Here is a 57,671-nt window from a genome sequence, read left to right on the forward strand (position 1 = left end):
CATCTCCCCGAACAACAGCGCATCGTCCATCATGAAAGCAACGGCGCGCCCCGTCTCCAGCGTCAGGAAGGCTTCTCCGTGATCCTTGGCGGAGATGACATTCATCTTCATCTGCTTGTCTTCGTTCATCTTGCGGATCAGGCGCTCGGAGGTTGTGCCAGCCGTCGTCACCACGTTCTTGCCCGCCAGATCGGGAAAATCGTTGATACCGGAAGTCTTCTTGGTCATCAGCTTGGTGCCGATGACGAAAATCGAGGTCGAGAAAGCCACCTGTTTCTGGCGCTCGGTATTGTTGGTCGTCGAGCCGCACTCGATGTCGATCGTACCGTTCTGGACCAGCGTAATGCGATTGGCCGAAGTAACCGGCATCAGCCTGGTATCGAGCCTGGCGAGCTTGAGTTCGCTCCTGATGGCCTCAACCACCTTCAGCATCAGTTCGTGCGAGTAGCCGATGACCTGCTGCTTGTCGTCATAGTAGGAAAAGGGGATCGACGACTCCCGGTGCCCCAGCGTCATGCTGCCGGTATCCTTGATCTTCTTCAGGGTCGGTGATTCCTGCGCCACGGCGGACGCCGAGCAGGCGGCGAGGATGGCCGCGGCAAGTACGATGCGCTTCATTGGTTTGTCTCCAGAATAGCGAAGCCCCCTGCGGCTTCGGGCCTTGACCATCATACGCACATGCCTGCACCGGAACAACGCCAAGCCATCTGCGCCCTCCCCTCTGGAGGAAGCTGCCGCCTGGCCGGCAGCACAAACAAAAAAAGCCGCCCGCAGACGGCTTTCCGGTTCAACAAGCGGGATTCAGTTGAAGCGCGTATCCAGTCCCTGCTCCGCCAGTTCTGCCGCGCGCAGCACCGCACGGGCTTTGTTCTGGGTTTCCTGCCATTCCGATTCGGGATTCGAATCGGCGACGATGCCGGCACCGGCCTGGACATGGAGCTTCTTGTCCTTGATCACGCCGGTGCGGATGGCAATGGCGACGTCCATGTCGCCATTGAAGCTGAGGTAACCCACCGAGCCAGCGTAGATCCCGCGCTTGACCGGCTCCAGCTCATCGATGATTTCCATCGCGCGGACCTTGGGCGCGCCCGAGACCGTACCGGCCGGGAAGGTGGCGCGCAGCACGTCGAGGGCATTCAGCCCGGGCTGCAGCCTGCCTTCGACGTTGGACACGATGTGCATCACGTGCGAATAGCGCTCGACGATCATGTTCTCGGTCAGCTTGACCGTTCCGACGCGGGCAACTCGTCCGCAATCGTTGCGGCCGAGGTCGAGCAGCTGGGTGTGCTCGGCACGCTCCTTTTCATCGGCCAGCAATTCGCTGGCGAGTGCGGCATCCTCTTCCGGCGAGGCACCTCGCTTGCGGGTGCCGGCGATGGGACGCACGGTCACGCGCTCCCCCTCGAGTCGCACCAGAATCTCCGGCGAGGCACCGACGACGTGGTAGTCCTCGAAGTCGAAATAGAACATGTAGGGCGACGGATTCAGGCTGCGCAGCGTGCGGTACAGGGCCAGGGGGCTGGCCATGAACGGCTTGGTCATGCGCTGCGACAACACGACCTGCATGATGTCGCCCTCGGTGATGTAGCCCTTGGCCTTGAGCACGGCCTGTTTGAATGCCGCTTCGCCGAAGGTGGACACGGCCGGTTCGGAATGTACCGGCTGCTCGCTGGGCAGGGTGACAGCCGTGCGCAGCTTGGCCAGCAGTTCCTTGAGGCGGGAGCGGGCCTTCTGGTAAGCACCGGGAAAGCCGGGCTCGGCATAGACGATCAGGGTCAGCTTGCCGGACAGGTTATCGACCACGGCGAGTTCTTCGGACAACAAGAGGCCGATGTCCGGCGTGCCGATTTCGTCCGGCTTGTGAGTACGGGTCAGGCGGGTTTCGACATAGCGCACGGTGTCGTAGCCGAAGCAACCGACCAGGCCGCCGCAGAAGCGCGGCAGGCCGCTCGCCGGCGGGGCGCGGAAGCGCTGCATGTATTTGCCGATGAAATCGAGCGGATTGGTGTCGTCCTCACGCTCAGCAATGCGGTTGCCGGTCAGCACCAGCACCTGATGGCCATTGACGACGATGCGCGTCGAGGCTGCCAGACCGATGATGGAGTAACGGCCAAAGCGCTCGCCGCCCTGAACGGATTCGAGCAGGTAGGTGTAGGGACCGTTGGCCAGCTTCATGTAGATCGACAGCGGCGTGTCGAGATCGGCGAACGTCTCCAGCGAAACGGGGATGCGGTTGTAGCCTTGCGCGGCCAGCGCGTTGAATTCGGTTTCAGTCATGGGGAGCCTCAAAATGACGGGGTGTTGCAAACTGGGTGCGCGCTGCAAGCGAGGCAGGCGCCGAACGGGCGAGTGATTACGGACGCCAGCGGCGCCAACGAAGCTCGATGTTCCAGTGATGCAAGGTGGTCATTTCGTCAGGAGGTCTTGAAAGTGAGCGCCTGCCGGTAGGCGGCAAGCAGATCGGATACTAGCGCATCGCAATCGGCACTGTCCACCGGCTTGCCCTCGTTGTAGCCGTAGGGCACGCAGAAGGTCGGGCAGCCGGCAGCGCGGGCGGAGAGAATGTCGTTTTCCGAATCGCCGATATGCAGGTTGCGGTCCGGGCGCACGCCGAACAGGCGGCAGGCATGCAGGATGGGTTCCGGATGCGGCTTTTTATGGGCCGTAGTATCGCCGGAAACGATCACATCGAAATACGCCGTCATCCCCATGCGTTCGAGCAGGGCTTCGGTGAACATGCCGGGCTTGTTGGTCACGACCCCCATTTTCAGACCACTCGCCTTCCATGCTTCCAGCCCTTCCTGAACGCCCGGATAAATTTGCGTGAGGCGACCGTTCACCTCGCTGTAGTGTCGCTTGAACGACTCGATGGCGGCATACAGCGCCTCGGCGGTCGGCGCTTGCCCGTGAGTCAGGCATCGTTCGACGAGGACGGCCATGCCCTTGCCGACAAAGCTGTGCACCTCGGCCTGGCTGCGCGCGGGGGCACCGACCTCGGCGAGCATCAGCCGGCAGCCTTCGGCCAGATCGGCAATAGTGTCGAGCAAGGTCCCATCGAGGTCGAAGGTGACGGATTGGAAATGCATGGCGGTCATCCGGTAGTCCACAAGGTCAGCCGCGAGTATATAGCGCGCGCCGTATCGCACCGTTAACGAACGCTGAAGCTCACCCTGTCGAATCGACCATGGTCGTCCATCACCGTCACGTCCATGCGCCCCGTTTCGCTCAGCCGATGGATCAAGGGCAGACTGGCCTGGCGGTGGGCGAGCAGCTTGCCGTTGAGCAGCCAGTACACCTGCCCTCTTTGGCCACGCACTTCGAGCCGGATGACCGGGTCCTGATCGCTCCGCACGCGCCGGATCACTTCGCCGTCCGTAATCCCCGAAATACGCAATCCGGCCTCCGGCTCCGCCTGCTGCTGGCACTTCGGATGCCAGGCCGGCGGCAAGGCCTTGCGGCGCAGCTCCACCCCCAGCCAGGGCTCGAGCGCCGCCGGCCAGCGCACGGCATCGACCTGCCGCTTCGGCTGCTCGCTGCACGCTGGCGTCACGCGCAAGCCACTCGCCGCATCGACCTGATAGCTGTATCGCACCTCGCCGCTGCGCAGGCGATCCGGGAAGGTCGGTGGCGCCGTGTCGTTGAGCAGCCAGGCCAAGGCCTGTCGATGGCACAGCCCGTCTTCGGCCGGATCGTAGCGCCCGCCCTGTGGCCAGCACACTTTCTGCTGGCTGACCGAAGCCGGTGGCAGCCGGGTAACCGCCGGTTGCTGATCAAGGGCGCTGAAGATATCGACCAGCAGCGGGGCCGCGATGTTGGCCCCGAAGAAACCGGGGTTGGGCGTGCCATCCGGCCGGCCGACCCAGACGCCGACCGTCAGCCGGTTGGAAACGCCGATGGCCCAGGCATCGCGAAAACCGAAGCTGGTTCCGGTCTTCCACGCGACCCCACGCCGGATGCCGCTCCCTGCCTCCACGGCCCGACCGACCGGACCACCCGACTCGAGAATGTCGCGGATGATGAAGGCAGCCCCCTCCGACAGCATGCACTGCTCAACCCTGGGTGCATCCGGCGTGTAGCGTGGCTTGCCGGCAACACCCTGACGGGCGAACGCCGTGTAGGCACCGACCAGTTGCTCCAGCGAAGTGCCGGCACCACCGAGGATGACCGAGAGGTTGGGCGACTCGCCCTTGGGAAAATCGAGTTTCAGCCCGCCACGCCGCAATGCCGCCACGAAACGCTTCGGATCGAGGCGCTCAAGCACCTCGACAGCCGGCACGTTGAGCGACTTGACCAAGGCTTCGGAGACGCTGACCGGCCCATGGAAACTCTGCTGGAAATTGCCCGGCTGGTAGCCGCCAAAAGACTGCGGCACGTCACCGAGCAAGGACTCGGAATGGATCAGCCCTTCGTCCAGCGCCAGCCCATAGAGGAAAGGCTTCAGCGTCGACCCCGGCGAACGCGAGGCACGCACCATGTCGACATGGGCGAAGCGGTCGCTGTCGGCGAAATCGGCCGAACCGGCGTAGGCGCGTACCTCCAGCGTCTCGTTATCGACCACGAGGGCGGCCATCGAGACGCGCGGCGGCAAGGCGCCGAGGCGATGCGTCAGCAGCAGCTCGACCGTCTGTTGGGCCTGGGCGTCGAGGGTCGTATCGATACGCTGGCGGCCGGCTGCCTCCTTGCGTAGCCGCTCGGCCAGCAGCGGCGCCAACAACGGGTCGCGTACCGTCTGGGCAATAACCGGCTCCTGCAGGGCATCCCGGATATCGGCATCCGACCACGTCCCGGCCATCCGTTGCAGCACCTTGTCCCGCGCCAGCCGGGCACGCTCGGGCTGGCGGTCCGGACGCAGGCGGGACGGTGCCTGCGGCAGCACGGTGAGCAGCGCGGCATCGGCATGACTCAGGCGCCGTGCCGGCTTGCCCAGATAGGCCCGGCTAGCGGCCTCGACACCTTCGAGGACGCCGCCCATCGGCGCGTAATTGACGTAGATGCCGAGAATGTCGTCCTTGGAGTAATGCGCCTCCAATTGCAGGGCTCGCAGGATCTGCTTGAGCTTGCCCACCATGCTCTTGGGCATGGGTTCGAGGATGCGTGCCACCTGCATGGTCAGCGTCGACCCGCCGGACACGATATGGCCGTGGCGCGCCCACTGCCACGCCGCACGGGCCAGTGCCAGCGGATTGACGCCGGGATGCCAGCGGAACCAGCGATCCTCGTAGCGCTCCAGCGCTTCAAGGTAGCGCGGCGATACCTCGGCGAGCGTCACCGGATGCCGCCAGACGTGGTCGCGGTCGGGAAAGGCGCGCAGCGGCGTGCCGTCGCGGGCGACGATGAGCAACGCATTGGGCGCATCGCGACCGGGCACCTGCGGCGGAAAGGCCCGATCGAGCGCCAGCAGCAAGGCCAGCCCCGCGAGGACGAACCACACCCAGCGCGGTAGGCGTTTCAGCCTGCCGCACCAGGGGGCGAATCTCCCAACCGGCGCCACGAGGCAATCAGGGCTTGGCGGGCGGCGAGGCCGGCGCCGCCTTCTCCTTGGCCTCCTTGCCGTCGGTGACGGTCAGCGTCGCCTCGCCGGTGGCCAGACCATAGACATCCGGACGGTACATATCCTCGGCGTAGAGCGGCGGGAAGACGAACTTGCCCGGCGTCACGACCCGGGCCCGATAGAACAGGCTCAACTTGCCCTGCAGACGGGCGGCGACGACAAAGCGGTCATCGCGGAACTCGACGTGCTGGATACGCGGGTCCTGCATGGCCTCGGCCGGATTGACCTTGTCGATGGTCGTGCTGGCGATGCCCTCGCCCTGCGCTATGTTGAGATTCTCGATTTCCAGGCCGGCCGGAATCTTGTCGACCACCATGCCGGTATTCACCCAGCTGCGCGCATTGACGTTGATGCGTACGATCACCGACTCGCCGACACGCAGTGGTCGCGGCCGCATCGGCTTGCCGTCGGCTTCGAACAAGTCGCGCGACAGGGCGATGGCGTCATCGCGATTGGCCGGCATCTTCGCCGGGTGGCCGCTCAGGCTCAGCTGCAGATAGAGCTTCTCCTTGTGCGTGTTCTTGAAGTGCACGCCGCCCTGCAAGGCAGCCGCCGTCAGCGGGCGAACCAGATTGCCCGACGCGGTGATGCTTTCCGGCTTGTCCTTGCCGGCAAACTCGGCACTCCAGCTCGATTCGCCCTCCGTCTTGCCGGCGAAATTACGACCGAGCAGGAACAGGGCGAGCTTTTCCTGCGTGCTGGTGTAGCGGTTCTTGCCCAGCTCCGCGGCCGCAATGGCGACCAGGTTGTCCCTGCCATCGACCTTCAGCTTGTGGCGTTCGAGCAGCGCATAGGAGAGTGCCGCATCGCGTAGCGGACTGCCGTAGTCGCCCCACCAGTAGCCGGTATCGCGGCTCTTCTTCACCCCCTCGGCCAGCGCCGTCTGGGCGCGGGTTTCATCGCCCATCAGCTTGAGCGCCAGGCCGAGATGGACCAGTGCCAGCCCCGAGTGGGCCTGTTCGCGCAACTCGAACATCTGGCGCAGCGTGGACAGCGGCGCCTTCGACTCGCGTGCCAGCACGTAGCCGCCATAGGCCAGCACACCGAAACGGCCAGCCCCGGCGTAACGATAGTCCTGCCAGCCGTTCTCGCGATACACCACCTTCCCCGACGGCAGGCCTGCAGCGCCTTCCTGCAGGTTCTTGAGCAGGAACTCCATGGCGTTTTTGTGCATTGCTTCCGGCACATCGAAGCCCTGTTCGCGGGCGTCGAGCAGGAAGTTGCCGACGTAGGCCGACAGCCAGTACTGGTACTCGGAGACGTTGCCCCACAGGCTGAAGCCGCCGTTCGGTGCCTGCATCGCGCCGAGGCGGGCAATCGCCTTGCCCAGCATGTCGGCTCGCTGATCGCGGCTGTAGGCCTTCAGCCCGAACAGCTTGGCCCCCTCTTCATCGACCAGTACGTGCGGGTAGGCCGTGGAGGTGGTCTGCTCGGCGCAGCCGTAGGGATAGGTCAGCAAGCCCTGGATGGCGCCGCGCACATCGATCGGCGCTTTGTCGGAGATCACCAGATGCGACTGCACGGTGCTCTTGATGAATCCGCCCAGCTCGCCCTCCTTGATGTCGATGCTCTCACCGGGCCCGACCGCCAGCAGCTTCATCACCTGCTGTTGCGGGGTCGCTGCCTGGACCTGCAGGCCAAAGCTGCGTTCCAGCTTGAGGCCGCTGGCGCTGCTCACGGCCACGCGCACATCGGTCAGGCCAAAGGCGCTGCCCGCCTCGACGGCGAAGCGCAAGGTCTGCTTCTGCTGGTCTTTCAGCTCCAGTTCGCGCTCGGCATTCGCCACCTTCAGTCCGTCACCGTTGATAACGCGAACCTTGAGCTTCTGTGCCTCGCCCGACAGGTTGTGCAGGTCGAGCGCGACGGTCGCGTTGTCGCCGACGGTCAGGAAACGCGGCGTCATCAGTTCGGCGACCAAGGGCGCGGCCACCACGGTTTCCGCCTCGGCATTGCCGAACTTGTCGGGCGCCGCGACCACCGTCATCAGGCGCAGCGTGCCGTTGAAGTCGGGCACGTCGAGCGCCACCTCGGCCTCGCCCTGGGCATTCAACTCAACCGGCCCCGAGAACAGATCGACCAGCCGGACTTTCTTGGGCAGGCTCTTGGTTGCCTTGGGCGCGGCATCGCCGCCGAACTTCAGCTTGCCCTTCTGGCCGGCCATTTTCTCGATCAAGCGGCCATAGACATCGTACTGGTCGGCACCGTAGCGCTGCTTGCCGAAGAAGTGGCCGTGCGGGTCGGGCGTCGCGAAGCGGGTGATATTGAGGATACCGACATCGACCGCCGACAGCGTCACCATCGCTTTCTGGCCTGCCGCAGCCGGCGCCTTGACCTTCACCTTCAGCTTGGTTTCCGGCAGCATTTTTTTCGGGGCTTCCAGCGTGACGGCCAGCTTGCGGTCGCCACGGTCAAGCGGCAGATGCGTCAGGCCGAGGGCGCGAGCCGGGGTCACCTTCTCGCCGCTGTTGCCCGGACGCAGTACCGCCACTGACACATACAGGTCGTGGCGCTTCCAGTCCTTGTCGACCGGAATGTCCAGCGTCGTGCCATCGGCAGGCACAGAGATACGCTTCAGCCACAGGGTCTTGTCGCCCTCGACGGTGACCAGAGCCTCGCCGGCATGCGGTGGGGTGATGGTCAGTTTGGCGGTCTCGCCATCCTTGTAGGCCGGTTTGTCGAATTTCAACGCGACGCGGTCCGGACGGACGCCCTGCGTTTCATCACCGCGTGCGCTCCAGCCAGCGTAGAAACGAAGCTTGGTGACCTGCCGGGTTTCCGGATCGCTGATCTCCAGCCGATAGCGGCCATACTTGACCGGCAGGCCGAGCTTGCCACGCCCGCCGTCGGCAATGCTGACGCTGCCGGTATCGACCAGCTCGTCGGTTTCGGTGAAACCGCTGTGCCAGCCACGCTGGTCATCGAAGCGCCAGTAATAGTCGCGGTTCTCGCGGAACAGGCGGACCGGCAGCGCCTTGCCGGCGAGCAGCTTGCCATCGGCGTTGGCACGAATGACCTCGAACTGCGCGACGCTGCCTTCGCGGGCGTAGTCGCCGGTGAACAATGGCCGCACACCAACCAGCACCGGTGCCGGCCAGATCACCCGTTCGAAATTGCGGACCACCGGGCGGCCACCGGTCTCCAGCAAGCTCAATGTCGTGCGCACGGTATAGGATGAGCGCTTGCCCTTGGCCGGCGACAGGTCGACGTCAAGACTCAGGTCGCCGTTCTCGTCGAGGACGTTCTGCTCCAGTTCGATGCGCTCGCGCTGGCTGTCCTCGTTGGTATCGCCGAACTCGAAACCAGGCAGTTTCTGGGCAAGCGGATTCTTCTGGCGCTCGAAGACGGCCACGCCGAGCAACTGGTTACCAGCGGCCGGCGCACCGTAGAGATAGGCGCCCTTGACCGCGATGTTCAGAGTGTCGTCCGGCGACACTGCCGCCTGCTTGCTCGACAGCTCGAGCTTCATGCGCTCGGGCATGAATTCCTCGACGCCGAAGCGATAGCTGGTCGTCGCCAGCTTGTCGGCCGGGTCGGCACGCAGTTCCAGCGTCCAGAAACCGGTCGGGGCATCCACCGGCAACTCGATGCGGCTCTGGTAGTAGCCGCCCAACTTGGCATCCGACTGCCAGGTAGCCGTGAACTGGCTCTTGCCGTCGGGACGGCGCAGGATGGCCTGAATCGGCTGGGCGGCGACCGGCCGACCATCGGCATCTCGTGCAAGCACCGACAGATCGAACTGTTCGCCCGGCCGGTAGAGATTGCGGCCGGAGTAGGCGAACAGGCGTACCGGGCGCCCAGGCAAACCAGCGACATCATATTCGGAGAGGTCGAGCGCCGGCTCCTTGAGGGTGATCATGGAAATCTGCTGCCCCTGGCGGGCAACGACGACCTTGGCAGTGGCCGGGCGCTCGGCAAAGGCGGCGCGACCGTTTCCGTCGGTTTCGGCGCGGGCGACAACCTTGGCGTTCTCGTCCATCCACGCTACTTCAACGCCGGACACCGCCTTGCCGCTGGTCAGCGAACTGACGTAGGTATCCGCCCCCTTGGCGAACAGACGGGTGGCAAGGCCGAGATCACTGACGTAGAAATAGGTGACCTGATAGTCGTAGCGGAAGCGGTTAGGCTGGCTCATCACGGCGATGTAGATGCCGGGCTCGCGCAGTTCCTTGATTTCCTCGACCGGGATGAAGGTCACGTTGCGCTTGTTGGGTTTCTGCTCGGTCAGGAAACGCCCGACGAAGACGCTGTCGGTCAGCTTGTGCATCGCGTCGAGCGACCAGTTGTTGATAGCCCCCTTGAGGTCGGTGGCGCGCCAGTCGTATTCCTCGTCGTAGGCGTAGTCGTCATCCTCGTTCTGGCGGCGGTTCGGCGCCTTGCGCGGGCCGCTGATGACCTTGTCGAGGAAGCGCGGCAACTGATCCGGCTTGACGCGCAGGAACTGGATGTCGACTTCCGGCACATTGACCGTCATCACCGGCAGCCCGCCGTTCTGTTTGGCCGGCAGGACCATGCCGCGACTCGGGAAGTAATAGGCCGGCGATACGGTCGCGGTCAGAATCGAATAGCGCCCCTCGGCCGACAGTTTCTGCCCGGACGCCGCCGGCAGCCCCGCCGCCACGCGGATCACGTAACGGGTTTGCGGCTTGATGTGCGGAAAATAAAGGATGCGCGGATTGTCGCCGACGACCCAGGCGCCCTTGACCAGCTTGCCGCCGTCGGTCTTGACGTCCTCATCCTGAGTGCTGACCTGCGGATTGGCGATGCCCGGCCTCTGTTCCTCGCCGTACTCATCCTCGTCGTCGTTACGGCTGGCCTTGACGCCATCGGCCGCGCGCGGCGGCATTTCGAAGACCTGAATCTGATCGTCGTAGCTGCCCCGGGCACTCATCGGATGCGTGAAGCTCAGGGCCAGCGACGGCGCGCCCTCGAAATCGCGATTGGCGACATCGGCGATCTCGAAGGGACCGGCATCGCCCCCCGCTGCGCCACCGTCGCCACCCGGAGCGTAGAAATGCAGGAGGGCCGCAATGGCCGCTCCCACCGCAATCAACAGTGCCAGAACCCGACTGTTCAGCCGCCCGGAAAGCAAGGACATCGACGCACCCTCAGAATGTTTGACAATAATCCGTCGGGCACGAACCCGAGCGGTGGATTATGACATCGATCTTCGGCTGACGGCGGGTGCCGGGCAAGGGAAAGGACTAGACCTTCCCGAGTTCGCCACGCAGGGCGCCGATGATCGAATCGTAGCGGTGCGGGTCGCTGTCCTTGCCGGCCCCATAGACGGCCGACCCGGCAACGAAGGTATCGACTCCGGCACGGGCGATTTCGGCGATGTTGGCGGTGTTCACGCCACCGTCGATCTCCAGGCGGATACGCCGGCCGGTCTGTTGTTCGTAGGCATCCAGCTTGGCACGGGCCTGCCTGGCCTTGGCCAGCGTACCGGGGATGAACTTCTGCCCGCCGAAGCCGGGGTTCACGCTCATCAGCAGCACGATGTCGAGCTTGTCCATGACGTAGTCCATATGGTCGAGCGGCGTGGCCGGGTTGAAAACCAGACCGGCCTGGCAGCCGCCTTCGCGGATCAGCGACAGGCTGCGGTCGATGTGGTCCGAGGCTTCCGGGTGGAAGGTGATGATGTTGGCGCCGGCCTTGATGAAATCGGGGATGATGCGGTCGACCGGCTTGACCATCAGGTGCACGTCGATCGGGGCCGTGGTGCACGGGCGGATCGCTTCGCAAACCAGAGGACCGATGGTCAAGTTGGGAACATAATGGTTGTCCATCACGTCAAAGTGAATCCAGTCGGCCCCAGAGGCAATGACGTTGGCCACTTCCTCGCCCAGCTTGGCGAAATTGGCGGACAGAATGCTCGGTGCAATGACGTAGGGCAGGCGGTTCATGGCGGGCTCCAAAAAAACGGCCCCAGACTTCGGGGCCAAAAGCAGACTACCGCAGTAGTGAAAACGGGGGGATCAGCGGTACAGCGCGGTCATTTTTTCCAGTGGCAGCGGCTTGATGCGGCTGGCCTGACCGGCACTGCCGAAGGCCTCGAAGCGCTGGCGGCAGATGTCACGGGCGGCCGCCACGGCGGCCTTCAGGAAAGCACGCGGATCGAATTCATCGGGCTTCTCGGCCATCGCCTTGCGCATCGCCCCGGTCATCGCCAGGCGGATGTCGGTATCGATATTGACCTTGCGCACACCGTGCCGGATGCCCTCGACGATTTCCTCGACCGGCACACCGTAGGTTTCCTTCATCGCGCCCCCGTACTGACGGATGACCGCCAGCCACTCCTGCGGCACGCTGCTTGAGCCGTGCATGACCAGATGGGTGTCGGGGATGCGGGCATGGATGGCCTTGATGCGGTCGATGGCGAGGATTTCGCCGGTCGGCGGGCGGGTGAACTTGTAGGCGCCGTGGCTGGTCCCGATGGCGATGGCCAGGGCATCGACGCCGGTCTTGGCGACGAAGTCGGCGGCCTCCTCCGGGTCGGTCAGCATCTGCGAATGATCGAGCTTGCCGGCAGCGCCGATGCCGTCTTCCTCACCGGCTTCTCCGGTTTCCAGCGAGCCGAGGCAGCCCAGCTCGCCCTCGACCGAGACGCCGATGGCGTGGGCCATCTCGACCACCTTGGCCGTAACGAGAACGTTGTAGGCATAGGTGCTCGGCGTCTTGCCATCGGGACACAGCGAGCCGTCCATCATCACGCTGGAGAAGCCGCTGCGCATCGATTGCTGGCAGACCGCCGGCGAGGTGCCGTGGTCCTGGTGCAGGCAAACCGGAATGTCCGGGTATTGCTCGATGGCGGCTTCGACCAGCTTGCGCAGGAAGGGCTCGCCGGCGTATTTGCGTGCTCCCGCCGAGGCCTGCAGGATGACCGGGCTGTCGCAGGCTTCGGCCGCCTGCATGATGGCCTGAATCTGCTCCATGTTATTGACGTTGAAGGCGGGCAGGCCGTAGCGGTGCTCGGCGGCGTGGTCGAGCAACTGGCGTAGGGATATCAGGGCCATGACGTTTCCTTTCAGTGCATGACGTGGCGGACGAGCCGCAACAGGTTGCAGGTGTAGCCGTACTCGTTGTCGTACCAAGCGACGACCTTGACGAAGCTGGCGTCGAGCGCGATGCCGGCCTCGGCATCGAAGACCGAGGGCTGCGTGCACCCGCGGAAATCGGTCGATACCACCTTGTCGCGGGTATAGCCGAGCACGCCCTTGAGCGGGCCGGATTCGGCGGCGGCCTGCATCGCCGAACAGATTTCGTCGTAGCTGGTTTCGCGCTCCAGCTCGACGGTGAGGTCGACCACCGAGACGTCGGAGGTCGGCACGCGGAAGGCCATGCCGGTCAGCTTTTTATTCAGCGCCGGGATCACCTTGCCGACCGCCTTGGCCGCACCGGTCGAGGACGGGATGATGTTTTCCAGGATGCCGCGCCCACCACGCCAATCCTTGCCGGATGGCCCGTCCACCGTCTTCTGGGTGGCGGTGGCTGCATGCACGGTGCTCATCAAGCCGCGCTTGATGCCGAATTTTTCATGCAACACCTTGGCTACCGGGGCCAGGCCATTGGTCGTGCACGAGGCCGCCGAGACGATGGCTTCGCCGGCATAGCGTTCGTGATTGACGCCATAGACGAACATCGGCGTCTCGTCCTTGGCCGGCGCCGACTGCACCACCTTCTGCGCACCGGCCTCGAGGTGCTGGCGGCAGCTCTGATCGGTGAGAAACAGGCCGGTTGCCTCGATGACCACATCGGCGCGAACGCCGCCCCAGTTCAGCTCGGCCGGATTCTTGACCGCGCTGAGGCGGATGCTGCGGCCGTTGACGATCAGCTTGTTGCCGTCGACCACGATGTCGCCGGCAAACTTGCCGTGCACCGAGTCGTGCTTGAGCATGTAAGCGAGGTAGTCCGGTTCGAGCAGGTCGTTGATGGCGACCACTTCGAGATCGGCGAATTCCGCCTGTTCGGCGATGGCCCGGAAGGCCATGCGTCCGATGCGGCCGAAGCCGTTGATGGCAACCCGAATGGGCATGGTGTGTCTCCTTGATGATGTGAATTCTGGGCAAAGCCGCCCCCGCACACCCGGAAGTCGGGTGCGAGAGCTTGAGGATTCGGAGCCCGGCGAACCGGGCGGGGACTCAGGTCAGCGTCTAGAAGTCGCCATCGGCACCGCCGGCACGAACGACGGCGCGCAACACCGTCTGCACTAGGTTCGCAGCGGTCAGGCCGAAGTGCTGATACAGGGCGGGGGCCGGGCCGGATTCTCCGAACTCGTCGATACCAAGGACTTCTCCATCCAGGCCGACGTATTTGCGCCAGATGTCGGTTTGCCCCGCCTCAACCGCCACACGGGCGATATCGGGCGGCAGCACGGCATTCTTCCAGCTCGCCGGCTGACGGTCGAAACGCCGAGTGCAGGGCATGGACACCACGTGCACCGGAACACCCTGGGCCTTGAGCGCGGCCTGGGCCTGCATGGCCAGCGACACTTCCGAGCCGGTGGCGATGATTACTGCCTGCGCGGGACCATCGGACTCCGACAAGATGTAGCCGCCCCGGCTGGCACCTTCCGCCCGGCTGGCTTCGCCACCATACTGAGGGAGGTTCTGGCGCGACAAGAGCAGGGCGGAAGGTCCGTCACGGCGTTCCAGCGCGTCGCTCCACGCGATGGCCGTTTCCAGCTCATCGCAGGGGCGCCAGACATCAAGTCCGGGAATGACGCGCAGGCTCGCCGCATGTTCGATCGGCTGGTGGGTCGGCCCGTCCTCGCCGAGGCCGATGGAATCGTGGGTCAGGACATGGACGACGCGCTGCTTCATCAGCGCGCTCATCCGGATGGCGTTGCGGGCGTAGTCGGAGAACACGGCAAAGGTGCCGCCGTAGGGAATCAGCCCGCCGTGCAGCGCGACGCCGTTCATGATCGCCGTCATGCCGAATTCCCGCACGCCGTAGGAAATGTAGTTGGGCACCTCGCCCTCGGCCGTCGCGTGCAAGGCGCGGCTGCCCTTGCCGGCGGTCAGGTTGGAGCCGGTCAGGTCGGCCGAACCGCCCAGCAGTTCCGGGACGCGGTCGACCAGATAGTCGAGGCTGTTCTGCGACGACTTGCGGGTGGCGATGGCGCCCTCCTTGGCAGCCGCCGTGGCGAGCAGGGCCTTGCGGATTTCAGGCCATTTTTCCGGCAGGCCGCCGGCCTGGGTGCGCTCGAATTCGGCCGCCAGTTCAGGGTATTGCTTGCGGTAGGCAACGAAGCGGACCTGCCACTCGGCTTCGGCGGCCGCGCCCGACAGGCGGGCATCCCAGGCCTCGCGCAGCGCCGAGGGCACGTCGAAGGGCGCATGCGGCCAGTTCAGGGCGGCGCGGGTGGCGGCCACTTCGTCGGGGCCGAGCGGCGCACCGTGCACATCGTGGCTGCCCACCTTGTTGGGCGAGCCCCAGCCGATCTGTGTACGGCAAACGATCAGCGTCGGCTTGCCGGCAACACGCGCCTCAGCGATGGCCGTGGCGACTGCGGCTGCGTCGTGCCCGTCAACCGGACCGACAACGTGCCAGCCGTAGGCGCGGAAACGGGCCGGCGTGTCGTCGCGGAACCAGCCTTCGACATGGCCGTCGATGGAAATCCCGTTGTCGTCGTAGAAGGCGACCAGCTTGTCCAGCCCCCAGACCCCGGCCAGCGAGCAGGCTTCGTGGCTGATACCTTCCATCAGGCAGCCGTCGCCGAGGAAGACCCAGGTACGGTGATCGACGATGCTGCATTCCGGCTGGTTGTAGCGCTCGGCCAGCAGCTTCTCGGCCAGTGCCATGCCGACGGCGTTGGTCAGGCCCTGGCCGAGCGGCCCGGTGGTCGTCTCGACGCCCGGCGTATGGCCGACTTCCGGATGCCCTGCCGTCTTGCTGCCGAGCTGGCGGAAGTTCTGGAGTTGTTCCAGCGGCAGGTCGTAGCCAGTCAGGTGGAGCAGCGCGTAGAGCAACATCGAACCATGGCCGTTGGAGAGGACGAAACGGTCGCGGTCCGGCCATTTCGGATTCGTCGGGTTGTGCTTGAGGTGGTCACGCCAGAGCACTTCGGCAATGTCGGCCATCCCCATCGGGGCGCCAGGGTGGCCGGACTTGGCTTTCTCGACGGCGTCGATGGCGAGGAAGCGGACGGCATTCGCCAGCTCGCGACGGAAGGCGATTTCGGTGTGGTCTCGTTCCATGGTTTTCTCCTCAGGCGCGGCGCTTCAGGTCCATCAGGCGGAGGACCATGGGGGTGAAGATCATCTGCATGGCCAGGCCCATCTTGCCGCCGGGCACGACCAGCGTGTTCGGGCGGGTGAGCATGGAGCCGTGCAACATGGAGAGCAGGTACTGGAAGTCGATGCCCTTGGGGTTGGCGAAGCGGATGACGACCATGCTCTCGTCGGCCGTCGGGATGTCGCGGGCGATGAAGGGATTGGAGGTATCGACGATGGGCACGCGCTGGAAATTGACATGGGTGCGGCCGAACTGCGGACACAGGTGGCTGACGTAGTCCGGCATGCGGCGCAGGATGGTGTCCGTCACCGCCTCCTGCGAGTAGCCGCGCATCTTCTGGTCGCGGTGCAGCTTCTGTATCCACTCCAGGTTGATGATGGGCACGACGCCGACGCAGAGATCGACCTGCTTGGCGATGTCGATGCCGTTGCCAGCCCAGGCGCCGTGCAGTCCCTCGTAGAACATCAGGTCGGTGCCCCCGGGAATGTCCTGCCACGGCGTGAAGGTACCCGGTTCCTGCTGCCACGGCTCGGCTTCGCCGGCATCGTGCAGGTACTTGCGGACCTTGCCGGTGCCGCTGCTGCCGTAATCGACGAACAAAGCTTCCAGTTCGCCGAGCAGGTTGGCCTCCGGGCCGAAATGGCTGAAGTTCAGGTTGCCGAGCGCCTCCTGCGCCTTCATCTCGGCGCGCATGCTGAGCCGGTCGTAGCGATGAAAGGAATCGCCCTCGACGATCTGGGCATTGAGCTTCTCGCGCCGGAAGATGTGCTGGAAGCTCTGCATCACCGTGCTGGTGCCGGCGCCGGATGAGCCGGTGATGGCGATGATGGGGTGTTTGACGGACATGGATGTCTCCTGCGGATGTGAATGCTTTGCCCGGCGCTTCAGGCCGTGTCGCGGAACAGGGAGCGTTCCGAGAACAGCGGCGACACGAAGGGACGGTCGGCGCCGGTGTCGTATTCCTGGTGGTAGCGCTCGACCCGCTCGACCTCGTTCTTCGAACCGAGGATGACCGGCACGCGCTGGTGCAGGCTGTCCGGCTGCACATCGAGAATGCGCTGGCGCCCCGTGCTCGCGGCCCCGCCGGCCTGCTCGACGAGCATGGCCATCGGGTTGGCTTCGTAGAGCAGGCGCAGGCGGCCGGGCTTCTTCGGGTCCTTGTTGTCCTTGGGATACATGAAAATGCCGCCACGGATCAGGATGCGGTGCACTTCGGCCACCATCGAGGCGATCCAGCGGGTATTGAAATCCTCGCCGCGCACCCCGGACTTGCCGGCCTTGCACTCGGCCACATAGCGCTGCACCGGCGGCTCCCAGAAACGCTCGTTGGAGGTGTTGATGGCAAATTCGCGGGTGTCTTCCGGCACCCGGATATTGGCGTGGGTGAGGATGAAGTTGCCGCTCTCGCGGTCCAGCGTGAAGCCGTGCGTACCGTTGCCCAGCGTCAGCACCATCATGGTCGATGGGCCGTAGATGGCGTAGCCGGCTGCGACCTGCTCGCAACCCGGGCGCAGGTAATCGCCCGGCTCGGCATCGCCGGCGCTGGCGCGGGTGAAGATCGAGAAAATGGTGCCGACCGAGACATTGACGTCGCTGTTCGACGAGCCGTCGAGCGGATCGAACACCAGCAGATAACGACCGCGCGGATATTCGGCCGGGATAGCATACGGGTCGTCCATCTCCTCGGAGGCCATGCCGGCGAGCTGGCCGCCCCACTCGCAGTGCCGCAGGATGGCTTCGTTGGTCAGCACATCGAGCTTCTTCTGCACCTCGCCCTGGACATTGGTGCTGTCCAGCGCACCGAGGCTGCCGCCGAGCGCCCCCTTGGCCACCATCGCCGAGATGGTCTTGACGGCGGCGGCCACGTCGATGAGCAGGGCGCCCAGCTCGCCGTGGCTGGCGCGGGTATGTTCGATGACGAACTTCGAGAGGGTTGTGCGACCGAATTGCATGGCGTCTCCAATCATTCTGGTGGTACCGCATTGGCAACCACGATAAGTGACGCAACAATTAAGTAACAGTCAGATTTTCTTAAGCACCAATTCAGCAATAACTTACTAAACGATGCCTTACCGGCGACTTCAAGAACCCTGACTGGCCAGGGAGCCGGCCAAACGCTAAGGTGGGTGCATGCATGGAATCCAGGCCCTGATCTTCGATGTCGATGGCACGCTTGCCGAAACCGAGCGCGACGGCCATCGCCCCGCCTTCAACGCCGCCTTTGCCGAACTCGGAGTCGACTGGCACTGGGATGAAACCCGGTACGGCGAGTTGCTCGCCATCACCGGCGGCAAGGAGCGCATGCGGCACTATGCACAGCGCTACGATCCCGACATCGCCGCCCGCCCCGATCTCGATACGTTGATCAAGCGGCTGCATGCCGCCAAGACGGCGCATTACGTCCGGCTCGTCGGCGAAGGGCGGCTCGTCCTGCGCCCCGGCGTTGCCGAGCTGATTGCCGAAGCCCGTGCCGCCGGCATCCGGCTCGCCATCGCCACCACCACGTCCCCGGAAAACGTGAGCGCCCTGCTCGATGCCAGCCTCGCCCCCGGCTCGAGCGACTGGTTCGAGGTCATCGGCGCCGGCGATGTCGTCGCCGCCAAGAAACCCGCCCCCGACATCTATCGCTGGGTGCTCGAGCGCCTTGCCCTGCCTCCCGGCGCCTGCCTGGCCATCGAGGATTCCGAAAACGGCCTGCGCGCCGCCGTGGGTGCCGGGCTGCGCTGCGCGGTTACGGTCGGGGAATACACGCGAGGGCAGGATTTTTCGGGTGCGGCGGCTGTATTCGAGAACCTGAGCGGAGTCTCGCTCGCACACCTGCAGCCCTAGGCGCACCGGCCGGCGGCAGGCGGAAAACCAGCCCAGGCGCACCGGGGCCGGCAAGCCCCTTTGCCCTGCATGGCCTTTTGGATACTACAATCGCATCTTTCCGGACATGCTGTGCCCGACGGGCCCGGATGCGCCGCCATCCTTGAGGAGAGAACCGTGTTCAAGAAAAACATCCTGGCCTGCACTTGCGTTGCCGTGGCCGCCACGATTTCCGGTTGTGCGACGGAAGATTCCCGCACCCTGGTGCCGCAACAGACTGCCGCCGCCGCGCGACCCTACGTCGGCGTGCGCCAACCGATTTCCGTCGGCAAGTTCGACAACCGCTCCAGCTTCATGCGCGGAATCTTCACCGATGGCGTCGATCGCCTGGGCAGCCAGGCCAAGACCATCCTGGTTGCCCATCTCCAGCAAACCAACCGCTTCTCGGTCCTCGACCGCGAGAACATGTCGGAAATCAGGCAGGAGGCGGAAATCGCCAAGAAGCAGCAGGCACTGAAGGGGGCTCGTTACGTCATCACCGGCGACGTCACCGAATTCGGGCGCAAGGAAGTCGGCGACCACCAGCTGTTCGGCCTTCTCGGGCGCGGCAAGCAGCAGATCGCCTACGCCAAGGTGGCGCTGAATGTGGTCGACGTGCAAACCTCGGAAGTCATCTACTCCACCGCCGGTGCTGGCGAATACTCGCTTTCCAATCGCGAGGTGGTGGGTTTTGGCGGTACGGCCAGCTACGACTCGACCCTGAACGGCAAGGTACTCGATCTGGCGATCCGCCAGGCCGTGGATAGCCTGGTCAACGGCATTGAAGCCGGCGCCTGGCGCCCGGGTAACTGACCCCGGGGACAGGCATGCTTCAAGCATCTCCCAAACGGGGCCTGCCCTTGCTGGCGGTCCTGTTGGCAAGCGTCCTCACCGGCTGCGTCAATCGTCCGCAAGCGCTGTACCACTGGGGCAACTTCCAGGATCAGCAGTACGCCTACTTCAAGGGCGACAAAGGCCCGGAGGATGGCATCCAGAACCTGGAGCGGGTTCGCGAGGAAGCGCGGTCGCGCGGCCGCCCCCTGCCGCCGGGCTTTCAGGCGCACCTCGGCATGCTGTACGGACAGACCGGGCGAACCGACCTGTTCGAACAGCATCTGCTGGCCGAAAAACAGCAGTTCCCGGAAAGCGCCGTCTACGTGGATTTCCTGCTGAAGAAAAAACAAAAACAGGAAGTCAGCCGATGACAACGATCCACAGACTGGCGGGTACAGCCCTGGCGCTGGCAACCCTGCTGCTTGGTGGCTGCGCCACGCCACCTTCATACGACTACACGGCCTTCAAGGAAGCGCGCCCGACGTCGATTCTCGTCCTGCCGCCGCTCAACAGCTCGCCGGACATCGCCGCCACCTACAGCATGATGTCCCAGACGACGGCGCCGCTTGCCGAATCGGGTTACTACGTCTTTCCGGTCACGCTGGTCGATGAGAGTTTCAAGCAGAACGGGCTGACCGTACCGGCCGACATCCACGCCGTGCCCATCGGCAAGCTGCGCGAAATCTTCGGTGCCGACGCCGCGTTGTACATCAATGTCAGGCAGTACGGCACCTCTTATGCCGTGATCGCCAGCGAAACCCGCGTCACGGCGGAAGCCCGGCTGGTCGACCTGCGCAGCGCCCGGGTGCTGTGGTCGGGTATGGCGACCGCCTCCAGTGCCGAAGGCAGCAACAACAACAGCGGCGGCCTGATCGGCCTGCTGGTCAATGCGGCGATCCGGCAGATCATCGAAACCCTCAGCAGCCAGGGTCATCTCATTGCGGGCCGGACAAGTACAAGGCTGCTGAGCGCCGGACGCCCCAATGGCATCCTGTACGGCCCACGCTCGCCGATGTACCTCAAGGAAGGCGTGCCGGCGCAGTAAGGACGATGCCGCCACGGCGGGCGATCAGATCGTTTTCCACGCCTCGGCCCGGGCCCAATTGCCGCACCAGGAAGGCATTTCACTGGCCGGCATCGGTTTGGCGATGCCATAGCCCTGGGCCAGGCGGCATCCCATCTTGCGCAGAGCCGAGCCGTGGGCCATGGTTTCCACGCCTTCGGCGATCACCTCGTGATGGAAAGCCGAGGCAAGCTGGATCACGCCATGAACGATGCCCAGATCGTCGGGATTCTCCAGCATGTCGCGGACGAAACTCTGGTCGATCTTGAGCGTATTGATCGGCAACTTGCGCAGATAGGTCAGCGACGAATAGCCGGTGCCGAAATCGTCCAGGGAAAACCCGACGCCAAGCGCCATGCAGCGCTCCAGAACCTGAACGGCCCTCTCCATATCGCTCAGTGCGGCGGTTTCCAGAATCTCCAGCTCCAACGTCGCCGGCGAAACAGCGGCATGGCGGGCCAGGGCATATCCGAGCCGGTCGACGAAATTGGCCTGCAGCAAGTGGTTGGCGCTGATGTTCACACTCACCGTGATGTGCAGACCCATCGCCATCCAGCCTTCGATCTGTTTGAGCGCCGCCTCGATCACCCATTCGCCGAACTCGCATTCGAGATCGCTGCCGTGCAGGTCCGGCAGGAATTCGCTGGGCGGCAGCAAGCCGCGCTCCGGATGCTGCCAACGCGCCAACGCTTCGGCGCCGATCACCTCGCCACTCACCAGGTCGACCTTGGGCTGATAGAACAGGACGAATTCATCTCGCAATACCCCCAGTCGCAAGCGATCCAGATGAGCCCGGTGGCGCTGGGCCATGCGATCGCTCTCCGGGTCGAAAAGCTGATAGCGGTCCTTGCCGGCCAGCTTGGCCAGATACATCGCCTGATCGGCGTGGCGGAGCAAGGTATCGGGATCTGAGTCATCCGCCGGGTACAGGCTGACCCCGATGCTGGCGGAAATCGACAGGCGGTATCCCTGTACGTTGACCGGCTTGCGCACCGCCAGCAGCAAGCGGTCCAGAACCTGCGTACATTCCTCCGGCGAGGCGATATCGCTGAAAAGGACGACAAATTCATCGCCCCCCAGACGGGCCAGGGTGTCGTCTACCCGCAACACCTGTTTCAGGTGTTCGCTGACACCCAGCAACAGTTGATCTCCGACTGCATGGCCATATCGGTCATTGATCACCTTGAAACCGTCGATATCCATGAAACAGACCGCCGACAACTTGCCGCTTCGCGTGGCGCGGGCAAGCAACTGCCGGAGGCGATCGGATAGCAATCGCCGATTCGGCAATGCCGTCAGCGAATCGTAGTTGGCCGCCCGGTCCACTTCCACCTCGTGTGCCTTGAGCTGGCTGATATCGGAGAAGACGCCGATGTAGTGCTGAATCCTGCCTTGCTGATCCCGCACCGCGGAAACGGACTGCAACGCGACAAACAGCTCGCCGTTCCGGCGCCGGTTCCAGATTTCGCCCTGCCAGACATCGCGCTGTTGCAGCGCCGCCCAAAAACCCTGGAAGAATGCCTCGTCGTGTCGCCCGGAAGCCAGCATTCGGGGAGACCTGCCGATGATTTCGCCGCCGCTGTAGCCGGTGATGCGCGTGAATGCCGGGTTGATCTTGGTAACCAGGCCATCCGCATTGGTCACCATGATGGCCTCGTAGCAATGCTCGAACACCGAAGTTGCTTCCAGCTGCGCCAACTCGAATTTCTTGCGCTCGGCAATATCGGTATGGGTACCCGACATGATCAGCGGCGAACCGTCGGCTTCTCGCTCCACCACGCTGCCTCGCGTCAGGACCCAGAGCCAGTCGCCCGCCTCGGTCAGGCACCTGATCTCAGCTTCATGCCGATCGGACTGCCCGCCCAGATGGCGCTCTATGGAGGCAAGCGCCGATGGAAAATCATCCGGATGCACCAATGCCGGCCAATTGTCGGTAGATACATCCATCTCGCCGGGTTGATAACCGAGCATGCTTTCCCAGCGCCCGCTCACGCTGAATTCGTTGGTTTTCAAATTCCATTCCCAATACCCCTGGTCGGCCCCCTCCAGAACCCGTGCCAGGCGTTGCTCGCTATTGCGCAAGGCGCTTTCGGCCCGGCGTCGCTCGGTAATATCCGTGCCCAGCACGTAATACCCGACGACATGCCCCGGATCATCGTACTTGGGTGCATAGTTGATGACTTGCCAGACCCCGGGGAAAGGCTCCCAATCATAGCTTTGCGGTTCGCCTTGAAGAACCCTGGCAATCAGCGGGGCAGCGATCGCGTACCGCTCTTCACCCAGGATTTCCCGTACCGTACAACCGGCAATGTCCGGCCTATTCGATGCGAAACACGACCGATACTGTTGATTGCCATAGACATAGTGCTGATCGGCATCGACAAAGGCGATCAGCGCCGGAACGTTGTTGATGACCTCCTGCAGGTGGCTTTCGCTTTCATGCAGTTGCCGTGTACGCTCATTGACACGCTGTTCCAGCAGCACGTTTTGTTCGCGAACCATCCGCTGGGCTTCGCGGGCCGCCGATTCGTCATGGAAAACGATCACCGAGCCGCGTATGTCCCCCGCCACGCCCCTGATCGGCGCAGCGCTATCCGCAATAGGCAGCAGGGTGCCATCCCGGGCAACCAGCATCGCGCGACTGGCCCGTTTGCCAACCGTGCCGCTCCCGGGCAGCGCGCTCATCGCTTGATCGAGCGGCAGTTCGCCCGCTTCGCCGGTCAGGCGAAAAACCTCGTCCAGCGAGCGCCCTTGCGCCTCGGCAAACAGCCACCCGGTCATTTGCTCGGCCGCCGCATTCATCCGCGTAATCCGGCGCTCGATATCGGTCGCGATCACCGCATCGCCGATGGAGCGCAAGGTGATCGACAGGTCCTCCTCACTGTCGGCCAGCGCCTGACGACTGGCGTGCGTTTCGTTCAGCTGGCGCCGAACCAGGAAATAGGTGCCGACCAGCAAGGCAAAAAGCGCCGTCGTAGCCAAAGCTGCAAGGATCAGCGTTCTATCCCGCCCCTTCGTTTGTTCGGTCGTGAACCTCTCAAGCAGCCGACCTTCCTCTTCGTACATGCTCGCCAGCACCTGCCGGGTTCTCGCCCGCGTTTCCTGCAGCGGTGCCGAAGCAACGAATGCATTCGCCGCCTCGACGCCCTGGTTCTTGCGCAGGAACTCGACGTGTCGGGCCATTTCGATACGCTGCTCGATGACCTCCCGTAGCTGCTCCCAGTGCATTTGCTGCAGCGGATTGTCGATCGTGAGCGCACGAAGCTGCAGCAGCAAGCCCTCCCGTTCCGCAATGCTGGCATCTCGTTCAAGCAGGTATTTTTCGTTGCCGGAAATTCGGAAGTTCTGGGCAGAAAGTTCGATTTGCAGCGTATCGGCCCGGATACGCGCCAGTTCGCGAAGCACCTCCTGGGTATGGGCAACTCGTCGCACCGACTCCGTTGCATCTGCCGCCACTTTCCAGGTCATGCCGGAAAGCAGTACAACCACGGCAAGAGCGAGCCCTAAGGCCACCAGGATCCAGGTTTTGAATTTATCCAACTGTCGCACGACCGTCACTCGTCAAAAATTCGATACAGCCTCGCCAAATTCCGGCTGAAGAGAAGAAATACGCGGCAGATCAACTATTGCATCAAGCAAGCATTACCTAGGCCAGCAAAACAGACAACCAAAAACATCAAAAGTTTCTTTTTTGATAACCGATATCAACTTTCTCGTCACACCGACCGACTCCTGACCTGGCCCATTGCACGGCGACCATCCGGAAATACCCGCCTGCCCGACAGACGGCACATCCCAATATAGAATTAGCGCCTCACAGCAACTGCTACATAAAGGATTACCCAATGTCCGGTCACGGTTTTCACGTTCATGGCCCGCACGATCACGAGGTCGAGCACGTCGCCCAGCATGGCGGCGACAATTTCACGTCGCGCATTGCCGTGCTCACCGCCATCCTGTCGACGGTGGGGGCCATCTTCGGCTACATGGGCGGCCACTCGCAGAACGCCGCGCTGCTCTACAAGAACGATGCCGCCATCCAGAAAACGGCCGCCTCGAACCAGTGGAATTACTACCAGGCAAAGAGCAACAAGCAGAACCTGGCCGAACTGTCGGTGACGCTGACCACCGGCGAGGCGCAGGAGAAATTCAAGGCCGCCGTCGAGCGCTACAAGAAGGAAAAGGAAGAGATCAAGGCCGAGGCCGACAAGCTGGAAGCCGAAGCCAAGGCCTCGGACGAGCGCAGCAACCAGGAAATGCACGTACACGAGCGCTGGGCGCTGGCCACCACACTGATCCAGATCGCCATCGCGCTGTCGGCCATCACGCTGCTCACCCGCAAGCGCTGGATGCTGGTCGGCGTTTACGGTGCCTCGGTCCTCGGGGTCGCGGCCGGCGTCATGGGCTACCTGCACCTCTGAGCGGCGTGCCGCTCCGCCGCAACCTGCTCGCCGGGCTGGCCGGCTGCCTGCTAGCCGCTGTCGCCGCGGCTGGCGAGCCGTGCCGTGTCGCCTTCGACATGGGCTCATCCGGCATCCGCGCCGGCCAATCCGGCCGTCCGGAAGTGCTGCGGGCGGATATCGACTACCTCACCCCGCTGTCGGCCGGACGCGGACTGGCCGACACGTTGCCGGCAACCGTCGCCGCGCTGCGCGACCTGCCGGCGCAAGGCGGCTTCGACCCGGGCTGCACCCGGCTGGGCGGCGGTTTTTCCGCCTGGCGCATGGCGGCACAGGAAGACCGCCGCAAGCTGGCCGGCGATCTGGAAGCCATCCGCAACAGCAGCGGCGTTGCCGTACTGGTCATCCCGCAGCGCCAGGAGGGCGCCTACGGTTACCTCGGCGCCCGCCGGCTGCTCGGCAACCGGCTGACCACCAGCCACATTCTCGACATCGGCGGCGGCAGCCTGCAGATCGCCGGCGAAAGCCACTCCTTCGGCGCCCAATTCGGGCAGAAGCTCTGGCACCGCGAACTGTGCAAAGCCCTGCGCCACAGTACCGAGCTGCCCTGCGCGCTGCAGCCGCTGACCCCGGCCGAACTCGACAGTGCCCGCCAGCTGCTGCGCAGTCGCCTGCAAGACATCGCCCGCGACTTGCCGGGCGGCGCCCGGATGACCGCCATCAGCCGCCCGGTCACGCGCGGCATAGCGCCCGCCGTAGCCCACCTGTTCAACCGTCCGGCCGGCCTGGACAGCTTGTCGCCCACCCTGCTGCGCGCCACGCTGGAAGTGAACGCCGGCCTCGGCCTGGATGAAATGGCCAACCGCCTGGGCAGCGAACGCAAGCATGCCGCCTACCTGATCTCCGACCTGCTGCTGGTCGAAGGCCTGATGCAGGCCACCGGCAACCACGACCTGCGCATCGCCGAACTCGACCTGACCAACCTGCCCGGCCTCCTCGCCGACGACCGCGGCTACGGCTGGGTGGCGCAGCATGATTGCTACCTGCGGCGTCTGCGCGCGATGGGGGTCGGCGCCTATTTCAGCGACCCGGCGACCTGCACGCCCTCCCGCTAGGACCCGAGCCCCATGGAAAACCTGCTCTACTGGACCGCCCTCGTTGCCGTCGGCGTCAATGCCCTGACCGGCGTGCTCGATGCCGGCCGCAAGCAGATGGACCTCGTCGGCGCGGTGATGGTCGGCACGGCCACGGCGCTGGGCGGCGGCACTGTGCGCGACGTGCTGCTCGATCGCAAGGTCTTCTGGATCGCCGACCAGACCTATCTCCTGGTCGCCATCGCCACCACCCTCGTCATTTTTTTCGCCGTGCGCGGCATGAAACTGCCGCCCCGACTGTTCCTCATCCCGGATGCCATCGGCCTCGCGCTATTCACCATCACCGGCACCCAGGTCGCCCTCGAATGGCAGGCCCCGTGGCTGGTTGCCAGCCTGCTCGGCGTCATCACCGGGGTGGTCGGCGGCGTGCTGCGCGACGTGTTGTGCAACGAGGTGCCGCTCATCTTCCAGCGTGGCGAACTCTATGCCTCGGCGGCCTGGGCCGGCGCCCTGACGCTGATCGGCCTGCAGGCGCTGGACATCTCGCCGGTGATCGCCGCCTGGGCCGGCATGGCCATCGTTCTCGGCGCCCGGCTGCTGGCCATGGCCTTCCGTATCACCCTGCCGACCTACAGCGAACGGCAGTAGCCGCCATGAACTTCCTCGCCCACGCCGTGCTGGCCGGTGACGACCCGGCGCTCATCGTCGGCGGGGTGGTCGGCGACTGGATCAAGGGCCCGCTCCCCGGCGCCCTGCCGCCCGACCTGGCGCGCGGCGTCGCCCTGCACCGGGCCATCGACAGCCATGCCGAGACGCATCCGGCCTTCCAGCGCAGCCGCAACCGCATCGCAGCCGACCGCCGCCGCTACGCCGGCGTGCTCGTCGACATTTTCTACGACCATCTGCTGGCCCGCGACTGGGTCCAACTCCGGCCGATGGCACTCGATCTGTTCTGCACCGACGTTTATCGCCACATCGAAGCCCGGATCGCCGAACTGCCAGAGCATGCGCACACCGCCATGCGGCTGATGGCCGACGAAAACTGGCTGCGCAGCTATGCCGACCTGACCGGCATCGCCGATGTACTGCAGCGCATGGGGCGACGCGCCCGCCAACCCAATTCGCTGTCCGGCGGCGAACAGGCCTTCGATGCCGACCCCGCCGGCTTCGCCGAAGACTTTGCGTGGTGGTTTGCCGACGCACGGGATTTCGCCGCGCGCTGGTCATAGCCTTGCCCAGCCGGGCGCACAGCCTTCGCTGATCTGGCAGCAAATAAATAAACGATAACTGATCAATTAGATAAAAACACGTGACTGTTATTTATCAATAGTCCCCCCTAGCATTCAGTCCATCAGTTGTCCTGACGAACAAACCCAAGGAGACGAACGATGGACCAATCGAACCGCTATGCCGACCTCAGCCTGCGCGAGGAGGACCTCATCGCCGGCGGCGGACACATCCTGTGCGCCTACAAGATGAAGCCCAAGGCCGGCTATGGCTACCTCGAGGCAGCCGCGCACTTCGCTGCCGAATCCTCGACCGGCACCAATGTCGAGGTCTGCACCACCGACGAATTCACCAAGGGGGTCGATGCGCTGGTCTATCAGATCGACGAATCCGCCGAGGAAATGCGCATCGCCTACCCGATCGACCTCTTCGACCGCAACATCACCGACGGCCGCATGATGATCGTCTCCTTCCTGACCCTGACCATCGGCAACAACCAGGGCATGGGCGACATCGAATACGCCAAGATGTACGACTTTTTCGTTCCGCCGCGCGCCATCCAGCTGTTCGACGGCCCGGCCAAGGACATTTCCGATCTCTGGCGCATTCTCGGCCGGCCGCAGCAGGACGGCGGCTACATCGCCGGCACCATCATCAAGCCCAAGCTCGGCCTGCGCCCCGAGCCGTTCGCCCGCGCCGCCTACGAGTTCTGGCTGGGCGGCGATTTCATCAAGAACGACGAACCGCAGGGCAACCAGACCTTCGCGCCGATGAAGCAGGTCATCCCGCTGGTCGTCGATGCGATGCGCCGGGCGATGGACGAGACCGGCCAGCCCAAGATCTTCTCGGCCAACATCACCGCCGATGACCACTACGAAATGCTCGCCCGCGGCCACTACATCCTCGAAGCCTTCGGGCCGGACGCCGACAAGGTGGCCTTCCTGGTCGACGGCTATGTCGGCGGCCCGGGCATGATCACCACCGCCCGCCGCAGCTTCCCCGGCCAGTACCTGCACTATCACCGCGCCGGCCACGGTGCCGTCACCAGCCCGCAGTCCAAGCGCGGCTACACCGCCTACGTGCTGGCCAAGATGAGCCGCCTGCAGGGTGCCTCCGGCATCCACGTCGGCACCATGGGCTACGGCAAGATGGAAGGCGAGAAGGACGACCGCGCCATCGCCTACATCATCGAGCGCGACAGCTATACCGGCCCGGCCTATCACCAGGAGTGGTACGGCATGAAGCCGACGACGCCGATCATCTCCGGCGGCATGAACGCCCTGCGCCTGCCCGGCTTCTTCGAGAACCTCGGCCACGGCAACGTCATCAATACCGCTGGCGGCGGCTCCTACGGCCACATCGACAGCCCGGCGGCCGGCGCCAAATCGCTGCGCCAGGCCTACGAATGCTGGAAGGCCAAGGCCGACCCCATCGAATGGGCCCGCGAACACCCCGAGTTCGCCCGCGCCTTCGCCTCCTTCCCCGGCGACGCCGACAAGCTCTACCCCGGCTGGCGCGAAAAGCTGGGCGTGCACAAATAAGGCGGCCCCAACGCCGTCACGGAGAAGCCGCCATGATCAGTCCCGACGCCTACCGTATCCGCAAGCAGCCGTTCTACCAGCCACAAGGCAACGAAGTCGCCCTTTACGAAGCGGCCTACGCCGCCCGCCTGCCGGTCATGCTCAAAGGGCCGACCGGCTGCGGCAAGTCGCGCTTCGTCGAATACATGGCCTGGAAGCTCGGCAAGCCACTGGTCAGCGTGGCCTGCAACGAGGACATGACGGCTGCCGACCTGGTCGGCCGCTATCTGCTGGACGCCGGCGGCACCCGCTGGCAGGACGGCCCGCTGACCCTGGCGGCACGCATCGGCGCCATCTGCTATCTCGACGAAATCGTCGAGGCCCGCCAGGACACGCTGGTGGTCATCCACCCGCTGACCGACCACCGGCGCGCCCTGCCGCTCGACAAGAAAGGCGAGCAACTGGCCGCGCACCCGGATTTCCAGCTGGTCATTTCCTACAACCCCGGCTACCAGAGCCTGGTGAAAGACCTCAAACAATCGACCAAGCAGCGCTTCACCGCCTTCTCGTTCGACTACCCGCCCGCCGCGCTGGAGGTGCAGATCGTTGCCGCCGAAACCGGGATTGCCGCAGCGCTCGCGGAACAGCTGGTCAGTATCGCCCAGGCCGGCCGCCGACTCAAGGGACACGGGCTGGACGAGGGCATCTCGACGCGGCTGATCGTCTATGCCGCCACCCTGATCGCCCACGGCATTCCCCCGGCCGAAGCCTGCCGCATGGCCATGGTCCGCCCGATCACCGACGACGCCGACGTGATCGACGCTCTGGACCACGCCATCGCGGCCATCTTTGGCTGAACCATGGCGGTTCCCGGCATCCGCAACCTTGCCGACGCCCGCCAGCGGCTGATGGCCACGGCCGAATCGCAGGCCGCCTGGACTGCGCTCGACTGCGGCTTCGCGGCTGTCGCCGACGTCTTCGACGAATGCTGGGCGGCCGCCCGGCAGCACATCACCCCCGCCGAACATCCGGCCTTCCTCGATGCCGCACGCACCATCGGCAAACTCGGTCGCGGCGCCGAACCCCTGCTCGCCTTTCTCGAAGGCTGGCCGCGCGTCGTCGCCACGCTGGCCCTGCCGCAATCGGCCATCCTGCCGACGCTGATGGACAGCATCCGGCGCCTGCAGAAGTCGCCCAACGCACCGGCCGTCACCCCGTTGCTGCAAACCCTGGGCGCGGTCGCCGAACGCCTGCGCAGCGCCGATGCGCTGGCCGACTACCAGACGCTGGCGCTCGACCTCGCCGAGCGCACCGCCGGCTCCATCCACGGCCGCCAGACAACGCACCCCAGCCCCGCGCTGCCGGATTTCCTGCGCCAGGCCCCGCGCCTGCTCGGCCTGTTGTCGCTGGCCGGCCTGCGGCGCTGGATCGACAGCGGTATCCGCCTGACTTCCCCCCACCCCGAGCAGCAACGCGCCTATTTCACCCTTGCCTCGCCGGAAAGCCGGGCCCTGCTCCAACGCGAACGGGAGGGAACGCTGTTTGCCGATGTCGAGCGCCGGCTCGGCCTCGGCCTCGCTGCCCTGTGGACCGACGACAGCCCGCTCGTTCCCTATTCGACCGCCTTCGCCGCGCCCGGCCTGCGTCCCTATCTGGCGGCTGACGGCATGCGCCTGCCCGACGCCCTGGGTACGCTATCCGGCATCGACGGGCTGCAGCGCTATCGCGCCATGCTCGCCCACCTGGCCGCCCACCGGCAGTGGAGCCGGCCGCTCGTCGCCGACAACTGGAGCCCCCTGCAGCGCCTGGCGGTGGAGACCTTCGAAGATGCCCGCATCGACCTGCTCCTGCTTCGCCGTTTCCCCGGCCTGCAGCCGGTACTGCTGGCACTGCACCCGCAACCGGCCGAAGACGCCTGTGACCCCGACCGGGTCAACACCCTGCGCCATCGGCTGACCTGCCTGTCGCGCGCCTGCCTCGATGTCGATCACCCCTACACCGCCATCGCGACCCGGGAATTCGCCGCTCGCCTGCATGCGCTGCTCGCCGACGACGAAGCCTCCACCTTCGCCGTTGCAGAGTTGGCGCTTGCCTGGGCAGCGCGCACCCGGGTGCCGAGCGACCAATACGCCAACGTGCATTTCGCCGACACCGAGATCGACTACCGCGACGACAACCGGCACCTGTGGACCTTCATCGAAGCAGGCGACGAGGAAGACAGCTTCGACCCGCCGCCCGCGCCGGCCAAGCCGGAGCGTGCCGGACTGCCGCCGCGTCATTACCCGGAATGGGATGGCGCGACGCAAAGCTTCCGTCCTGACTGGGCCGCCGTCTACGAGGCCCTGCATCCGGCCGGCAACCCGGCCGACATCGACCGCCTGCTCGAGCGTCACGCTCTGCTCGCCCGCCGCCTCAAGCGCCTGCTCGACCTGCTCAAGCCGCAGGACAGGGTTCGCCTGCGCTACCAGGAGGACGGCAGCGAACTCGACCTCGACGTTGCGGTGCGCGCCTGGACCGACTGGCAGAGCGGCCGCTTGCCCGAACCCCGCATCAACGTCAGCCATCGCACCAACGGCCGCGACATCAGCGTGCTACTGCTCATCGACCTCTCGCAATCGCTCGCCGCCCGCCTGCCCGGCAGCGAGCAGCGCATCCTCGACACCGCCCGCGAAGCGGTCGCCCTGCTGGGCTGGGCCATCGGCGAGCTGGGCGACGCCTGCGCCATCGCCGGCTTTCACTCCAACACCCGGCACGAAGTGCGCTATCACCACATCAAGGGCTTTTCCGAGGCCTGGGACGACACCGTCAAGGCGCGTCTGGCAGCCGTCGAAGCCGGCTACTCGACGCGCATGGGCGCGGCCATTCGCCACGCCGGCCACACCCTCTCCGGGCGGCACAGCGAAAAGCGCATCCTGCTCCTGCTCACCGACGGCGAGCCGGCCGACATCGATGTCACCGATCCGGACTACCTGATCGCCGACACCCGCCAGGCCATCGAAACGCTCGCCGCCGAGGGCATTTCCACTTTCTGCCTGAGCCTGGACCCGAATGCCGAGCGCTATATCGGGCGTATTTTCGGAAAGCGCTGGCGGGTACTCGACCGCATCGAAAATCTACCGGAGCAACTGCCGATGGCCTACCTGAACCTGACACGCTGATTGACGCCGAGCAGGCGGGCTTCTAAAGTCAGCCATCACTGAATCCATACTGACAGACATTCAGCCTTTCATGAACTTTATCCGCTCCCTGACCCTGCGCCAGCTGCAAATCTTCGTCGCGGCCGCCCGCCATCTGAGCTACGCCCGCGCCGCCGAGGAACTGCACCTGACACCGCCAGCCGTGTCGATGCAGCTCAAGCAGCTCGAGGACAATGTCGGCCTGCCGCTGTTCGAGCGCATGGGGCGCGGCGTGGCGCTGACCGACGCGGGCGACATGCTGGTGCATCACGCCCTGCGCGTCCTCGGCGAGATCAAGGACGCCGAATCCAACCTGCAGGCGCTGCTCGGCGCGGAGGTCGGCCAGCTATCGGTCGGCCTGGTCAGCACGGCCAAGTACTTCATGCCGCGCCTGCTCGCCAAGTTCTCGCAGGAACACCCGGGCATCGAGGTGCAGTTCTCGGTCGGCAATCGCGAAAGCCTGCTCCAGAAGCTGCAGGACAACGCTATCGACCTCGCCGTGATGGGCCGCATCCCGACCGAAATCGACGCCCACGCCGAGCCGATGGCCAGCCACCCCTATGTCCTGATCAGCCCGGCCGAGCACCCGCTGCGCGATGCCCGCCGCTTCGACATGCACGAGCTGCGCCACGAAACCTTCCTGCTGCGCGAGGAAGGCTCGGGTTCGCGCCGCGTTGCCGAGGAAATGTTCAAGAACCACCTGTTCACCCCGCCGCGCACGATCAGCATGGGCAGCAACGAGACGATCAAGCAGGCCGTGATGGCCGGCATGGGCGTGGCGCTGATGTCGCTGCACACCCTGCCGCTGGAACTGAAGACGGCCGAGGTGAGCATTCTCGACGTGATCGGCACGCCCATCGAACGCACCTGGTACGTGGTCAACATGAATGCCAAACGCCTGCTGCCGGCCGGCCAGCGCTTCCGCCAGTACCTGCTCGAACAGTCGGCCGTCGCCCTCGAACACGAATTCGGGCGCTACGTGATTCCTCGCACAGCAAGCTGATTGTGTTGGGCTACAATCTGGTGCACCGCAACATGACCTCTTCGACGCCGATCATGCATCCCCGCCTCGCGCTATCCGAACTGACCGAACACCCGCTCCGCCAGCGCCTGAACAACGAGTTCCACGCCCGGCCGCCGGTGCCGCTGGTCGGCCCGGTGCTCGTCTCGCACCTGGTCTTCAAGCACAGTACCGAGAAAGCGCCGGCGGCGCGCGACAACCTGGGCAAGCTGTGCCAGGGCCACGTCTGCAATTCGATCGACAGTTCCGACTCGCACATGATGGTCGACACCGGCGCCTTCCGCATGCGCTGGGAGCTGCACACCGAATTCTCCAGCTACACCTTCTTCCGGCCGCTGACGACCGGCGAGGAACTGCACCCGGACGTCACCGCCTTCGACGCGGTGCATCCCGAATGGATCGCCGGCATCCCCGGCAAGCTGATCGTCGCCACCCACGTTGAACTGCGCTCCACCGACGAGATCAGCCCCGACTCCGTGCTCGCCAGCCTGACGCCGAACGGCCGCACCATGGTGGCGGCACGCGTCGCCGACGAAACGGCCTGGATTTTCACCGATTTCAAGATCGACAACGGCTTCTCGCGCTTCCTTGTGCTCAACGCCAGCATGACCCAGCGCCAGACTGGCCGCACCGTGCAGCGCCTGGTCGAGATCGAGACCTACCGCATGATGGCCCTGCTCGGCCTGCCCGTCGCCAAGGAAGTTGGCAAATGGCTGTACAAGGGCGAGAAGGAACTCGCCGAAATGATGGACCACATCGGCCAGGCCCGGAGCGCCGACGACGAGCGCAACATCCTCGCCTCGCTGTCCCGGCTCGCCGCCGAGGTCGAGCACTCCGTCGCCCGCACCACCTTCCGCTTCGGCGCCTCCCGCGCCTACCACGGGCTGGTCATGCAACGCATCGAGGAACTGCGCGAGCAGCGCATTTCCGGTCTGCCGACCTTCACCGAGTTCATGCAGCGCCGCCTGCTGCCCGGCATGAACACCTGCGAAGCCATCGCCCGCCGCCAGGAAGAACTCTCCGCCCGCGTCGCCCGCAACTCGCAACTGCTGCGCACCCGCGTCGACATCGAACTCGAGCGCCAGAACCAGGAACTGCTCGCCCAGATGAACCGCCGCGCCAAACTGCAATTGCATCTGCAGGAAGCCGTCGAGGGTCTGTCGGTCGTCGTCCTCACCTACTACGGATCGCAGCTGGTGCAGTACATCGCCAAGGGCACGAAGGAATTGCACCATCTGAACACCGATGTGATCACGGCTATTTCGATTCCCGTGATTGCCGGATTGGTGGCGTGGGGAACGCGGCGGATGCGGAAGAAGCTGGCGCGGGAAGAAGGGGCTGCCTGAGGGCTGCTTTGTCGCTCGTGCAGGCAGTTGTTTCCGCCCTTGCGGGGCGTCTCACTTTCTTTTGCTTCGCCAAAAGAAAGTAAGCAAAGAAAAGGCGACCCCGGGTCGGTGCCCGCTACGCGGTTTCCCTGCGCTACTCGAAACGCCGGGCGGCTTGCCTGAACTCGCCTGCGGCTCAAACAAGGCAAGCCGAAATCCCCCGGCATTTCTGCATTGCTCGGCACCTCTCAAAGGGGCCCGGAAAAACATCCGGGTTTGATCTGCCCAAGACTTTTTGACACTCCCTCAGTTCGCCATTTGGCGGACAGCACTCAGTCACGCGACGCCTTTCGGGTCCCCATCTGAAGCGCCGAGCAACGCAGCTGCTGGCGGGAAAAGGGCGAGGACTGTCTGAGGGCGTAGCCCGAGTTCCGCAGCCCCCGCCAGTAGCGAGTAGCGCAGAGAAGTCGGCAACGCCGACCGCGTAAGCTGGGGTCGCCTTTTCTTTGGCTACTTTCTTTTGGCGAAGCAAAAGAAAGTACGCCCGCCCCGCAAGGGCGGAAAACAACGCCCAAAGAAACGCCCAAGACGCCAAGCACGAAACCAACCCCCAGCAATAATTTATAATCCCCCCTTTGCTCATTTCGGGAACCCGATCGTGACCGCTCCGCTCTTCGAATCCACCATCACCAGCCTCCCCCTCATCAACAAGGGCAAGGTCCGCGACATCTACGCCATCGACGACGAAAAGCTGCTCATCGTCACCAGCGACCGTCTCTCCGCCTTCGACGTCGTCCTGCCCGATCCGATCCCGCGCAAGGGCGAAGTGCTGCAGGCGGTGGCCAATTTCTGGTTCGACAAGCTGGGCCACATCGTCCCGAATCAACTGACCGGCATCGATCCGGAAACCGTCGTTGCGCCGAACGAGCGCGATCAGGTCCGTGGCCGCGCCGTCGTCGTCAAGCGCCTGCGCCCGCTGCCCATCGAGGCGGTGGTTCGCGGCTACGTCATCGGTTCCGGCTGGAAGGACTACCAGCAGACCGGCGCCATCTGCGGCATCGCGCTGCCGGCCGGCCTGAAGATGGCCGCCAAGCTGCCGTCGCCGATCTTCACCCCGGCCACCAAGGCCGCCGTCGGCGACCACGACGAAAACGTCTCCTTCGCCACCGCCCAGGCCAACTGCGCCGCTGACCTCGCCGACGCGCTCGCCGGCACCGGCAAGAATGGCGCCGGGCTGGCCGACGAAGCGCGCATCGCCGCCCTGCGCCTGTACGAGGAAGCCTCCGCCTACGCCAAGGGCCGCGGCATCATCATCGCCGACACCAAGTTCGAATTCGGCATCGACAAGGCCGGCACCCTGCACCTGATCGACGAAGCGCTGACCCCGGACTCCTCCCGCTTCTGGCCGGCCGACCAGTACGTCGAAGGCCAGAACCCGCCGTCCTACGACAAGCAATACGTCCGCGATTACCTGGAAACCCTGGACTGGGGCAAGGTCGCCCCCGGCCCCAAGCTCCCGGCCGACGTCATCGCCCGCACCAGCGCCAAGTACATCGAGGCCTACGAGCGCCTGACCGGCCAGACGCTGTAAGCAAAAGCCGCTTAAAAAAACGCCCGCTGAATGCGGGCGTTTTTACTTTGTGAAGCCGGCTGTAATCGCCCCAAACTGGTAGTTACTCACTTAGAGAAGCGAGTCTCTAGGAAACTTGGCGCTTTCTAGCGCAACCATAAAGCACATCCCGTCAGAACGATTAGTTTGAGCGTTTGGTGTCTACATAAGTCGGGTTTTGGTCACAATGGCGACCGTAGGGGGTTTGGTCGTGACTGCTAGCCCTGTCCTTGAAGACACTGCGGATTTCTTCTTCTCGCCTCTTTAGAAGCTTTGCATCTTCAGTTTTACCCAGGCGCGTAAGAATTTCAGCATACTCCTTAAGAATGTTGGCATACCCAATGGAATCTCTCGTGTCTGCTTGAATTTTGTCCAAAGACTGTTTGGCTTGGCCAAAGTATTTCTCTGAATTTTGGAGATCACCCTTTGCGTGATACATGCGTGCCAGTTCTACGAGTGACATATGAACTGGGCCGTTGATTTTTGCATCCAATTCCAATGCCTTGAGAAGCCCCTTTTCCGACTCTGCCCAATCGCAGATGACTCCTGAAGTTCGGCCGTACTCATACGCATAAACTGCTTTTATTCCGTCGTTGGCATGTCCGAGATCAGCGTTCGTCCACGCTCGGCCAAATGACATTCGTGCCTTGAACCAATTGCCTTGAGCGGCATTGCTTTGTCCTCCTCGAAAATACTCGTTTGCAGTACGCAGGTTGATGGGGTTTGCACATGAGGCAACTAAAAATGGCACGAGTAATATCAAACGTTTCATGATTTTTCCCCTAGGCAATTGGGAGCTTGAAAGCTATTGGAACGTCCCGTTTCTACGCATTATCTTTCTAATTCGTTTACGAAAAAGATACAGATGAGCAAGTGTCCATCCATTTTGAATTATGCCCAAAGAATACCCTGATCTGTTGGCGTCCACTATTTAGGTAGTCATCTGACTGGCCGTTTGTGGCCGATCTCAACCATCCAACTGAACCCCGCCGCCACTCCCCGGTCAAACCGCAGTGACCCCGACCGAGGAGGCTGCGATGAAACACGTTTCCGATTTTCATACGACCGGGCTGCCGCTGCCCGGCATCCGGCGCATTGGTGTCGACCGTCCTTTTGCGTGGATCATGGCCGGGTGGCGCGATGTTCAGGCCAATCCCCTGCCGTCACTGGCTTATGGCCTGCTCTTCGCCTTGTGCGGCGACCTGATCATCCTGTCCACGCTTAATCGTCCCCATCTACTGACGGTTTCGGTTTCCGGATTTTTCCTCGTTGCTCCGCTGCTCGCTGCGGGGTTGAATGAATTGAGCCGGCAGCACGAGCAGGGGAAGAAGCTCCTTTTCATCGAGTCTATACAGTGCTTCCGCCGCAACCTTGAATCGTTCTCTTTCTACGGCTTGCTGCTGGCGCTGATCGGCCTGATGTGGGAGCGTTTTTCGGCCATCGCCTTCGCGCTGCTCGGCAGTTCAACCGGCATCGATGCCCGCAATTTCATCGTCAGCCTGGTGCTCAGTGGCGAACACAATGCCTTCATCGGCACGTGGTTCGCACTGGGCGGCGTGCTTGCCCTGTGTGTCTTCATGGTCTCGGTCGTCACGGTGCCGATGATGCTCGACCACGATGCCGACATGCCGACCGCCACGGTAACGAGCCTGCGCGCTTTCCTGCTCAACACAGGGCCGTTGCTGCTGTGGGCTGCCTTGCTGGTGACCCTGACCCTGATCGGTTTCGCCACCCTGCTCTTCGGCCTGGTGGTGATCATGCCGATTCTCGGCCATGCCACGTGGCATGCCTATCGCGACCTTGTAGAATAGCCTTTTGAACGCTCATCCACGGGCGGCTCAGACCGCCCGTTTTTATTGCTTCCCCCGACGACCATGACCCAAGCCCATAATCCGCTGCTCGATTTCTCCGATGTGCCTCGCTTCGACCTGATCCAGCCGGAACACGTCAAACCGGCCATCGAATCCCTGCTCGCCGACGGCCGCAGCCTGATCGAACGCCTGACCGACGATGCAACCCCTGCCACCTGGACGGACTTCGCCGGCGCGCTGTCCGACGGCCTGGAAGGCTTCGGCCGCGCCTGGGGCGTGGTCGGCCACCTGCATTCGGTCAATGACGTCCCGGCGTGGCGCGAGGCTTACAACGAGATGCTGCCCGAGGTGTCGCGCTTCTACACCGAACTCGGCCAGAACCTGAAGCTGTTCGACAAGTACCGCGCCCTCAGGGCCAGCCCGGAATACGCCGCACTGAGCGCCGAACGCCGGAAGATCGTCGATAATGAGATCCGCGATTTCCGCCTCAGCGGCGCCGAACTGCCGGAAGAACAGAAGCCGCGCTACCAGGCGATCATGGAAGAGCTGTCGCAACTCGCCGCCAAATTTTCCGAAAACCTGCTGGATGCGACCAACGCCTTCGGCGAGGTGGTCACCGACGAAGCGCGGTTGACCGGCCTGCCCGACTACGCCAAGGATGCAGCCCGCGAAGTTGCCGAGAAAGCCGGTGTCGACGGCTGGAAATTCACGCTGCACGCGCCCTCCTACGGCCCGCTCATGCAGTACGCCGAAAATCGCGACCTGCGCCAGCGCATGTACCGCGCCTACGCCACCCGCGCCGCGGAGATCGACAACGGCTACTCGAAGTCCGAATGGGACAACGGCCCGCTGATGAAGCGCATCCTCGAACTGCGCGAGGAAGACGCCCGGATGCTCGGGTTCAGGAACTTTGCCGAGGTTTCGTTGCTGCCCAAGATGGCCGACACGCCGGAACAGGTACTCGCCTTCCTGCGCGACATGGCGAAGAAGGCCAAACCCTTTGCCGAGCAGGATATGGCCGAATTGCTGGCTTTCGCCAGGGATGAACTCGGCATCGCCGATTTCCAGCCCTGGGACGCCGCCTTCGTGTCCGAAAAGCTGCAACAGGCCCGCTACGCCTTTTCGGCACAGGAAGTGAAGCAGTACTTCACCGAGCCCAAGGTCGTCGCCGGCCTGTTCAAGGTCATCGAGAGCCTGTTCACCGTCAAGGTCCGTGAGGACAAAGCCCCGGTGTGGCACGAGGACGTGCGTTTCTACCGCATCGAAACGCCGGCCGGCGATCTGGTCGGCCAGTTCTACATGGACCTCTACGCCCGCGAAACCAAGCGCGGCGGCGCCTGGATGGATGAAGCGCGCTCGCGCAAGCGCACCGCCCACGGCATCCAGAAGCCGATCGCCTACCTGAACTGCAACTTCGCCCGCCCGGTCGGCGGCAAGCCGGCCACCTTCACGCACGACGAAGTCATCACCCTGTTCCACGAAGCCGGCCACGGCCTGCACCACCTGCTGACACGCGGCGAAGAGCTGGGCGTTTCAGGCATCCACGGCGTCGAATGGGATGCCGTCGAACTGCCGTCGCAGTTCATGGAAAACTATTGCTGGGAATGGGAAGTGCTGCAGGGCATGACGGCCCACGTCGATAACGGCGAATCCCTGCCGCGCACGCTGTACGACAAGATGCTGGCCGCCAAGAACTTCCAGAGCGGCATGATGACCGTGCGCCAGCTCGAATTCTCGATCTTCGACATGCGCCTGCATGCCGAGTTTGATCCACGGGGCTCGAAGTCGGTCATGGACCTGATCAACGAAGTCCGCCAGGAAGTCGCCGTCCTCGTTCCGCCTGAATGGCATCGCTTCCCGAACAGCTTTTCGCACATCTTCGGTGGCGGCTACGCAGCCGGCTACTACAGCTACAAGTGGGCCGAAGTGCTGTCGGCCGATTGCTATGCGGCCTTCGAGGAAGCCGGCGACCCGTTCGACGCCACCGTCGGCAAGCGCTACCTCGATGAAATCCTGTCCCAGGGCGGCTCCCGTCCCGCCCTGGAAAACTTCAGGGCGTTCCGCGGTCGCGAACCGAGCCCCGACGCGCTGCTGCGCCATAGCGGTATGATTGCGGCCTGAGCGGTTCAAGGGAGACAAGGATAATGCGTTACCTGCTGACACTTTGCCTGCTTCTCGCAGGCCCGGTGGCCATGGCCGAAACCTACAAATGGACCGAAGGCGGCAGGACCGTCATTTCCGACACGCCGCCCCCGGGCAGGGCCACGGCGGTCACCAAGGCCGGCACCACGAACGAGCCGGGCGACAACCTGCCGTTCGCCGTCAAGAAGGCCATGGAAGCGTTCCCTGTCACGCTATACACGGCGGCCGACTGCGCCGACGACTGCAGACTGGCGCGCGACTTACTTACGCGCCGTGGCGTACCGTTCAGCGAAACAGTGGTCGAAACTCAGGCGCAGATCGAGGAACTAAAACAGTTGATCGGCGAACCCGCCGTACCCGCACTCAAGGTAGGCAAACAGAGTCACCGCGGTTTTCAGGTAGCAGCCTACAATAACCTGCTTGACCTCGCCGGCTATCCGAAAACAGCGCCCTACGGCAGCAAACCCTCCGGCGGTCCGAGCAAGTGAAGATCGCCGCCTGCGAGTTCAATCGACATCCAACGACGTTTCAATACATCCCACGAGCAACACACAATCAACTAATAAACAGCTACATACATCCTGCGAAGTCGCACTTCGTCTCATGACGCCGCGTCAAAACCGGGTAGCTAAGTGGGTAGCTAGATGGGTAGCTCGCTGCTAGAATCACTCGCAGCTACCCACTTCGCCAATGCATCAGCCGACCACGTCGAGATCAGCCAAGCCAGCAACGGCGCGGTGAACGTGGGATGACGGTTATCGATGCGAGGGAAAGTCGCCACAACAACAGACCCTGGTGACCGGGAGCCGGCAAGAAGGACTCGATTGATCCTGACCGGGAGTCGGACATCATGGGAACCCAGATCAACGTACTCGACGACATCCAGATAAAGCACTGGGTCAACAAAGGCGCACCAATTGCCCGTTCCGATGGGGGTGGCCTGACTTTCACCCTGTCCGAGGCGGGAACCGCTACGTGGATACTCCGCTACCGGATGGGAGCCGGCCGCCGCAAGGAACTGACCCTTGGCAATTACCCCGACTTGTCGCTCGCCAAAGCCCGCCAGATGGCGAGAGAACACAGAGTATCAATCGACAAGGGAGAGGATCCCGCCGCCAAGAAAAAAGTCGAGAAGATGCAGTCCAAGATGGCCTGGACCGTCCGCGCATTGATCGACGACTACAAGCAGAAGAAACTGGTGACGCCCAGCCTCGCTGAAGGGACCATCTATTACCGAAAGTGGGATCTGGAAAAAGTCATACTGCCCAAGCTCGGGTCGCTGGAAGTTCGGCACATCACGCCAGCCAAGATCGTTCACGTGCTTGAGTCGGCAAAGCGTTCCTGGACGATTTCGAAGCGAATTCTGACTTCGTGCAAGCTGCTTTTTGCCCATGCGTGTGGAAAGCGCTTGATTGACTCCAACCCGGCCGCTGGAATCGACCTGATTGCCCTCATGGGAGAACGCCCACCGATTCGCAAGCGCGTGATGCTGAACGAAGAGGAGTTGCGGACCCTACTGGCCGACATCGACGATATCGGTGTGGAAAACGCCTTGGCCTTCCGGATTCTGCTCGCCACCTGCGTGAGGTCCGTCGAACTGGCGAAAGCCCGGTGGGAGCACATCGATTTTGATCAAGCAACCTGGTGGGTTCCAGACGATTCAGTGAAGACCCGGAAGGGCTTCCTGGTTCCGCTCACGCCAACAGTCGCAAACTGGTTCAAGGACCTGCGTGATCTCGCAGGGGAATCACCATGGGTACTACCAGCGAGGATCGAGCGTCGGCGTCGGCGGCTTGGAGATACCCACGTCGGCGAGACCACCTTGTGGGCCGCTATTTCACGTGCATTCGAGCGCGGTGACATCCAGATCCGAAAGTTCACGCCTCACGACACCCGTAGCACGGCAAAGGGACACATGCGCAACATGGGCATATCCCGAGAGATTTCCGAACTGGCCCTGAATCACACGTTGAAGGGCATGGAAGCGATCTACGATGTCCGTGAAGAGATTCCAGAACGTCGGGAAGCCCTGGAACGCTGGGCAAGCTTCATCACGGCGTGCGAAAGCGGACGGCCATGGAAGCCGGGCCCGCTTCGGCAGATTGCCAGCTTCGCCAACGTGAGGCACTGACTGGGCGATGTCCGCGATGTCGCGATTTTTCTCAAAGAGGTATCCGGTCGCATTGCGTTCGAAACGCGCAAGTAGGGCACCCCTTCCGAGACAGGGGCCTGCACGGAAGAGCGCGACCTGCCAGCACGTCTTCCCGCCGCCTGACCAAGGCGACCACCTGCTCGTCAGTCATCAATTTGACGAAATGCGTGATCGGTAAGGCTCGCCGGGTCGGCGCCTTCACCATCACATACCCGTACGATGCCACCGACTGCCCCGTCTGACCCATCACCGCCATCCTCTGGGCGGACAACTGGATCACGTCCGACAGGCACGGCTGTTTGCTCCAGCGAGTCTTGAACTCCACCAACACGAGCAGACCGGAGGGTATCCGGTATGCCCGGTCAAGTTTCGCCACCAGTCCGACGGGCGTGGAAATCCGGAACAGCTTTTCCATGTAGACCAACTCGGCATCCCGCAGCGCTGCTGGTCGCGAGGCCCGCTCAGCCCGTGCAGCATGGGTCTCAAGTGATCCCCTCCGCGTCATGGCAAGCGCGAGGCACACGATGGCAACGGCGCAACCGACGCCCCACGCTAGCGCCGACACTTGCCACCTCGACGCAAGCCTGACCACCATCGAAGCCCCATCGCTATCGCCCCCAAGACCATACGCACAGGAACTTGCAACGTGGGCAATCGGCGCAGGACGACACAGACGCCCGGTGCTCCCCGATAGTAGAGGCGGATCACCCGGCGTCCCCAAACGCTGGGTCGCAGTGCCTCGTCCCTGAACCGGCGCAGGACCTCGGTCTGCCAAGCTTCGCCGAACACGCAGGTGGCGATGAAACAGCGCCCCTTCCGATCAGCCTGCGCGGAAGCCAGGCCTTCCCGATAGAACTGCTCATGCTCGACCAGTCCGCGCGCCCGGGCACGTTGCTGCCGTGCGGTACACCGACTTCCATGGAGATGCTCGAACACCACCAATCTCTCGCACCGGCCCATCTGCGCCAAGTCCGAAGCACTGACCATCCGAACATCCGCTGACCGGCGCGAGCGCTTGCCCATGGCCACCTCACGCGTCGATCGCAGGCGCGAAGAGATCGTTGGTGATCTCGCCACTGCCCTCTTGCGCGCTCCTTGCGGAAGGCAGATGAGGCGAGCCACGTCCCATCCCGGCGAAAACACCGTTCTGCGCCAGCAACCCATCGTAGGCCAGCAACCGCAAGCGATTGATGCGTTTAACGCCCTTCTGGAACTGGATCAGATCGTCATACAGACGGGGATGGTCGGCACGCGTCAATACGAAGACCAGGCGAATGGGTGCGGCGTCCTTCACGGTATCGGTGCTCATTCGAGTTCTCCCGATGCGCCCTGAACTGGCTCCTTACCGGTGGCGGTCATCTTGCTGTTCGCGTAGTTCTGCCCCCCCAGCTGAAAACCCCGCACATTGGCGAACATCGGTTCCTTCACTTCGTGGATGCGGTGCTTCGGGAACGCCGCCTTCACCGCCTTGCGGAACAGGAACGCCCCGCCGCCAACCAGGATGATGTTCTGCAGGCTGTGCGGCGCCTCGATCCACTCCTTCATCGTCGACACCGCCTGCTCGGCGACGGTCTCCGCCAGGGGCAGCAGGCGCTTCATGTCATACGGCTTCTGGAAGATCACCGGCTGCTTGCCGGTGCGCAGCGCCAGGTCGATGGCGTCGTAGTCCCGGTACGGCGAGCCGATATCCTTGGTAATCTCGGCCGCCAGCAGGCGCAGCACATCGGACATGCCGCGGTTGAAGGAGTAGCTCTGCTTCTGCACGAGGCGCATGCCCCGGGCCACCAGCCAGTCGAAGGTACGCGCGCCGGGGTCGATGACCAGGCTCTGCTCGTTGCCGATGATCGTCATCTTTTGGTGCTCGGAGGCAAAGTGCGCCAGCGCCCCTTGCGGCTGAGCGACAGCCATGGCCTTGCCCACCGTCACGGCCTTGCCGCCGCCGATGTCGTGCCGGCCCGTCATGGCCTTTTCCAGCGCCGCTTTCTTGACCGTCAGCAGTGCTACCGGCAGGCCGACCACCAGCAAGTCGATGTGGCTGACCTTCATCATGGAGAGCGCCCCCCGCAGCAGGGCCATGTATTCGGGCGTCTCAGTGTATTCGTCGTGCAACTGCTTCGCCCTGAAGGTATCGGCGGCAAGACTCACGTCCGGCCCAACTTCGTAATACAGGGGACCGATGGGAATGCACACCGTCTTCTTGCGCTCGCCAGCGGTCCAGGAGGGAGAGGCATCACTGGACGGATAAGCCACCGAGGGAAAGCTGGCGCAGCGGATATCGGTACCGGCCGCGGCCGTGACGAATTTGGTGTTGCCGGATCCGACATCCACCGCTCTGACGATCAATTCCATAGCAAGACTCCGAGGTAGGTTTCAGGTCGATCAGCATCGACAGAGCGATCTGATCCCGCCACACGAAATCCCCACTCAACGAGGCCGATTTCGGCATCGGGCTCGGCCCGCTGTCAGCGAACCGGCAATGCACGGACATTTCGCTGACACCTGAAAGCGTCATCCCCCAGCGGGGCTGCGTGTGTGTCACTACGCTCTCATTCAAATAGCTGGCATCAACCCCATGCGCGGCAGTTGCCGCCGGAGCGATCCGCGCGCGAGCATCGCCCTGAGTTCCCCCGCTCAGGACCAGAGGCAGAGATTTCCCCCGTCAAGCCCGCCCGCCGCCTCGTTGCCCGCCGCTTTGCGACAATAAATGCGCCTTACCGCAATCTCCCGGGCGCGCAAGTGCCACCCGCAATCCCCCACCAATCGCCGCGCTTTCGAGCCGCCCGCTTGACCGCCCTCCCCGCTTGGCGTCAACTACGTTTCCCGAGGGCCATCCTGGCCCCGCTCCATCGCGGAGCAAAAGGCGTCGCAGTCGTTACCTGCCCTTGAAGCGCCGGTCTCGAACCGGCAATGCCGTCGCCCTTGAGGCGGCGGTCCCGAGGTCTTTCTCGTAGTGCATGTCCCTGGTTTGGCCAGCGTTCATCGCTGGGCGCTCCCTGAAGCGCGCCACGGCCAACAGAGCACCCGGCCGGCACCCGATGCCGTGCCCCTGTTCCCGCCATCCTTTGAGCACGCGGTTCGCCGCAGCGCGCGGTCGTGTTTGCCCTCTTGGGCTCCCCGCGCGCCTTCGCTCACACCCTCGACACCGCCCTGGACTTTCGGTCAGGGGCGGACCCATGCGAGTGGATGGCGCTACGACCCCAGAACCGATCCACCAGATGGCACGAGGCCCGACCTCGCCGCCGATGCCCAAGCCACGCCCCAGAGGCCGGCCGGCATCACCACCCCCATGGCTGCAGAAATGCACGGATGGGCCGGATCAACCCGTTTCGTTTTTAAGACCGACCGAGTTGGCGAGCGCAGACGCGCTGGCCGACGAACCCCTGGGTAGAGGTGCCGCGACGGCGTGGTCGCGCGCGGCACCGAAGTTCTTGACCACTGACCGGCGCGGGCAACGGAATCCGTCCTACCGGTGGCCTCTATGGATTCCACGCCAACATCGGCTTGCCGTTCGGGCGGCTGGCCTTCGACCCAGGAGCCTTCACCATGTCGGACGCAATCCCCAGCAACACCGTTCGCCGTAGCTCTCGCCGCCGGCGGCAGGAACCTGCCAGCCCCGGGCGTTCCAGCCAGCAGCAACCCGCTCGCCCCCAGAGTTGGGCGGGAAAGACCCCCCAGGAAATCCTCGCCCGCTACCAGCCGGGCAAGGCGCCGCCGCTCAAGGTGCTGGAGGTCCTGATCAAACTCTTCAACCCCCAGCATACGGCGCTGGAGAAAACCGTCTCGCACAAGACGCGGCAGGAGCGTGCACAGTTTCTGCGGCGCTTCTTCCGCGACCTGAAGCAGAAGGCGGGCTTCAAGACGGTGCCGGATCCGCGCAACCTCGGACAGAAGCACATCCACGCCATGGTGCAGGTCTGGCAGCAGGCGCCTCTGGCGCCGGCGACGATCCAGACCTACCTGAGCTTCCTGCGGGGACTGGCGATGTGGATGGGCAAGCACGGCTTCGTACGGAAGCCCGCCCACTACGGCCTGAGTCTGGAGGAGTACCAGCGCCACGAGTCCGCCCGGCGGGACAAGAGCTGGACCGCCCAGGGGATCGATGCCGCGGCGGTGATCGCCGCGGTGTGCCAGTTCGACCGCCGTGTCGGCGCGTCGCTGCGGCTGATGTCGGCCCTGGGGCTGCGGCGCAAGGAGTCGGTGCAGTTCCGGCCATTCCAGCATGTCATGCCGTTCAGCGAGACCGGGCTGCCAGAGAATCAGCAAAAGGCGGATCGCTATGCATGGGTCAAGGGCAAGGGCGGCCGGGTGCGCTGGATTCCCCTGGACAGTCCGGCCCATCGGGCAGCGCTGGAGTTTGCCCAAGGCGTGGTCGACGGTCGCGACGCCCACATGGGTGATCCGCGTCGGGACCTGAAGCGAAATCTGCGGCGGCTGGATTACGTCCTGGAGAAATTCGGCATCACCCTGCGCAAGCGGGGCGCGACAGGCCATGGCCTGCGCCATGAGGTTCTTAACGATGCCTATGAAGATGTCGCTGGCGTACCGTCGCCGGTCCGAGGGGGCGGGCCGGTCTCCCCGGAACTGGATCGGGCGGCGCGGCTGGCGGTATCGCAGTTGGCGGGACATGCGCGCGCAAGAGCGGCAGACGCGTACTGCGGAAAGTCGGTTAGTAGTCGCAGTGGAGCCCCCGGTACCCCGCCACCCCGCGTGCACGGCGCCGACACCGACGATTCGCCCGCGACCTGACTGCAGCCAGGTCAACGCTTGCCCCCCATTGGATCAATTTGAAGGAGCCAACATGAACGAGATCAATCGACGCAGTCCTTACTGGCTGAGCCCCGGCATCGACGTGCCGACGCGCGACGAATTCCTGTTGTTGTTATCGCGCCGCACGCTGCGCGGTTTCTATGTGGACCGAGATACCGGCGAATCGGCATTCGTGCCGACCGCAGAGTTCATGCGCGAGAGTCCCTTGTGGCGTATCGACGTGCTCGACGATATCGCGGATGGCTTACAGCGAACACGCACCCATGCTTTGGTGGCATTCTTTCGGGAATGCCAGGCCAAGAACCATGACGTGCAGATGGCCAGGCAGCTCGCAGCCTATCGCGGGATGTGTCAGCGAATCGGTATAGAGCTGCCGGACGATTTGGAGGCGTTGCTCGTTTTGGATCAACAATTCCGCCGATCAGCAATGTGGGGCTCGACAGGCCAGGCCACGAAGTGACCATCGACATCTCCCGCCTCGTCGTAGGCTTCCGCAATCGGGCGGGGTTGGGAGCCGAGATGCCAGGGTCCGCTTCTAAACGCCGTAGCGGCCAAGGGGGACGCTATTTCCGAACTGCCAGGACCGTGCAGCTTCTCGCGAGAAAGCAGCGCCTGCGGAATTGCGGGAAGATCAAGAAAGGTGGCTCTGCCCACCCAGGGGCGGCGAGCACCGTGCCAGGATGCGTTTCCAGCCGTTACGGGCGGCGACCGCTTCGCGCAGGATGTCGAGATATTCGTCCACATCTACCCTGTCGTCCGCCGGCATCGGCCCCTGCGAATATTCTGCGAGCAGTGCCTGTCGGGACCGCAGCCCCTGGCCAAGGTCGTGAATGCGGCTGTAGGTCTCGCAGGCATAAGCGAAGGTTTCGCGCCTGGCGAACTCGATCTCGAGCAGCCACTCACGCCGCCGGGTCTCGCGCAATCCGATCGTGCGACGCTTGCAGTTGTGAAAGATATGGGCCGCCTCATGGACCAGGAAGTCATCGAAGCGCCCGGGCGCGCCGAGGTATTCGGCCGACAGGTAGCAGGTCGTTCCTTCACTGAGGCCGAGAAGATTGGGCGCATCGTCAGCCAGGAGTTCGGCACCGATGCCGGCGAGATAGAGGTTCGCCAGATCCCAGGCGGTACTGAGCCACGGCGTCTGTTCGAGCACGGCGTCGATGGTGGCCGGCGTGAGAAAGATGACCGAGCGTCCGAGCACGTCGAGGACGGACTCCTGTTCGTGGACCGGGAACAATCCCTGCACCATGGGGGCCACTTTGCCCCGGGTGAAGGCAACGACATCCCGTTCGGGCGGGGTTGCAGGGAGTTCGGCGTGTGCAGTTCGATGATGTACCGCCGAGATCAGTGCTTGGCGTAGCGCGGCACCCCCGTACCGGGCCTGGGCAACGTTGTTGTCCCCCGGCCATGACTGGAAGTGCGCATCGTGGTCGCCGCTGCGAAGGTAGCGTTCAATCGCTTGTTGCGGAGATTCCTGCATGGGTTTCTTCACTCTTTTCCGGCCTGCAAAGCGACGGCTGACGATTACCTTGTCCAGGAATCCTGGTTTTGCGGCAAGGACCGGCCGGGATCGTAGACCTGGAGCAAATCCGTCGCCGTCAGCGCATTGACGAACAGGACCAGATTGGTACCACCCACCCTCGCCTGCGACGGAAAGAGAATCCCTTTGCCGCCCGCCGCGATCACCGTGTCTCCGACGATCCAACTCGGCGGCTCGATACGCTGGTTGAACCACAGTTCCCGCCAGTCGCAGTAGAAGTCCTCCCAGATCGGTGGCCACACCGAGGCATCGTAGCCGGCGGTGAAGTCCGCTACCGGCTCGACCGTCAGTTGGTAGCTGGTCAGGGTTCCGGGCGGGAGCAGGCTCGACACCTGCTGGTATTCCCGCACCGCCGTTTCGGTATCGAGGGCCAGATAGAGCGCCTCGACTCCCGGCCGGTTGGCTCGCCCGCCGTGTTTGGCCGCCCCGGCGCCGCTCATCGGCGCAACCGCCCATTTCGGCACATGCAGGCGATAGGCGGTGACGCCAGCCAGCCGGACAAGCTTCATCCCGCCGCGCCCGCTTCGAGGGACTCCACGTAGCGCAGCACATCCTCGGCCCGCCCTTCCGACACCAGTTGCTCAGCCGTCTTGTAATTGAACGGCGGCAGGGGTTCGTTGCGATACCAGAAAATGGCCCGGCCGACATCGCCGGTCAGGTCGTTGGCGGCACGCAGCACGCGCAGGGCCTCGCGCATGAAGCGCTGCACGCTCTCCGAAGCGGGCGCCCGACTCAAGGTGTTGCGGTGAACATGGGCCTGCCCGGCAAGCGTCTGGAGGTCGATGCTCAACACATCGCTGAACCGCTTCGGCGAGAGCACGGCCGGTCCGGCTTCCTGGTCACGCAGGAAATCCAGGAAGCCTTCGAAGCCGTGGGTCAAGGCAGGGGCATAGGCAGCAGTCATGGGCATGGCGTCTCTCCGGCAAGTTACTGCATTGCAACTCTTACGCACATTATATGCACTCTTTTGGCACAAATCCAGGCAACTCAAGCTGGCTGGATTTTCGACTGCCCCTCTGCCCCACCTCCTGAATGCCTTCCTTGCTGAGACTCACCGAGGCGGGCGAGTGCCGCGCAACGCGCCGGCGCCCCCGTGTCTGCCCGCATCGGTTCAACGGTATTGCATTGCAGAGGCCTCGGCCATTGCCGGTTCCGCTTCTTCGCCATGCAAGGATTCCGAGCACTCGCCTGCTGTCGGCAGGGCCTGAACCCGCAACACCCCCGGTAACCAGCCCGTGCCGGCCACCGTCTGTTCCGCCCCCGTCACCACGGCATCTTTCTTGAGCGCGGCCAGCGGGCTGGCGGCATTGGCATCGACGGCCTCGGTGACAACCTCGAGGACACGTGCCTTGGGGACGTGGTTGAAGTAGGAAGCCCCCGTGGCCGTCCACCATCGGCTCATGTCCAGCCCCAAGGCCCGCGCCAGCGCCTCGTTGCTCTGCCGCTCGGGCTCGGTGCCGTATATGCCCGTGACGGTGACTGCAACGACGAAGGTCAGCAGGCGCAGCACCGTTGCCTGCTCCTGGGCGAGCAGCCACGGGAAGATTTCCTCCAGGTTCTCCGGCAGCCGCTCGGCCCAGGCCGTGCGCTCGGCCTGAAGCTTCGCCCAGGCGGCACTGGCCTCCATGTCCTCGGCGGCGGAGCGCAGGTCGGATTGGCTGTCGATCGCGCTGATGGCGAAGACGTTCTCCGAGCGGCGATAATAAAGATTGTTGCCCCGGAAAATCTTCTGCGCCAGATGCGCGGTGATCGCGGCCAGCGCTACGTCGGGGCGGTCGAGCAATTCGGCCTGGACGGCGGCGACCCGGTGGGCGGTGAGACAACGCACCAGTTTCTCGGAATGCACCGGGCGGGTCTTGGGCGACGGCAGCGACACCAGTGACTCGTCGGTGCCGTTTTCAGCGGCTTGGCGGGCAGCCTGGACCATGTCACTGCGATCCTCGGGGCGGATCAAGCCGTACTTCACCGCGACGGCGCCGTTGTGGCCGACATGGACGACGCAGCCGGCCTGGGCCATCAGGTCGGCCGACCACACGCTGAGGGCCTCGTCGATCGCCTTGCGTTGTTCCTCCAGGCCTTCGGCTTCGCCTTCGAGCTGATAGAAGGCCTCCTCGTCGCCGTCTTCGTCGGCCAGCGCTTCTGCCAGCGCTTCCATCTGCGCGTGCAGCGCCGCGATGCGACCATCCAGGTCCTCCAGGGCGGCCGCTTCCTCGGCATCCGGTTGGCGCTTCGTCTTGCGCAGTTCGCCGTACTTGACGTACTCGTCGAAGGCATAACGGACTCGGACATCGACCCATTTCCAGCCTTCGGCCGCGATCTGCTTGGCCCGCTTTTGCAGCTTGTCGGTCGCCAACTTTTCCAAGAGGGCCGCATCGAGCAGGTAGACCTTCTTGTCGTCGTCGCTGAAGAGGTCGCGCCGTAGCGCACCGCCGGCCTTCTCATAGGCCTTGAGGGTCACGTACTTGGCGACGGCATCGCGGTCGGACTCGATCTCGCCCTGGGTCAGCAGTTGGCGCAGGTAGTCGGGACGGCGGTTCCACGACGGCAGCGCGGCCCAGGTCTGCTCCTGCTTCTGGTGATCGTCCACCGAGGCCAGCACCATCAGGCAGTCCAAGCCGATGTGGTCTTCGCGAAACAGCGCCATCAGCTTGGGCGAGACGGTGGCGAGTTTCATGCGACGCTTGACCACCAGGGGCGTGACGCCGAAGGCAGCGGCCACGTCCTCCACCGACTTGCCTTGCCCGATCAGCTTGGCGAAGGCCGCGAACTCGTCGGCGGGATGCATGGGGATGTGGAAGACGTTCTCCGACAGGCTGGCGATCAGCGCCCGGTCGGCCGGCACGATTAGCACGGGCACGGGGTAGTTGCCGGCGAGGTCGCCATTGCCCACCAGCAGGGTCAGCGCTTCGAGCCGGCGACCGCCCGCGCAGACCTCGTAGCGGCCGCGTGTGCCCTGCACGACGACGAGGTTCTGCAACACGCCGCATTCCTTGATCGAGGCCGCGAGTTCGGCGATGCTCATCTTCGGGGTGCTGCCACCGGCGCGCGCCTGATAGTCCTGCGAGAGGACCAACTTGTCGAAGGGAACGAAGGTACGGGGCGACGCTTCGATGATGGCGTCGATTTCGGCTTTCGTGAATTTCATGCGGAGGGCTCCTGAACGGTTGAACGAGGCATGCCGAGGGGCATGTCCATGAGTCCAGAATCTCATCCCAACCCCGCCCTTCAAGCCTCCGGGCGTCGCCGTCAGAAGTGATGCGCGAACACGGATGGCACAGCCAATGTAAGTCGAATGGCATTGTCCTCGATCCATCGGCTCGCCCTTATCGTGCCTGATCTCGAAACGGTGCCGCCAAAGCGGCCGTTCCTGCTGGGCGCCCCAGCCACCGACCACTACGCTGAGGCCCTCTTCCGCACCCCGCACAGGCCTTCATGCATTCCAATTCCCAGCGGCGACATCGGCGCTCGGCCGTCATACAGCGCATCGCGGGTCTGGAGCGGGCGCTGGAACAGGCGCAGCACCTGCTTCACCAGGACGATCTCACTCCGCTCCTGAACCGTCGCGGATTCCGGCGCGCCTGCGACCGGTGGGTGGGCAACGGCCCGATGGCCATGTCGGCCTCCTGCGCGATGATCGACCTGGATGGTTTCAAGGCCATCAACGACCGGCACGGCCATCCGGTCGGCGACGCCGCGTTGGTTCACTTCGCCGCCACGCTGCGCCGGCATCTCCGCCCCGCCGACACCATCGCGCGGCTGGGCGGCGACGAGTTCGCCCTGATCCTGATGAATTGCAGCGGCGACGATGCGTGCCTGCTGCTGGAACGCCTGCAGCAGGCACTCGCCGGATCACCCTTGGCAGTGCCGGGTGGCGCGGTGCCGTTGCGGTTCTCTGCCGGGGTCGCCGAGCTTCGCGCGGCTGAATCGCTGGAGCAGGTTTTGGAGCGCGCCGATACCGCCTTGCTCGATGCGAAGCAACTGGGCAAGGCGATGGTCCGCCTGAGCGTTCCACCGGCGCGGTCTGCGCAGGCGGCCGCGGCGAACGCGTGCGACCGACAGACCGCTTCAGCGTGCGTTCCCATCGCCATCGATGAACGGGAAAGCGACGGGTAGTCGGATCCTCGACCCCGTGCCGCACCAAATGCCGGCGTCGTTGGACTCCACCCCGTTGGACGCGCATCAGGCCCCTCACTGTTGGTGGCCCATGGCCGCTCAACCCATTGCCACCCGCAATCCGCCTGCTCCACCAGGGATTTCGTAGGCGAATGGCCGATCGGTGCGCACGGCTGCACGCCGGACGGCACACTGTTAGGGCATCTGGCTTCGGCCAACGCGCGCTCGTTCGAGCGCTCCCGAGTCGCCTCGGGCGTTGCGGTCGTTACCCGCATTCTTGTCGTGGCAGCGTTCGATGGCTGCCTCTGGTTCCGCGCACCACGCTGAACTGAGCCCTGCGCCGGCCGACACTTGTCGGTTGGTTTCCAAGCCCTTGGCGCTCGCCACCTCGTACCCGATATGCCGGCCGGCTTCGCTATGAAGTCCGGCGCAGTCGCGTACGTCTGGCCTTTGCCAACCGGTCGTCCACGACCGTTTTCTTGCCCATCCCACCCGGGGAGCCCGCCTCCCCGATGGGGCGTTGTGTTCCCCGTTTTCCTTGGAGAACACACCGATGGCCCGTCCTACCGCGCCTTCCCTGTGGCTGCCCGGGTTCGACCCGGCGGCCCCGACCCTGCCCCGCCCTGTAGAGCAGGTTTGCCTTTCCGTTTCTTGCGAGCCCGCCAAGCCTGTCGAGGTCATCCACGTCGAGAACCTCAGCGACGTAGAGCAAGAGCAGTTTGTAGCCTCCGTCCGCGCCAACTGGCGGGTGGTGGCCACCGCGAACGAGGCCGCCCCCCGCATCATCTGGCCACGGCTGACCCGCGCCGACCTGGAGCACCTGACCGGCCCGACCGTCAAGTTCGAGGCCAACCTGGCAGCGATCACGCTCCTGCGGCAGATCGAAGCCGAAGGCCGGCCGGCCAGTACGGATGATCGCCAGGTTCTTCAGCGCTACACCGGCTGGGGCGGCCTGCCCGCCAGCTTCAATCTCGAAGCCGCAGACAGCGCCTGGGCCGAACGTGCCCGTCGCTTGCAGGCAATGCTCAGTGCCGAGGACTACGAATCGGCGCGCGCGTCCGTCAACAACAGCCACTACACCGAGGTCTGCGTGATCGAGGCGATATGGCAGGCGGTGGAGCGCTTCGGCTTCACCGGCGGGCGCATCCTGGAACCCGCCGCCGGCATCGGCCATTTCATCGGCGCCATGCCGCGGAATCTGGCCGAGCGCAGCAGCATCACCGCCGTCGACATCGACCGGGTCTCGGGCCGCATCCTCAAGGCGCTCTACGCGCCCGGCGGCGTGGACGTGCGGATTTCCCCGTTCGAGAAAACCCCGCTGCCCGACCACTGGTTCGACCTGGTGATTGGCAACGTCCCCTTCGGCAAGTACAAGGTCGCCGACGTGAGCAACCGGGCCTATGCCCGTTTCAGCATCCACAACTACTTCTTCGGCCGCGCCCTCGACCTGGTGCGCCCCGGTGGGCTGGTGTGCTTCATCACCAGCAGCCACACCCTGGATGCCCAGTACGACGCGGTGCGCGAGTACATCGCAAGTCAGGCGCACTTGCTGGGTGCCATCCGGCTCCCCAAGGGCACCTTCGCCGGTATCGCCTCGACCGAAGTGCAGACCGACATCCTGTTCCTGCGCAAGCGGCAGCGGGCCGAGGCGGTCGAGGCCAAATGGTTGAAACTGGGCACGGTGCCCGATAGTCTCCGGCACCCCCAGTGCTACGAGCGCTACCTGCCGATCAACGCCTGGTACGCCGAGCACCCGCAGTTCTGCATTGGCCGCATCCGCCGCGAGAGCAATGGCTACGAGGAAGTACCGGTCGCCGTGTTCGAGGGCGACCTGGAGGCGGCCCTGGCCGAGCGCATCGCCTTGCTGCCGGCCGGTGCTTACCGGCCGGTGGCGCACAAGGCCGCCCCGCTGCGAGTGGTGGTCCCGGCCGAGGCCGGTGCCCGTCCTGGCAGCTACCGTCTCCACCAGGGGCGGGTGCATCGGGTCGAGGGCAGCGAGATGGTCGACGTCCATGACCAGCTCAATGCCACGCAGCGGGCCCGCGTCACCGGCCTGTGTGCTATCCGCGACCACGCCCGGGCCCTGCTCGATGCGCAGTTGGCGGATGCGGGCGACGGTCGGCTGGGGCACCTGCGAGCCATGCTCAATGGAACCTACGAGCGCTTTATCTCGCGCTATGGCTGCCTGTCCACGCGCGCCAATGCGCTCGCATTCCGGCGTGACCCGGACTATCCGCTGTTGCTGTCGCTGGAGCATTACGACGAAGAGGCCGACACGGCCCGCAAGGCTGCGCTATTCACCCGGCGCACGCTGACCCGGGTCGTCGAACCGAGCACCGCGGGCGAGCCGGCCGAAGCGCTGGCCGCGTCCATCCAATGGCGTGGCCGGGTCGATCCGGCTTACATGGCCGAACTGCTTGGGGCACCCGAAGCGGCGGTGCTGGAAGCACTGGCCGGAGCGGGGCAGGTTTTCCGTGACCCGGCTGACGGGGAATGGAAGACCACCGACGACTACCTGTCAGGCAACGTGAAAGCGAAGCTCAAGCAGGCGGTGCTATCCGGGAGTACCTACCAGCGCAACATCGAGGCGCTGGAACAGGTGCAACCGGAAGACCTGCCACCGGCAGCCATCGAGCCGCGCCTGGGAGCGGTGTGGATTCCGGCCCTCGACGTCGAGGCGTTCATCCAGCAGGTCCTGGAACTCAAGGACTGCCAGGTGGGCTACTCGGCCGAAGCCGGCGCCTGGTCGGTGAAGTACGGCGAGTGGGAAGCACGGCAGAACGTGAAGGTGACCCAGGAATTCGGCACCTCACGCATGAACGCGATCGAACTCGTGCAGTGTGCGCTCAATGTGCAGGTGCCGACCGTGCGCGACCGCGATCCGCTGACCGACAAGTACTTCGTCAATCCCGACGAGACGCTGGCGGCGCGGGAGAAGCTGGGCCTCATCAAGGAGCGGTTCGCCGTCTGGGCCTTCGAAGATACGGAACGCCGCGAGAAGCTGTGCAGGATCTACAACGACCTGTTCAACGCCACGCGGCCCAGGCGCTTCGATGGCTCGCACCTGAAGCTGCCGGGATTCTCCCGCTGCTTCGTGCTGCATCCGCACCAGTTGGATTCGGTGTGGCGCATCGTGCAATCCGGCAACACCGGGCTGTTTCATGTGGTCGGTGCGGGTAAGACGGCGGTATGCGTCATCGCCAGCATGGAGTTGCGGCGGCTGGGCTTCGTCAACAAGCCCTGCCATGTGGTCCCCAACCACATGCTGGCGCAGTACACGGCGGAATTCGTCCGCCTCTATCCGAACGCGTCGGTGCTGATGGCGAGCAAGGAGGACCTGGAAGGCGACCGCCGGCGCGAGGTGGTGTCGCGCATCGCCACGGGCGATTGGGACGCGGTGGTCATCACGCACTCGAGCTTCGAGCGCATCAGGATGTCGCCGCGATTCAGCGAGCGATTCATCAAGGAGATCATTCATGAAATAGAGATGGCGGTACGCGCCGAGAAGAGCAACGACCGGTCCAACCGGATCGTCAAGCAACTCGAGGCGATGAAGAAGAACTGGGCGGTGCGGCTGGAAAAGCTGTCGGCCGACCAGAAAAAGGACGACCTGCTCAGCTGGGAACTGCTGGGCATCGACGCCCTGTTCATCGATGAAGCCCACCTGCACAAGAACCTCTACCGGTTCACCAAGATGACGCGGGTGGCCGGCCTGCCGCTGACCAGTTCGGAGCGCGCCTTCGATTTGTTCCTGAAGACGCGCTACACGATGCAGATCCATGGGCATGCGCAGCGCGGCGTAGTGTTTTCGACGGCGACGCCGGTGGCCAACACCATGGCCGAGATCCACACCATGATGCGCTATCTGCAGCCCAACCGGCTGGAGGAACTCGGGCTGCAGCAGTTCGATGCCTGGGCCGCCACCTTCGGCGAGAGCGTCACGGCGCTGGAGATCGCGCCGGACGGCAGTGGCTATCGCATGCATACGCGCTTCGCCCGGTTCATCAACGTGCCCGAGCTGATGGCGGTGTTCGGCGAAGTGGCCGACATCCGCACGGCGGAGATGCTGGACCTGCCGGTGCCGAAGCTGCGCGGCGGCAAGCCGCGCATCGTCGCCTGCCCGGCGAGCCCATCGCTGAAAGCCTTCGTGCAGACGCTGGTCCAGCGGGCGGAAGCCATCCGCAACGGCGACGTCAAGCCGAACGAAGACAACATGCTGGCGATCACCACCGACGGTCGCAAGGCCGCGCTGGATTTCCGGCTGGTGGCGCCGCTGGCGGGATTCGACGAAAGCGGCAAGGTCTCGGCCTGCGTGCGGGAGGTTCACGCCATCTGGCAACGCACGACGGACTTCCGCGGCACCCAGTTGGTGTTCTGCGACTTGTCGTCCCCCAAGGACGGCAAGAGCTTCAGTGTCTATGACGACCTGCGGGACCGGCTCATTGGTGCGGGCATCCCCGAGAAGGAGATCGCCTTCGTCCATGATGCCGAGACCGATGTCCAGAAGGCGACGCTGTTCAAGGCGGTGCGCGAGGGCCGGGTCCGGGTGTTGCTGGGCTCCACCGCCAAGATGGGGGTGGGGACCAATGTGCAGACGCGCCTCACGGCCCTGCATCACCTCGATGCGCCCTGGCGTCCCTGTGACGTCGAGCAGCGCGAGGGGCGCATCCTGCGCCAGGGCAATGAGTGTGAGGAAGTGGAAGTCTTCCGGTATGTCACGGAAGGCAGTTTTGACAGTTACATGTGGCAAACGCTGGAGACCAAGGCGCGCTTCATCGCTCAGGTGATGAAGGGCGACCAGGGCATCCGGTCGCTGGAGGATGTGGAATTGGCGGCGCTGTCCTATGCCGAGGTGAAGGCCTTGGCCTCGGGCAATCCGCTGGTGATCGAGAAAGCCGGCGTGGACGCGGAGGTGGCCAAGCTCTCGACGCTGTTCTCGGTGTGGCGCAACCAGCGCTATGCCAACGAAAGCGAAGTGGGCCGGCTGCCGATGATGATCGAGGCGCTGGAGAAGAAGGTCGCACTTTACGCAGAGGATGCGGCCCGGATCGAGCCGCAGACCCTACAGGGCATCGCCATGGAATTGGCGGGGCGCAGGATCGTCGGCCCCGATGCGGTCGGCGAGGCGCTACGCGGGTTGGTGAGGACAGCCAAGGAAGAGGTCCGCACGGCCAGCCGGATGATCGAACGGATCGTCGGCCGGTTCGGCGGCTTCGAGCTCGGCATCCTCGGGGCCCGGGGCGACG

The 57,671-nt window shown here is 64.2% G+C and carries 43 protein-coding genes (2 of these 43 only partly in view); 22 read left to right on the plus strand and 21 right to left on the minus strand.

All coding sequences use genetic code 11. The annotated features are described in order from the left end of the window. The 11 genes from F1002_RS17695 to F1002_RS17745 all read right to left on the minus strand — a co-directional run. Positions 1–618: the 5' portion of a glutamate/aspartate ABC transporter substrate-binding protein gene (locus F1002_RS17695; protein ID WP_150430371.1), read on the minus strand. 270 nt of this gene lie to the left of the window's left edge; only the first 618 of its 888 coding nucleotides appear in the window; its start codon is at positions 616–618; the stop codon falls past the left edge of the window. A 183-nt stretch (positions 619–801) separates the two neighbouring features. Further along, positions 802–2,277, minus strand: coding sequence for an anthranilate synthase component I (trpE, locus tag F1002_RS17700; RefSeq protein WP_150430372.1), 1,476 nt, complete (start codon positions 2,275–2,277; stop codon positions 802–804). Between the two features lie 137 nt (positions 2,278–2,414). Beyond that, complete coding sequence (locus F1002_RS17705; protein WP_150430373.1) at positions 2,415–3,086, minus strand: phosphoglycolate phosphatase; 672 nt, start codon at positions 3,084–3,086, stop codon at positions 2,415–2,417. 62 nt (positions 3,087–3,148) lie between these two features. Further along, positions 3,149–5,431, minus strand: a complete 2,283-nt coding sequence (pbpC, locus tag F1002_RS17710) for a penicillin-binding protein 1C (RefSeq protein WP_223879662.1) — start codon at positions 5,429–5,431, stop codon at positions 3,149–3,151. 67 nt (positions 5,432–5,498) lie between these two features. Next, complete coding sequence (locus tag F1002_RS17715) at positions 5,499–10,646, minus strand: alpha-2-macroglobulin (protein ID WP_150430374.1); 5,148 nt, start codon at positions 10,644–10,646, stop codon at positions 5,499–5,501. Positions 10,647–10,752: 106 nt separating this feature from the next. Then, complete coding sequence (gene rpe / locus F1002_RS17720) at positions 10,753–11,454, minus strand: ribulose-phosphate 3-epimerase (RefSeq protein WP_150430375.1); 702 nt, start codon at positions 11,452–11,454, stop codon at positions 10,753–10,755. Between the two features lie 72 nt (positions 11,455–11,526). Then, complete coding sequence (fba, locus tag F1002_RS17725; protein ID WP_150430376.1) at positions 11,527–12,564, minus strand: class II fructose-bisphosphate aldolase; 1,038 nt, start codon at positions 12,562–12,564, stop codon at positions 11,527–11,529. Between the two features lie 11 nt (positions 12,565–12,575). Next, a complete protein-coding gene (gene gap / locus F1002_RS17730; RefSeq protein ID WP_150430377.1) occupies positions 12,576–13,583 on the minus strand; it encodes a type I glyceraldehyde-3-phosphate dehydrogenase in 1,008 nt (335 codons plus the stop codon). Between the two features lie 118 nt (positions 13,584–13,701). Continuing rightward, the gene (tkt, locus tag F1002_RS17735) at positions 13,702–15,747 is read right to left on the minus strand and encodes a transketolase (protein WP_150430378.1); all 2,046 of its coding nucleotides are present in this window, start codon (positions 15,745–15,747) and stop codon (positions 13,702–13,704) included. A gap of 10 nt (positions 15,748–15,757) precedes the next feature. Next, positions 15,758–16,630, minus strand: coding sequence for a phosphoribulokinase (locus F1002_RS17740; RefSeq protein WP_150430379.1), 873 nt, complete (start codon positions 16,628–16,630; stop codon positions 15,758–15,760). Positions 16,631–16,668: 38 nt separating this feature from the next. Continuing rightward, positions 16,669–17,736, minus strand: a complete 1,068-nt coding sequence (locus tag F1002_RS17745) for a class 1 fructose-bisphosphatase (RefSeq protein ID WP_150430380.1) — start codon at positions 17,734–17,736, stop codon at positions 16,669–16,671. A gap of 178 nt (positions 17,737–17,914) precedes the next feature. Here F1002_RS17745 and F1002_RS17750 point away from each other — a divergent pair, with 178 nt between their 5' ends. The 4 genes from F1002_RS17750 to F1002_RS17765 all read left to right on the plus strand — a co-directional run bounded on the left by F1002_RS17750 (position 17,915) and on the right by F1002_RS17765 (position 20,510). Continuing rightward, on the plus strand, positions 17,915–18,613 hold the full coding sequence (locus tag F1002_RS17750; protein ID WP_150430381.1) for an HAD family hydrolase: 699 nt from the start codon (positions 17,915–17,917) through the stop codon (positions 18,611–18,613). 156 nt (positions 18,614–18,769) lie between these two features. Beyond that, positions 18,770–19,444, plus strand: coding sequence for a CsgG/HfaB family protein (locus F1002_RS17755; protein WP_223879663.1), 675 nt, complete (start codon positions 18,770–18,772; stop codon positions 19,442–19,444). A gap of 14 nt (positions 19,445–19,458) precedes the next feature. Next, a complete protein-coding gene (locus F1002_RS17760; RefSeq protein ID WP_150430383.1) occupies positions 19,459–19,836 on the plus strand; it encodes a DUF4810 domain-containing protein in 378 nt (125 codons plus the stop codon). Beyond that, positions 19,833–20,510 carry a DUF799 domain-containing protein gene (locus F1002_RS17765; protein ID WP_150430384.1) on the plus strand — a complete coding sequence of 226 codons (678 nt, stop codon included), beginning with the start codon at positions 19,833–19,835 and terminating at the stop codon, positions 20,508–20,510. The genes F1002_RS17760 and F1002_RS17765 overlap by 4 nt, the downstream gene beginning before the upstream one ends. Positions 20,511–20,534: 24 nt before the next feature. Here the strand turns inward: F1002_RS17765 and F1002_RS17770 are convergent, their stop codons facing one another. Further along, positions 20,535–24,077, minus strand: a complete 3,543-nt coding sequence (locus F1002_RS17770) for an EAL domain-containing protein (RefSeq protein ID WP_150430385.1) — start codon at positions 24,075–24,077, stop codon at positions 20,535–20,537. A gap of 296 nt (positions 24,078–24,373) precedes the next feature. Between F1002_RS17770 and F1002_RS17775 the strand changes: the two genes are divergently transcribed. From F1002_RS17775 to F1002_RS17820, 10 genes are all read left to right on the plus strand, one after another. Next, positions 24,374–24,949, plus strand: a complete 576-nt coding sequence (locus tag F1002_RS17775) for a DUF4337 domain-containing protein (RefSeq protein ID WP_150430386.1) — start codon at positions 24,374–24,376, stop codon at positions 24,947–24,949. A gap of 5 nt (positions 24,950–24,954) precedes the next feature. Beyond that, positions 24,955–26,043, plus strand: a complete 1,089-nt coding sequence (locus tag F1002_RS17780) for a hypothetical protein (RefSeq protein ID WP_150430387.1) — start codon at positions 24,955–24,957, stop codon at positions 26,041–26,043. Between the two features lie 12 nt (positions 26,044–26,055). After that, on the plus strand, positions 26,056–26,670 hold the full coding sequence (locus F1002_RS17785) for a trimeric intracellular cation channel family protein (RefSeq protein ID WP_150430388.1): 615 nt from the start codon (positions 26,056–26,058) through the stop codon (positions 26,668–26,670). A 5-nt stretch (positions 26,671–26,675) separates the two neighbouring features. After that, on the plus strand, positions 26,676–27,251 hold the full coding sequence (locus F1002_RS17790; protein ID WP_150430389.1) for an ACP phosphodiesterase: 576 nt from the start codon (positions 26,676–26,678) through the stop codon (positions 27,249–27,251). A gap of 159 nt (positions 27,252–27,410) precedes the next feature. Then, positions 27,411–28,790 (plus strand): ribulose-bisphosphate carboxylase, encoded by a 1,380-nt coding sequence (locus F1002_RS17795; RefSeq protein WP_150430390.1) that lies wholly within the window; start codon positions 27,411–27,413, stop codon positions 28,788–28,790. A gap of 35 nt (positions 28,791–28,825) precedes the next feature. Then, positions 28,826–29,626 carry a CbbQ/NirQ/NorQ/GpvN family protein gene (locus tag F1002_RS17800; protein WP_370452185.1) on the plus strand — a complete coding sequence of 267 codons (801 nt, stop codon included), beginning with the start codon at positions 28,826–28,828 and terminating at the stop codon, positions 29,624–29,626. 3 nt (positions 29,627–29,629) lie between these two features. Beyond that, positions 29,630–31,927, plus strand: coding sequence for a nitric oxide reductase activation protein NorD (locus F1002_RS17805; RefSeq protein WP_223879664.1), 2,298 nt, complete (start codon positions 29,630–29,632; stop codon positions 31,925–31,927). Positions 31,928–31,997: 70 nt separating this feature from the next. Then, positions 31,998–32,948: a LysR family transcriptional regulator gene (locus F1002_RS17810; protein ID WP_150430392.1), complete on the plus strand. Its 951-nt coding sequence runs from the start codon at positions 31,998–32,000 to the stop codon at positions 32,946–32,948. Positions 32,949–32,980: 32 nt separating this feature from the next. After that, a complete protein-coding gene (locus F1002_RS17815) occupies positions 32,981–34,312 on the plus strand; it encodes a DUF3422 family protein (RefSeq protein WP_150430393.1) in 1,332 nt (443 codons plus the stop codon). Between the two features lie 637 nt (positions 34,313–34,949). Continuing rightward, on the plus strand, positions 34,950–35,882 hold the full coding sequence (locus F1002_RS17820) for a phosphoribosylaminoimidazolesuccinocarboxamide synthase (RefSeq protein WP_150430394.1): 933 nt from the start codon (positions 34,950–34,952) through the stop codon (positions 35,880–35,882). Positions 35,883–36,042: 160 nt separating this feature from the next. Here the strand turns inward: F1002_RS17820 and F1002_RS17825 are convergent, their stop codons facing one another. Then, positions 36,043–36,672 (minus strand): tetratricopeptide repeat protein, encoded by a 630-nt coding sequence (locus F1002_RS17825; protein ID WP_150430395.1) that lies wholly within the window; start codon positions 36,670–36,672, stop codon positions 36,043–36,045. A 265-nt stretch (positions 36,673–36,937) separates the two neighbouring features. Here F1002_RS17825 and F1002_RS17830 point away from each other — a divergent pair, with 265 nt between their 5' ends. The 4 genes from F1002_RS17830 to F1002_RS17845 all read left to right on the plus strand — a co-directional run bounded on the left by F1002_RS17830 (position 36,938) and on the right by F1002_RS17845 (position 41,984). Beyond that, positions 36,938–37,711, plus strand: coding sequence for a DUF2189 domain-containing protein (locus F1002_RS17830; protein ID WP_150430396.1), 774 nt, complete (start codon positions 36,938–36,940; stop codon positions 37,709–37,711). 63 nt (positions 37,712–37,774) lie between these two features. Next, positions 37,775–39,832 (plus strand): M3 family metallopeptidase, encoded by a 2,058-nt coding sequence (locus F1002_RS17835; RefSeq protein ID WP_191090463.1) that lies wholly within the window; start codon positions 37,775–37,777, stop codon positions 39,830–39,832. Between the two features lie 23 nt (positions 39,833–39,855). Further along, positions 39,856–40,341 (plus strand): glutaredoxin family protein, encoded by a 486-nt coding sequence (locus F1002_RS17840; RefSeq protein WP_150430397.1) that lies wholly within the window; start codon positions 39,856–39,858, stop codon positions 40,339–40,341. A 362-nt stretch (positions 40,342–40,703) separates the two neighbouring features. Then, on the plus strand, positions 40,704–41,984 hold the full coding sequence (locus F1002_RS17845) for a site-specific integrase (protein ID WP_150430398.1): 1,281 nt from the start codon (positions 40,704–40,706) through the stop codon (positions 41,982–41,984). A 31-nt stretch (positions 41,985–42,015) separates the two neighbouring features. Here F1002_RS17845 and F1002_RS17850 read toward each other — a convergent pair whose 3' ends face one another. From F1002_RS17850 to F1002_RS17865, 4 genes are read right to left on the minus strand one after another with little or no spacing between them, the layout of a single operon-like run. Further along, positions 42,016–42,600, minus strand: coding sequence for a PD-(D/E)XK nuclease family protein (locus F1002_RS17850; protein WP_150430399.1), 585 nt, complete (start codon positions 42,598–42,600; stop codon positions 42,016–42,018). After that, positions 42,558–43,028 carry a CFI-box-CTERM domain-containing protein gene (locus F1002_RS21525; protein ID WP_370452183.1) on the minus strand — a complete coding sequence of 157 codons (471 nt, stop codon included), beginning with the start codon at positions 43,026–43,028 and terminating at the stop codon, positions 42,558–42,560. Before F1002_RS21525 ends, F1002_RS17850 begins: the two co-directional genes overlap by 43 nt. A 7-nt stretch (positions 43,029–43,035) precedes the next feature. Continuing rightward, positions 43,036–43,314 carry a hypothetical protein gene (locus F1002_RS17860; protein ID WP_150430400.1) on the minus strand — a complete coding sequence of 93 codons (279 nt, stop codon included), beginning with the start codon at positions 43,312–43,314 and terminating at the stop codon, positions 43,036–43,038. Then, a complete protein-coding gene (locus tag F1002_RS17865) occupies positions 43,311–44,354 on the minus strand; it encodes a PRTRC system protein D (protein ID WP_150430401.1) in 1,044 nt (347 codons plus the stop codon). The genes F1002_RS17860 and F1002_RS17865 overlap by 4 nt, the downstream gene beginning before the upstream one ends. 1,194 nt (positions 44,355–45,548) lie before the next feature. Here F1002_RS17865 and F1002_RS17870 point away from each other — a divergent pair. Then, positions 45,549–46,751 (plus strand): phage integrase N-terminal domain-containing protein, encoded by a 1,203-nt coding sequence (locus F1002_RS17870; RefSeq protein ID WP_223879665.1) that lies wholly within the window; start codon positions 45,549–45,551, stop codon positions 46,749–46,751. A gap of 52 nt (positions 46,752–46,803) precedes the next feature. After that, complete coding sequence (locus F1002_RS17875; RefSeq protein WP_150430402.1) at positions 46,804–47,232, plus strand: hypothetical protein; 429 nt, start codon at positions 46,804–46,806, stop codon at positions 47,230–47,232. Between the two features lie 171 nt (positions 47,233–47,403). Here the strand turns inward: F1002_RS17875 and F1002_RS17880 are convergent, their stop codons facing one another. The 4 genes from F1002_RS17880 to F1002_RS17895 all read right to left on the minus strand — a co-directional run bounded on the left by F1002_RS17880 (position 47,404) and on the right by F1002_RS17895 (position 51,457). Next, positions 47,404–48,252: a hypothetical protein gene (locus F1002_RS17880; protein ID WP_150430403.1), complete on the minus strand. Its 849-nt coding sequence runs from the start codon at positions 48,250–48,252 to the stop codon at positions 47,404–47,406. Positions 48,253–48,296: 44 nt separating this feature from the next. Further along, on the minus strand, positions 48,297–48,821 hold the full coding sequence (locus F1002_RS17885) for an RES family NAD+ phosphorylase (protein ID WP_150430404.1): 525 nt from the start codon (positions 48,819–48,821) through the stop codon (positions 48,297–48,299). Next, positions 48,818–49,222, minus strand: coding sequence for an antitoxin Xre/MbcA/ParS toxin-binding domain-containing protein (locus F1002_RS17890; protein ID WP_150430405.1), 405 nt, complete (start codon positions 49,220–49,222; stop codon positions 48,818–48,820). Before F1002_RS17890 ends, F1002_RS17885 begins: the two co-directional genes overlap by 4 nt. Positions 49,223–49,423: 201 nt before the next feature. Beyond that, the gene (locus F1002_RS17895; protein ID WP_223879666.1) at positions 49,424–51,457 is read right to left on the minus strand and encodes a ParB/RepB/Spo0J family partition protein; all 2,034 of its coding nucleotides are present in this window, start codon (positions 51,455–51,457) and stop codon (positions 49,424–49,426) included. A gap of 287 nt (positions 51,458–51,744) precedes the next feature. Between F1002_RS17895 and F1002_RS17900 the strand changes: the two genes are divergently transcribed. Together F1002_RS17900 and F1002_RS17905 are read left to right on the plus strand one after the other, a co-directional pair. Then, positions 51,745–52,425 carry a GGDEF domain-containing protein gene (locus F1002_RS17900; protein WP_150430406.1) on the plus strand — a complete coding sequence of 227 codons (681 nt, stop codon included), beginning with the start codon at positions 51,745–51,747 and terminating at the stop codon, positions 52,423–52,425. Between the two features lie 553 nt (positions 52,426–52,978). Further along, positions 52,979–57,671 carry the 5' portion of a DEAD/DEAH box helicase gene (locus tag F1002_RS17905; protein ID WP_150430407.1) on the plus strand. Its footprint extends 317 nt past the window's final position, so the window shows 4,693 of its 5,010 coding nt (coding positions 1–4,693); the start codon lies at positions 52,979–52,981; its stop codon lies off the right edge, out of view.

This window comes from Dechloromonas sp. CZR5 (assembly GCF_008711155.1).
Taxonomy (GTDB): domain Bacteria; phylum Pseudomonadota; class Gammaproteobacteria; order Burkholderiales; family Rhodocyclaceae; genus Azonexus.

Excerpts from the sequence above, each read along its gene's own strand:
- F1002_RS17815 (WP_150430393.1), top strand. The coding sequence starts at position 32,981 with ATGACCTCTTCGACGCCGATCATGCATCCCCGCCTCGCGCTATCCGAA.
- F1002_RS17860 (WP_150430400.1), bottom strand. The coding sequence starts at position 43,314 with ATGAGCACCGATACCGTGAAGGACGCCGCACCCATTCGCCTGGTCTTC.
- F1002_RS17775 (WP_150430386.1), top strand. The coding sequence starts at position 24,374 with ATGTCCGGTCACGGTTTTCACGTTCATGGCCCGCACGATCACGAGGTC.
- F1002_RS17890 (WP_150430405.1), bottom strand. The coding sequence starts at position 49,222 with ATGCCCATGACTGCTGCCTATGCCCCTGCCTTGACCCACGGCTTCGAA.
- F1002_RS17790 (WP_150430389.1), top strand. The coding sequence starts at position 26,676 with ATGAACTTCCTCGCCCACGCCGTGCTGGCCGGTGACGACCCGGCGCTC.
- F1002_RS17850 (WP_150430399.1), bottom strand. The coding sequence starts at position 42,600 with ATGGTGGTCAGGCTTGCGTCGAGGTGGCAAGTGTCGGCGCTAGCGTGG.
- F1002_RS17880 (WP_150430403.1), bottom strand. The coding sequence starts at position 48,252 with ATGCAGGAATCTCCGCAACAAGCGATTGAACGCTACCTTCGCAGCGGC.
- F1002_RS17745 (WP_150430380.1), bottom strand. The coding sequence starts at position 17,736 with ATGCAATTCGGTCGCACAACCCTCTCGAAGTTCGTCATCGAACATACC.
- F1002_RS17835 (WP_191090463.1), top strand. The coding sequence starts at position 37,775 with ATGACCCAAGCCCATAATCCGCTGCTCGATTTCTCCGATGTGCCTCGC.
- F1002_RS17885 (WP_150430404.1), bottom strand. The coding sequence starts at position 48,821 with ATGAAGCTTGTCCGGCTGGCTGGCGTCACCGCCTATCGCCTGCATGTG.
- F1002_RS17865 (WP_150430401.1), bottom strand. The coding sequence starts at position 44,354 with ATGGAATTGATCGTCAGAGCGGTGGATGTCGGATCCGGCAACACCAAA.
- F1002_RS17900 (WP_150430406.1), top strand. The coding sequence starts at position 51,745 with ATGCATTCCAATTCCCAGCGGCGACATCGGCGCTCGGCCGTCATACAG.
- F1002_RS17785 (WP_150430388.1), top strand. The coding sequence starts at position 26,056 with ATGGAAAACCTGCTCTACTGGACCGCCCTCGTTGCCGTCGGCGTCAAT.
- F1002_RS17875 (WP_150430402.1), top strand. The coding sequence starts at position 46,804 with ATGAACGAGATCAATCGACGCAGTCCTTACTGGCTGAGCCCCGGCATC.
- F1002_RS17840 (WP_150430397.1), top strand. The coding sequence starts at position 39,856 with ATGCGTTACCTGCTGACACTTTGCCTGCTTCTCGCAGGCCCGGTGGCC.
- fba (WP_150430376.1), bottom strand. The coding sequence starts at position 12,564 with ATGGCCCTGATATCCCTACGCCAGTTGCTCGACCACGCCGCCGAGCAC.
- tkt (WP_150430378.1), bottom strand. The coding sequence starts at position 15,747 with ATGGAACGAGACCACACCGAAATCGCCTTCCGTCGCGAGCTGGCGAAT.
- trpE (WP_150430372.1), bottom strand. The coding sequence starts at position 2,277 with ATGACTGAAACCGAATTCAACGCGCTGGCCGCGCAAGGCTACAACCGC.
- F1002_RS17810 (WP_150430392.1), top strand. The coding sequence starts at position 31,998 with ATGAACTTTATCCGCTCCCTGACCCTGCGCCAGCTGCAAATCTTCGTC.
- F1002_RS17740 (WP_150430379.1), bottom strand. The coding sequence starts at position 16,630 with ATGTCCGTCAAACACCCCATCATCGCCATCACCGGCTCATCCGGCGCC.
- F1002_RS17765 (WP_150430384.1), top strand. The coding sequence starts at position 19,833 with ATGACAACGATCCACAGACTGGCGGGTACAGCCCTGGCGCTGGCAACC.
- F1002_RS17805 (WP_223879664.1), top strand. The coding sequence starts at position 29,630 with ATGGCGGTTCCCGGCATCCGCAACCTTGCCGACGCCCGCCAGCGGCTG.
- F1002_RS17705 (WP_150430373.1), bottom strand. The coding sequence starts at position 3,086 with ATGCATTTCCAATCCGTCACCTTCGACCTCGATGGGACCTTGCTCGAC.
- F1002_RS17825 (WP_150430395.1), bottom strand. The coding sequence starts at position 36,672 with ATGAAACGTTTGATATTACTCGTGCCATTTTTAGTTGCCTCATGTGCA.
- F1002_RS17760 (WP_150430383.1), top strand. The coding sequence starts at position 19,459 with ATGCTTCAAGCATCTCCCAAACGGGGCCTGCCCTTGCTGGCGGTCCTG.
- F1002_RS17895 (WP_223879666.1), bottom strand. The coding sequence starts at position 51,457 with ATGAAATTCACGAAAGCCGAAATCGACGCCATCATCGAAGCGTCGCCC.
- F1002_RS17830 (WP_150430396.1), top strand. The coding sequence starts at position 36,938 with ATGAAACACGTTTCCGATTTTCATACGACCGGGCTGCCGCTGCCCGGC.
- gap (WP_150430377.1), bottom strand. The coding sequence starts at position 13,583 with ATGCCCATTCGGGTTGCCATCAACGGCTTCGGCCGCATCGGACGCATG.
- F1002_RS17795 (WP_150430390.1), top strand. The coding sequence starts at position 27,411 with ATGGACCAATCGAACCGCTATGCCGACCTCAGCCTGCGCGAGGAGGAC.
- F1002_RS17870 (WP_223879665.1), top strand. The coding sequence starts at position 45,549 with ATGTCGGACGCAATCCCCAGCAACACCGTTCGCCGTAGCTCTCGCCGC.
- F1002_RS17750 (WP_150430381.1), top strand. The coding sequence starts at position 17,915 with ATGCATGGAATCCAGGCCCTGATCTTCGATGTCGATGGCACGCTTGCC.
- rpe (WP_150430375.1), bottom strand. The coding sequence starts at position 11,454 with ATGAACCGCCTGCCCTACGTCATTGCACCGAGCATTCTGTCCGCCAAT.
- F1002_RS21525 (WP_370452183.1), bottom strand. The coding sequence starts at position 43,028 with ATGGGCAAGCGCTCGCGCCGGTCAGCGGATGTTCGGATGGTCAGTGCT.
- F1002_RS17715 (WP_150430374.1), bottom strand. The coding sequence starts at position 10,646 with ATGTCCTTGCTTTCCGGGCGGCTGAACAGTCGGGTTCTGGCACTGTTG.
- F1002_RS17845 (WP_150430398.1), top strand. The coding sequence starts at position 40,704 with ATGGGAACCCAGATCAACGTACTCGACGACATCCAGATAAAGCACTGG.